Raw genomic sequence first — 56,472 nt, forward strand, 5'->3', positions numbered from 1 at the left:
CCGGCATCGCCGCGCTCACGGCCGAGGTCGACACCGCGGCACGCGTGCTCGACGCACCGGCCGCGCGCCTCATCGCGCGCGGCACGTCGCGGCTCGTGCAGCTCGACGAAGTCGAGACACTGTTCGCATCGAACGCGCTCGTCGTCGATGCGTGCCGCCACACGGTGCGCGACGCGCGCACGACCGTGTCGCTCGCGCGGCGGCCCGTGCTGTTCGTGCTCGCCCGCGCGCTCGGCGAGGCATGGCCGGCCGATGTGTCGCGCAACGCGCTCGTCGTGGCCGCGTTCCGCGCGAAACACGCGGACGAATCGCATCGCGCGCGCCTGCGTGTCGAGATCGGCCGGCTGCGCGCGATGCTCAGGCCGCTCGCGAACGTCATTGCGACGCCGCGCGGCTTTGCGCTCGAACCGCTCGGCATACGCGAGACCGTCGTCCTGGCGCGCCCGGTCGACGATCGCCACGCGGCCGTGCTCGCGCTCCTCGCCGATGGCGAAGCGTGGTCGAGCTCCGCGCTCGCGCTGGCCCTCGGCGCAAGCCAGCGCACCGTGCAGCGCGCGCTCGACGCGCTCGCCGAAGCGGATAAGGTCCAGGCGCTCGGCCGCGGCCGCGCGCGCCGCTGGATGACTCCGCCGCTGCCCGGTTTCGCGACGACCTTGTTACTCCCTGCCCCGCTGCCGGGCGATTAGGATGACCTCACCGAACGACGAGGTGACGAACATGAAACGCTCCAGTGCAGAGATCCTTCGCGAATACGGCCCGTTTCCGGGCGTCGACGGCGTACACGGCGTCACGTTCGACGGGCAGTACGTGTGGTACGCGTCCGGCGACAAGCTCAATGCGCTCGACCCGGAACGCGGCACGACGGTCCGCTCGCTCGACGTCGCCGCGCATGCGGGCACGGCGTTCGACGGCCGCCACCTGTACCAGATCGTCGAGAACCGCATCGAGAAGATCGACCCCGAATCGGGCCGCGTGCTCGCGGCGATTCCCGCCCCCGGCGGCAGCGGCGATTCGGGACTGGCATGGGCGGAAGGCACGCTGTGGGTCGGCCAGTACCGCGAACGCAAGATTCATCAGGTGGATCCGCAATCGGGCACCGTGCTTCGCACGATCGAATCGAACCGCTTCGTCACCGGCGTGACGTGGGTCGACGGCGAGCTGTGGCACGGCACCTGGGAAGCCGACCAGGCCGACCTGCGGCACATCGATCCGCGCACGGGCCGCGTGCTCGAGCAGGTCGACATGCCGGCCGGCGTCGGCGTATCGGGGCTCGAATCGGACGGCCACGACCGCTTCTACTGCGGCGGCGGCAACAGCGGCACGTTGCGCACCGTGCGCCGACCCGCGCGGGCGCGGACGTCGGGCAACAACGCGGGAGCAGCGCCCGATTCTGCCGACGAATGATCCGCCGCCGGCCGCGATCGCTCCCGGGCGCAGCACGCCTGCGCCCCGCCCGGCACCGAGTGCAGGAATGAACAAGACGACGACGCAACGGCGTCGCTAAGATGCGCGCTCGTCAGTCATGTGTTCGGAGCGGTCGATGCGGCGCGGTGTGGTCTATGGTGTCCTGGCAGGTGCCCTGTGGGGCATGGTGTTTCTCGTTCCGCGGCTGCTGACCGACTTCTCGCCGCTGCTGCTGAGCGCCGGCCGCTACGCGATGTACGGCCTCGTCTCGTTGGCAGCCGCGCTGCCGGCCGCCCGCTCGCTGCTCGCGCGGCTGACCCGCGAGGATCTCGTCGTGCTGGTCAGGCTCGCCGTCGTCGGCAACGTCGCGTACTACATGCTGCTGTCCGGCGCCGTGCACCTGATCGGCATCGCACCCAGCTCCCTGATCGTCGGCGTGCTGCCCGTCACGGTCACGCTCGCGGGCCTCGGCGACCACGGCGCCGTGCCGCTGCGGCGGCTCGCGGCCCCGCTCGCGCTGGTGATCGCGGGCATCGTCTGCATCAACGTCGACCTGTTCACGTCCGAGGCCGCGCATGCAACGACGCTCGGCCAGAAGCTCGCCGGGATTGCCTGCGCGGCCGGCGCGCTCGCGAGCTGGACCTGGTATGCGGTCGCGAACGCCCGCTATCTGCAGCGCCATCATCATTTCGGCGGCAACGAGTGGTCGGTGCTGTGGGGTGTCGTGACGGGCCTGATCGGCGGGCTCGTCTGGATCGCGATCCTCGCGCTGCCGGCCGGCACGGTGCAGGCAGCCGTCCCGGCGTCGCGCTGGCAGCTGTTCTGGCTGCTGAACCTCGTGCTCGCGATCGGCGCGTCGTGGCTCGGCAACGGGCTGTGGAATGCCGCGTCGAAGCGGCTGCCGCTCACGCTGTCGGGCCAGCTGATCGTGTTCGAAACCGTGTTCGCGATGCTTTACGCGTTCGTGTATGACCAGCGAATGCCGCATGCGCTCGAAATCGCCGCGCTGGTGCTACTGCTCGCGGGCGTCTACGGATCGGTGCGGCAGCACGGCAACACGCCCGCCGGCGGCGATACGTCGGGAAGCGCCCCGGCAAACGCGAACGCCGCGGCCCACTGAGCGCCGCGGCGTTTGATCAGACGAATCGGGACTGGAATCGCTAACCTGACCAGCCTGCGTCAGCGCGCGTCCTTGTGCATCCACTTGCGGCCCTCGATGGAGCCGGCGCGGCGCGACTTGTCGACGCGCCGCTGGCGCGCGAGCTTCGGATCGACGATCAACGGGCGGTAGATTTCGACACGGTCGTGGTCGGCGAGCGGCGCGTCGAGCGGCGCAAGCTTGCCGTACACGCCCGTCTTCGCGTTCGCGAGATCGATTTCCGGGTGCAGCGCGAGCACGCCGCTCGCGTCGATCGCCGAACGAACGGTCGCCCCTTCGGGCAGCGACAGCGGAATCAGCGTCTGGCGATCCGGCAGCGCGTAGCAGACTTCGATCGACAGCATCGCGTCACCCCTTCCCGTAGCGCTGGTCGGCGCGCTTCACGAACGAATCGACGAATGTGTTCGCGATGTGGCTGAACACGGGCCCGATGATCTTCTCGAGCAGGATGCTCGAGAATTCGTAGTGCAGCGCGAATTCGATCTTGCACGCATCGGCACGCAGCGCCGTGAAGCGCCACGAGCCCGTGAACTTCTTGAACGGGCCGTCCGTGAACTCCATGTCGATCCGCGTCGGGCGCTGCTGCGTGTTGCGCGTCGCGAAATGCTGCTTGATGCCTTTGAAGTTGATGTCGATGCGCGCTTCCATCCCGCTCTCGTCCTGACGGCGAATCTCGACGCCGCCGCACCAGGGCAGGAAATTGGGGTAGTCGGCCACGTCGGTGACGAGGTCGAACATCTGTTCCGCCGAATGACGGATCAATACGGTTTTCTGGACATCTGCCATAAATCGCGCGGCATCGCTTAAGGTGAGAACGCAAGCCGGGCGATTCCCGCCCCGCTTTGCTAAAATCGTGATTTTAAACGAGTTGGCCCGATCCTTTCATGAGCATCATCGACAACAGGAAAGCGCACTTCGATTATCACATCGAGGAACGCTACGAGGCGGGGCTCGTGCTCGAGGGCTGGGAAGTCAAGGCGCTGCGCGCCGGGCGCGGCCAGATCAGGGAAGGTTACGTCGTGATCAAGCACGCCGAGATCTTCCTGATCGGCACCCATATCAGCCCGCTGCCCGAGGCTTCGACCCACATCACGCCCGACCCGGTTCGCACGCGCAAGCTGCTGCTGCACCGCGAGGAAATCAAGAAGCTGATCGGCAAGGTCGAGCAGCGCGGCTACACGCTCGTGCCGCTGAACTTCCACTACAAGGGCGGTCGCGTGAAGTGCGACATCGCGCTCGCGAAGGGCAAGAAGCTGCACGACAAGCGCGAAACCGAGAAGAAGCGCGACTGGGAACGCGAAAAGGCCCGCATCATGCGCGCCGGCACCTGACGCGCGCGACGCGCTTCGCAAACGACACGGCCCGCTCGAAGCGGGCCGTGTCGCTTTGGGCCAGGTGAATCGGGCGCGTCGGCTACAAGGGCGACACTCGGCGCGCCACACCACCCGTTTCAACTGAAGAAAGGCGCCGACAACGGCGCCGCACGGGCATCATCCGCGCCCGGCTCCGCGACGATTCGCCGCACGCCGATCGCACGTGGCAGCCGCCTGCGCGCCGCGCACGTCCGACTCAGGCCTTCCCGCCCGAAGCCGCGCCCGCGCTCTTGACGATCGTCAGCGCCGACGAGATCGCGGTGCCGAGATCCGACAGGTTCGCCGGCACGATCAGCGTGTTGCCCTGCTTCGCGAGATTCGAGAATGCGCTGACATACTGCTCGGCCACCTTCAGGTTCACCGCGTCCATCCCGCCCTGCGATTGCATCGCGTTCGCGATCTTCTGGATCGCCTGCGCGTTCGCTTCGGCCACCGCCAGAATCGCGGCCGCTTCGCCCTGCGCCTGGTTGATCGCGGCCTGCCGCTCGCCTTCGGATTTCTGGATCGCCGCTTCGCGCGCGCCCGACGCGAGGTTGATCTGCTCCTGCTTGCGGCCTTCGGATGCGGCGATCAGCGCGCGCTTTTCACGCTCCGCGGTGATCTGCGCCTGCATCGCGTGCAGGATTTCCTTCGGCGGCGTCAGGTCCTTGATCTCGTAGCGCAGGACCTTCACCCCCCAGTTCGCCGCAGCCTGATCCAGCGCCGACACGATGTTGTGGTTGATGAAGTCGCGCTCCTCGAACGTCTTGTCGAGCTCGAGCTTGCCGACCACGGAGCGCAACGTGGTTTGCGCGAGCTGCGTGATCGCGAGCACGAAGTTGCTCGACCCGTACGACGCCTTCATCGGATCGGTCACCTGGAAGTACAGCACGCCGTCGACCTGCAACTGCGTGTTGTCGCGCGTGATACAGACCTGGCTCGGTACGTCGAGCGGAATTTCCTTCAGCACGTGCCGGTACGCGATGCGATCGACGAACGGCAGCACGATATTGAGACCCGGCGACAGCGTCGCGTGATAGCGCCCGAAGCGCTCGAGCACCCATGCATGCTGCTGCGGCACGATCTTCACCGTCTTCGACACGATCACGATCGCGATGACGAGCAGAACCACCCAGATGATCAGCGAATCCATGAAGTATTCCCTCCTTGTTGTATCGGCGGACGATCAGCCCGCGGGTTTCGCTACGACCACGAGACAATTGCCGCGCACGGCACTCACCTGATACACGTGCGCATCGTCGCGCTCGCCGTTCGCGAGCTCGACGTCCCAGTCGGCACCGCGATACTGCACGCGCGCGCGGCCGTCACGCCACGCGTCGACCGTGACGGTCGCGCCGATATCGAGATTGACGTCGGGATTGGTCGACGTGTCGCGCTTCTGCTTGCGGCCGAGCCCCGAACGCCGCAACACGATCATCGCGACGATCGCGACCACGGCCGCCGCGCCGAACTGCACGTGCGGCGCGAAACCGGCCAGCTGCAGCAGCCCGCCCGCGAGAAAGCCGAGCGCGATCATCAGCAGATAAAACGTGCCCGTCAGCAACTCGGCCACGACCAGCACGCCCACCGCGACCCACCAGAACAGATGCCCCGACATCATTGTGGTCTCCAGAAAAACATCCTCCGCGTTCACTTGCGTGGCATAGAACCAGAATACGCGCTGAAGCGCTGTTCCGGATCGATTTGTTCGCGGCTCCCGAGAGAGCGGTCGGCACGCTTGGGGCGGCCCGGTTCGTACCGACAAACAAAAACACCCCGGTGTCTACCGGGGTGTTTATAGCATGAACCTTGCAATTTGCCTTCATTGAAAGAGCAGCAGCGCCGCTCCTTCGTCGGTGGCAAGTTGCCGACCGTTACTTCCGGTTGGCGAGCGCCTGCCACGTATCGATGATCGTGTCGGGGTTCAGCGAGATCGACACGATGCCTTCGTCCGTCAGCCATTGCGCGAAGTCCGGGTGATCGGACGGGCCCTGGCCGCAGATGCCGACGTACTTGCCCATCTTGCGACAGGTGTCGATCGCGCGCTTCAGCAGGAACTTGACGGCCGGGTCACGTTCATCGAAGTCGACAGCCAGCAGTTCCATGCCCGAGTCGCGGTCGAGGCCGAGCGTGAGCTGCGTGAGGTCGTTCGAACCGATCGAGAAACCATCGAAGTGCTCCAGGAACTCTTCGGCGAGGATCGCGTTGGTCGGGACTTCGCACATCATCACGAGGCGCAGGCCGTTTTCGCCGCGCTTCAGGCCGAACTTCTCGAGCAGGCCGACGACGCGCTCCGCCTGCTTCACGGTACGCACGAACGGCACCATGATCTCGACGTTGGTCAGGCCCATCTCGTCGCGCACGCGCTTCAGTGCACGGCACTCCATCTCAAACGCCTGCGCGAAGTCTTCAGCGATGTAACGCGACGCGCCGCGGAAACCCAGCATCGGGTTTTCCTCGTCCGGCTCGTAACGCGAACCGCCGATCAGCTTCTTGTACTCGTTCGACTTGAAGTCGGACAGACGCACGATCACGGGCTTCGGATAGAACGCCGCCGCGATCGTCGCGACACCTTCCGTCAGCTTGTCGACGTAGAACTGACGCGGCGATGCGTGACCGCGCGCGACGCTCTCGACCGCCTTCTTCAGGTCCTGGTCGATGTTCGGGTACTCGAGGATCGCCTTCGGGTGGACACCGATGTTGTTGTTGATGATGAACTCGAGACGCGCGAGACCCACACCGCCGTTCGGCAGTTGCGAGAAGTCGAACGCGAGCTGCGGGTTGCCGACGTTCATCATGATCTTGACCGGGATTTCCGGCAGCTCGCCGCGCTGCACTTCCGTGACTTCCGTCTCGAGCAGGCCGTCGTAGATCTTGCCTTCGTCGCCTTCCGCACACGACACGGTGACGAGCGCGCCGTCCTTCAGGATGTCGGTCGCATCGCCGCAGCCGACGACTGCCGGCACGCCGAGCTCACGCGCGATGATCGCCGCGTGGCAGGTCCGGCCGCCGCGGTTCGTGACGATCGCGGCTGCACGCTTCATCACCGGCTCCCAGTTCGGGTCGGTCATGTCGGCCACCAGCACGTCGCCCGGCTGCACGCGTTCCATTTCCGACGGATCCTGGATCACGCGCACGGGGCCCGCACCGATCTTCTGGCCGATCGCGCGGCCCGTTGCCAACACCTGCGACTGGCCCTTCAGCTTGAAGCGCTGCTCGGCCTTGCCGGTTGCCTGGCTCTTCACCGTTTCCGGGCGTGCCTGCAGGATGAAGATCTTGCCGTCGCGGCCGTCCTTGCCCCACTCGATGTCCATCGGACGCTGGTAGTGCTTCTCGATGATGACCGCGTACTTCGCCAGCTCGATCACGTCTTCGTCGGTGATCGAGTAGCGGTTGCGCTGTTCGTGCGGCACGTCGACCGTCTTCACGCGGCCCGGCTCGCCCGGCTGCGTGAATTCCATCTTGATCAGCTTCGAGCCGATCGAGCGGCGGATGATCGGGTACTTGTCCTGTGCGAGCGTCGTCTTGAACACGTAGAACTCGTCCGGGTTCACAGCACCCTGCACGACGGTTTCGCCCAGGCCGTAGCTCGACGTGATGAACACGGCGTCCTTGAAGCCCGATTCGGTGTCGATCGTGAACATCACGCCGGCGGCGCCGACGTCCGAGCGGACCATGCGCTGCACACCGGCCGACAGGGCGACTTCCGCGTGCGTGAAGCCCTTGTGCACGCGGTACGAGATCGCGCGGTCGTTATACAGCGACGCGAACACGTGCTTCATGCGGTCGAGCACGTCTTCGATGCCGACGACGTTCAGGTACGACTCCTGCTGGCCGGCGAACGATGCGTCGGGCAGGTCTTCCGCGGTAGCGGACGAACGCACGGCGAACGACAGTTCGCCCGGCGAGCTGTTCTTCAGGACTTCGAACTGCTCGCGGATTTCCTGCTCGAGACGTGCCTGCATCGGCGCATCGACGATCCATTTGCGGATTTCGGCACCGGCTTCGGCGAGCGCCTTCACGTCGTCGATGTCGAGCGACTCGAGACGCTTGGCGATGCGATCGGTAAGGTCGTTGTGCTTGAGGAAATCACGGAACGCGAGCGCGGTCGTGGCGAAACCGGTGGGCACACGAACGCCTGCTTCGGAAAGCTGGCTGATCATTTCGCCAAGCGACGCATTCTTGCCGCCGACGATCTCCACATCGGTCATCCGCAACTGCTCGAACGGAATTACATACGCCTGGTCCTTTGCGACGTTTGCTGCGTTAGTCATACAAGCCCCTAAGTGTGAAAAAAATGCTCGATTGCGCAAGTGGGCTCGGACGCGGGCGCTTGCAAAAAGGCGCGGCGCGTCTTGCGCAACCTGTTAGATAAACAATCGCAGCGACGGAAAATCTTCCGACCCGATTTGCAAAAATCCCGGCAGAAGGGCGATATTTGCAGACGAATCGCCAAACTTGCCGGGAATTTTGGAATCGCGCGGCGTAGCATGGGGCGCCGTTCGCGCCCTGCCCCCGCAATTGCTTATCCAACAGGTTGCCGCTATTCTACCGTGCCGGCTGCCGGATGTGGCGCGACCTTGTCACTGCGTCTGGAGGCGAACCTCCAGCCGCCCGCGCAACCGCCCTTCACGTTCGACGCCCAGATTCATGCTGCCTACCGTATTCATCGTCTCCGACGGCACCGGGATCACTGCCGAAACCTTCGCGCATTCGATCCTCTCCCAGTTCGACCAGAAATTCCGCCTCGTGCGCGTGCCGTTCGTCGATTCGCTCGACAAGGCCTACTCGACCCTCGAGAAGATCAACGAGGCCGCCGTGCACGACGGCCGCCGCGCGATCGTGTTCACGACGCTCGTCGACAGCGAGTCGAACGACATCGTCAAGCGCTCGAACGCACTCGTGCTCGACATGTTCCAGCGCTTCGTCGAGCCGCTCGAGCAGGAGCTGGAGCTCAAGTCGAGCCATGCGATGGGCCGCGGCCACCAGAACGCGGACACCGAGGAATACAAAACGCGGATCGAGGCGATCAACTTCTCGCTCGCGCACGACGACGGCCAGTCGAACCGCAACCTGTCGGAAGCCGACGTGATCCTCGTCGGCGTGTCGCGCAGCGGCAAGACGCCGACGAGCCTGTATCTCGCGATGCAGTACGGCGTGAAGGCAGCCAACTACCCTCTGATTCCGGAGGATTTCGAGCGCGGCAAGCTGCCGTCGGCGCTGGCCGCGTACAGCGAGAAGCTGTTCGGGCTGTCGATCGACCCGCAGCGCCTGTCGGAGATCCGCAACGAACGCCGGCCGGGCAGCAAGTACGCGGCGCCCGAGAACTGCCGCTACGAGATCAACGAGGCCGAAGCGATGATGCGCCGCGAGGGGATCAAGTGGCTGTCGTCGACGCACAAGTCGATCGAGGAAATCGCGACGACGATCCTGCAGGAAATCCGCCTCGACCGGCAGTCGTACTGAGATTGAGCGCTCGCGGCCGCCTGGCCGCCGCCGGAAACAAAAAAGGCCGCGTCGAGCGGCCTTTTTTAATGGTGCGGCGAAAGCACGCGTGTGGCGTCACGCACGCCGCTGCTGACGCACCTGCTCGAACAGGCAGACCGCTGCCGCAGCCGCCACGTTCAGCGACTCCATCCCGCCTGGCTGCGGGATCGTCACGCGATGCGTGGCCGCATCGCGCCAGAACGCCGACACACCGGCCCCCTCGTTGCCAAACACCCATGCCACGGGGCCCGACAGGTCGCAGTCATAGACCGCCTGCGCGCCGTGCGAATCGGTCAGCGCAACCGGGACATCAAGGCGTTCGGCGAGCGCACCGGCATCGACGTCCTCGTGGATCGACAGCAGGAAATGCGCGCCCATGCCCGAGCGCAGCACCTTCGACGACCATGCGTACGCGGTACCCGGCGCACAGAACACGTGGCGCACACCGGCGGCCGCGGCGCTGCGCAGGATCGAGCCGACGTTGCCGGCGTCCTGCACGCCGTCGAGCACGACCGACGACTGCGTCACGCGCTCGGGCAGCGGCTGCGCCGGCCGGTCGACGAGCAGCAGGAAGCCGACGCCGTTGACGACGTTCGACAACTGCCCGAACAGCGCGTCGGGCAGCGTGACGATCCGTTGCGCATCGATGCGCGCGACGATCGCCTGCGCCTCGGCGTGGCCGAGTGCGCCTTCGGTCGCCACGCACAGCTCGGGCGTCGCACCCGTATCGAGGTACGCGCTCGCGAGGTGGAATCCTTCGAGCAGTGCCTGGCCGCCACGGCGTTGATGGGACGTCGAGCCCGCGAGCGCCTTCAGGCGCTTGTACAGCGGGTTGTCGCGGGAAGTAATGCTTTTCATCGAATCAGTTCGAGTGCCGCGCGCACGGGAGCGAACGAGCGCCGATGCGCTTCGCACGGGCCGTGCTCGCGCAGCGCGGCGAGGTGTTTCGCGGTGCCGTAGCCCGCATGCACGTTGAAGCCGTACACGGGGAAGCGTTCGTGCAGGTCGACGAGCATGCGATCGCGCGTGACCTTCGCGAGGATCGACGCGGCCGAGATGCTCGGCACAAGCGCGTCACCGCTGACGATCGCCTCGGCGCGCACCGTCAGCGTCGGGCAGCGGTTGCCGTCGATCTGCGCCAGCGTCGGCAGGACCGACAGGCCCTCGACGGCCCGCTTCATCGCGAGCATCGTCGCGTGCAGGATGTTCAGCGTATCGATTTCGTCGACGCTCGCCGATGCGACGCAATACGACAGCGAGCGCGCGACGATCAGCTCGTACAGCGCGTCGCGCTTCTTCGCGGACAGCGCCTTCGAATCGTCGAGCCCGTCGATCGGCTGCGCCGGATCGAGGATCACCGCGGCGGCCACCACCGGCCCCGCGAGCGGGCCGCGGCCCGCTTCGTCGACGCCGCAGACGATCTCGTCGGGCCGGCTGAAATCGAAGCCGCCCTGCACGTCGCTCGACGCGCGGCGGCGTGGTGCACGTACTGCGGTCATGCGCGCCCCTTGCGTTGTTCGAGCACGCGCACGACCGCTTCGGCCGCCTTCGCGGCCGTGTTCTGCCGCAGCGAAAGATGCATTTCGGTAAATACTTCGGTCAGTGTGCGGCGGTTCGCGTCGTCGCGCAGCTGCGTGAGCGTCGCATCGGCGAGCGCCTCGGGCGTCGCGAAATGCTGCAGCAGCTCGGGCACGACGAAGCGCCCCGCCAGGATGTTCGGCAAGCCGACGTACGGCAGGTAACCCTGCCGGCGCATGATCTGCCCGGTCAGCCAGGGCACCTTGTACGAGATCACCATCGGCTTCTTCAGCAGCGCGGCTTCCAGCGTGACCGTGCCGCTCTTCACGAGGATCGCGTCGGCGGCCGTCATCGCGACCTGCGCACTGCCATCGGTAATCGTCAGCGCGAGTTGCGGATGCGCATCGACGAGCGGCTGCAGCAGCGCGCGCAGCGCCGGCGTCGCCGCCGGCATCACGAAGCGCACGCCCGGCTCGCGTTGCTGCATCAGCGCCATCGCCGCGAAGAACGTCGGGCCGATCAGCGCGATTTCCGAGCGCCGGCTACCGGGCAGCACGGCGATCACCGGGCCGTCCGCCGGCAGGCCGAGCGCGATCCGCGCGCCATGCATGTCGGGCTCGAGCGGGATTTCGTCGGCGAGCGGATGGCCGACGTAGGTCGACGCGACGCCTGCCTTGTCGAGAATCGCCGGCTCGAACGGGAACAGGCACAGCATGTGGTCGACCGACTTGGCGATCTTCTTGATCCGGCCGCCACGCCATATCCAGATCGACGGGCATACGAAGTGGACCACCGGAATGCCCGCGTCCCGCACCGTCTGCTCGACGTTGAAGTTGAAATCAGGTGCGTCGATGCCGATGAACGCGTCCGGCCGCTCGGCCAGCAACTGGCGCTTCAACTCGCCGCGAATCCGCAGGATCTCGGGAATCTGACCCAGCGCCTCGACATAGCCGCGCACGGTCAGCTTGTCCATCTGCCAGTGCGAGTCGAAGCCGTGCGCAATCATCCGCTGCCCGCCGATCCCGTAGTACTGGGCCGAGTCGGGCAGCCGCTCGCGCAGCCCGCCGAGCAGCGACGCGCCGAGCAGGTCGCCCGACGGTTCGCCGGCCGCCATCGCGAGCCGGAGCTGAGTGGTCGGAAGCGGCATCGCTTAGCGGATGATGCCGCGTTGCGACGCGTCGATGAAATCGACGAGCGCCTTCACCGGCACATCGCCGTCGCCGCCCGCCTCTGCCAGCTCGCGCAATTGCACCTTCGCTTCCTCGAACGACAGGCCGTTCTTGTACAGCACGCGGTACGCGCTGCGCAGCGCCGAGATCGCATCGGCCGAGAAGCCGCGCCGGCGCAGCCCTTCGACGTTGATCCCGTGCGGCTCGGCCTTGTTGCCTGCCGCGATCACGAACGGCGGGATGTCCTGCACGAGCGCCGACGCGCCGCCCAGCATCGAGTGCGCGCCGATGCGCACGAACTGGTGCACGCCCGACATACCGCCGACGATCGCCCAGTCGCCGATCTCGACGTGGCCGGCCATCTGCGCGTTGCTCGACAGGATCACGTGATTGCCGACGCGGCAGTCATGACCGATGTGCACGTAGGCCATGATCCAGTTGTCGTCGCCGAGCGTCGTCACGCCGCCGTCCTGCACGGTGCCCGTGTGGATCGTCGTGAATTCGCGGATCGTGTTGCGATTGCCGATCACGAGCTTCGTCGGCTCGTCCTTGTACTTCATGTCCTGCGGACGACCACCGACCGACGCGTAATGGCCGATGCGGTTGTCCTCGCCGAGCGTCGTATGGCCTTCGATCACGCTGTGCGAGCCGATCGTCGTGCGCGCGCCGATCGTGACGTGCGGACCGACGATCGCGTACGGGCCGATCTCGACCGATTCGTCGATCTGCGCGCCCGGTTCGACAATCGCGGTGGGATGAATCCTGGTCATGCGCCGTTGCCTCTCGATGTGATGTGTCGCGTTGCGTTGCCTATGCGTGACGCGTCGCTCAGGGCGCCACGTCGGTCGTCTTGACCGTGCACATCAGTTCGGCTTCCGCGGCCACCTTGCCGTCCACTTCCGCCACCGCCTTGAACTTCCAGATGCCGCGGATGTAGCGTTCGAACGTCACGTTCAGAATCAGTTGGTCGCCCGGCTCGACCGGACGCTTGAAGCGCGCACCGTCGATCCCGACGAAGTAGTACAGCGTGTTCTCCGGATCCTTCGGCTGCTCTTCCGAGAAGGTCAGCAGCGCCGCGGCCTGCGCGAGCGCCTCGAGGATCAGCACGCCCGGCATCACCGGCCGCTTCGGGAAATGCCCCTGGAAGAACGGCTCGTTGATCGACACGTTCTTCAGCGCTTTGATTCCCTTGTGCGGCTCGAGTTCGAGCACGCGATCGACGAGCAGAATCGGGTAGCGATGCGGCAGCAGCGTGAGGATCTTGTGGATGTCGAGATTGATTTTTTCAGTGCTCATGATGGTTCGTCTCACGCAGAGGCTGCGCGGTGGTGATGCAAAGGCTGAAGCGGGCCGCCGTGCGGCCCAGTCTGGCAAACCGGGCCGGTTGCGCTGGCCGTACCCGGTTCGAGGTCTCGCATGATGCGCTCAGGCGTCCGTGCCGCCCTGGGCGGCGAGCGTGGCTTCGAGCGCCTTGATGCGCTCGCGCAGCTTGTCGAGGTTGCGCACGAGCGCGGCGCTCTTGTTCCATTCGCCGTGGTCGACGGCCGGGAACGCGCTGGTATAGATGCCGGCCTTCGGCAGCGACTTCGATACGCCCGACTTCGCGGTGATGATGACATAGTCGCCGAGCGTCACGTGGCCGGCGATCCCGGCCGCGCCGCCGATCATGCAGTGGCGGCCGATCGTCGTGCTGCCCGCGATGCCCGCGCTGCCGGCGATCACCGTATAGGCGCCGATCCGGCAGTTGTGGCCGATCTGGACCTGGTTGTCGATCTTCACGCACTCCTCGATGACGGTATCCGCCATCGCGCCGCGATCGATCGTCGTGTTCGCGCCGATCTCGACGTCCGGGCCGATCGAGACGCCGCCGACCTGCGGGATCTTGACCCAGCTGCCGGTGCGCGCGTCGCCGTCGCCGACGAAATCCGGCGCGAAGCCGAAACCGTCGGAGCCGATCACGGCGCCCGCATGGATGATCGCGCGCGGGCCGATCTTGCAGTCGTGGTACACCGACGCGTTCGGATACAGGTGCGAACCCGCGCCGATCGTCGTGCCGCGGCCCACGAATACATTCGCGTCGAGTTCCACGCCGTCTTCGATCACCGCACCGGCCTCGACCGTCACGTGCGGGCCGATCACCGCGCTCGCGGCGACCTGCGCGGCCGGATCGATCGTCGCGCTCGGATGCACGCCGGCGGCACGCGGCGGCGTCGCCAGATCGATGAACATCTGCGCGACGCGCGCGAAGTACGCGTACGGGTTTGGCGTGACAATGAAATTGCGGCGGCCGGCGTCCCGGGGGCCGGCCGTCCGGCCGCTCTCGGCCGCGCCCAGCTTTTCCAGATCCTTCGGCGCGATCAGCACCGCGCCGGCGCGGGTCGACTCGACCTGCGACAGATACTTCGGATTCGCGAGGAACGCGAGTTGCTGCGGGCCTGCCTGGTCGAGCGGGGCGAGCCCGCTCACCTTGCACTGTGCGTCGCCGGCGATCTCGCCGCCGAATCGCTTTACGAGATCCTCAAGCGTCAATGCCATTCGTCGTCTGCTCCGTTCAGTTCGTCGAGCCGGACGCGAGCGCCTTGAGCACCTTGTCGGTGATGTCGATGCGCGGGCTGACGTACACGGCTTCCTGCACGATCAGGTCGTAATTCTGCTGCTCGGCGATCTGCTTGATGACCTTGTTCGCCCTCTCGAGCACGGCCGCCAGCTCCTCGTTGCGGCGCTGGTTCAGGTCTTCGCGGAATTCGCGCTGCTTGCGCTGGAAGTCGGTATCGAGCTGCGCGAGATCGCGCTGCTTCTGCGCGCGGTCGGCCGCCGACAGCGACGCACCGTTCTTGTCCAGCGAATCGGACATCGACTTCAGACGCGCCGCCAGATCCTGCAGATCCTTGTCGCGCTTCGCGAACTCGGCTTCGAGCTTCGTCTGCGCCGCCTTCGCGGGCGCCGACTCGCGCAGGATCCGATCCGAATTGACCGCCGCGATGCGGGCGACGTCCTGTGCGTGCACCGTCGCCGCGCCCAAGGCCAGCGCAACGGTCAGCGCGCACATCACTCGTTTCGAAAACTTACCGGTTAGCAAAATTACCCTCTCGTTGCTGTTGTCATGCGTTCGGTCAGAACGCCGTCCCGATCTGGAACTGGAATTTCTGGTACTTGTCGCCTTCGTTCTTCTGAATCGGGAAGCCAAGGCTCAGCTTGAGCGGCCCGATCGGCGAAATCCACGCGAGGCCGACGCCGTACGCGTAACGCAGGCCGTTCGCGCCCGTGGCGGTGCCGCCCGGCGCGTTGCCCCAGACGTTGCCGCCGTCGACGAACGTGAACACGCGCAGCGTGCGGTCGTAGCCGGTGCCCGGCAACGGGAACGTCAGCTCGATGTTGCCGACGAGCATCTTCGAGCCGCCGATCGGGTCGCCCGTCTTCGAGTCGCGCGGTCCCAGCGAGCTCGGCTCATAGCCACGCACGGAGCCGATACCGCCAGCGTAATAGTTCTTGAAGATCGGGTACGGATTGCCGATGCCGTTGCCGTAGCCGCCCTGGATGTTCATGCCCAGGATGAAGCCGCGCGAGAACGAATAGTAGTACTGCGCCTGCAGGTCCGCCTTGTAGTACTGGATCTTGCCGACCGGCACGCCGTACTCCATGTTCGCCTGCGTGAAGTAGCCGCGGCTCGGAATCAGCGCGCTGTCACGCGCATCGCGCGACCACGCGACCGTCAGCGGCACCGTGTTCGACACGCGGCCGAACTGCTGCACGTAATCCTGGTAGCTCTGCGGCGTGTTCGAATCGACGTCGAGACGGTTCTGTTCGAAGCCGGCGCCGAAGTAGACGGTATCGACTTCCGAGAACGGAATGCCGAACTTCAGGTTGCCGCCCGCGCTGATGATCCGGAAGCTCGAGCTCGTCGAATAGTAGAGCGGCTGGTACGTACGGTAGAAGACGTCGGTGATCCGCTTGATGCCGTCGACCGTGAAGTAGGGATCAACCTGCGTGACGGTCAGCGTGCGGTAGCTCTTCGCGGTGTTGACGTTCACCGACAGGCTGGTACCCGAACCGAACACGTTGTCCTGCGACACGCCGGCCGACAGCACGACCTTGTCCGTCGACGAGAAGCCGGCGCCCAGCGTGATCGCGCCGGTCGGCTTTTCGTCGACCTTCACGTTCACGTCGACCTGGTCGTTCGTGCCTTCGACCGGCACGGTCGTCACGTCGACGTTGGTGAAGTAGCCGAGACGGTTCACGCGATCCTTCGACAGCGCGAGGCGGTTCGAATCGAACCACGAGCTTTCGAGCTGGCGCATTTCGCGGCGCACCACTTCGTCGCGCGTGCGCGTGTTGCCGACGACGTTGATGCGGCGCACGTACACGCGGCGGCTCGGATCGACGACGAGGTTCAGGTTCACCTTGTGGTTCGCCTGGTCGATCTCCGGCTGCGCGTTGACGGTCGCGAATGCGTAGCCGTATTCACCGAGCTTGTCGACGATCGATTTGGTGGTCTGCTGCAGCTTTTCGGCCGAGAAGCGATCGCCCGGCTTGATCTTGATCAGCTTATTGAGTTCGGCCTCGCGATCGAGCAGGTTGCCCGACAGCTTGATGCCCGACACCGTGTACGGCTCGCCTTCGTGCAGCGTGACCGTCAGGTACATGTCCTTCTTGTCGGGCGAGATCGACACCTGGGTCGACTCGATGTTGAACTCGAGATAGCCGTGGTTCAGGTAGTACGAGCGCACTGCTTCGAGGTCGCCCGTGAGCTTTTCCTTCGAGTACAGGTCGTTCTTCGTGTACCAGGAGAACCAGTTCGGCGTCGACAGCTGCATCTCGTCGCGCAGCGTGCTCGTGCTGTACGCCTTGTTGCCGATGAAGTTGATCTGGCGGATCTTCGCGCTCGGGCCTTCGGCCACCGCGAACAGGATCGACACGCGGTTCGCGTCGACCGGCGTGACCGTCGTCTTGACCTCGGCTGCGTAGAAGCCGCGCGTGAGGTACTGGCGCTTGAGCTCCTGCTCCGCCTTGTCGACGAGCGCCTTGTCGTAATAGCGGCCGTCGGCGAGACCGACTGCGCGCAGTGCCTTCGTCAGGTTGTCCTTGTCGAATTCCTTCGTGCCGGTGAAGTCGATCGACGCGATGGCCGGACGCTCCTGCACCTGCACGATCACGACATTGCCCTGCGTGGCGATGCGTACGTCGTTGAAAAAGCCCGTCGCGTACAGCGCGCGGATTGCTTCGGATGCCTTGTCGTCCGTGAAGGTATCGCCCTGCTTGATCGGCAGGTAGGCGAACACCGAACCCGCTTCGACGCGCTGCAGCCCCTCGATCTTGATGTCTTGCACCACGAACGGTGCCGCTGCATGGGCCGCGAGGCCGTGCGCGGCGAGCGCGGCCGCTGCAACTGTCTTAGGTACAAAGCGATGAGGTTTGAACAACATGCATCCCCAATATTTAGCTGCATCAAATCAGGCGGCTGCCTAGCGGCCGCCGCCTGACGCTTCAGAAATGGATTAACCGAGCCAGATCGTTGAACAGCGCGATCGCCGACAATGCGACGATGCAGATCAACCCGGCTCTTTGCAGAATCAGTTGCCAGCGCTCCGAGACGGCTTTCCCGGTCGCAGCTTCAACCGCATAATATAACAGATGCCCCCCGTCCAAAACGGGAATCGGCAACAAGTTCAGGACGCCAAGGCTAATGCTGACAAGGGCGAGGAACGACAGGAACGCTGATGGACCGAGCCGCGCACTCTTGCCCGCGTAGTCGGCAATCGTCACCGGGCCGGACAGGTTCTTCAGCGACGCATTGCCCGTAATCATGCGCCCGAACATCCGCAGCGAATACACGGAGATGTCCCACGTACGGTGCGCGCCGAGCTGCAGGCTCTCGATCGGCCCGTAGCGCACGTCGACGGACGGCGTATGCATCGACAGCGCCGCGCCGATACGGCCGACCTGCTGCCCCGACTCGTCGTCGCGCTGCGTCTGCGGCACGATCGACACCGCCTGCGCGACGCCGCCGCGCTCGATCTGCAGGTCGAGCGGCTTGCCCGCATGGTGTTTCACGAAATCGATGAATCGCGATGCGCCGCCGATCGGCTTGCCGTCGAGCGCGACCAGCTTGTCGCCGGGCTTCAGGCCCGCCTGCTCGGCCGCGCTGCCGGGCTGCACCGACGCGACCGACAGCGTGCCGCCGCCGGTCTCGAAGCCCAGATGGGCCATGAAATCGTCGTCGAGCTGACTTTCGGGAACATGGCGGAGGTCGACGCGGAAATCGAACGTCGTGTTGCCGTCGCGTGCGCCGAGCACGATCTCGCGGTGGTCGAACGCGGCCGCCAGCAGCTTCCAGCGCAGGTCCGACCACGACCGCACCGGCTCGGACTCGCCGCCCTGCGCGTTGCGGATCGACACGATCGTCTCGCTGCCGTCGAAGCCCGCGCGCGCCGCCAGCGTGCCGGCGGCCGGCGGTGCGACGATCGCGGCCGGCTCGGTCACGCCGCTCGCAAATACGACGGAAAACAGCACGATTGCCAACAGAAAGTTGGCAATGGGCCCGGCCGCGACGATCGCGATGCGCTTGTAGACGGATTGCCGGTTGAACGCCTGCCCGAGTTCTTCGGGCGGGATGCCGGGGCCGGGATCGCGCTCGTCGAGCATCTTCACGTAGCCGCCGAGCGGCAGCGCGGACAGCGTCCACTCGGTGCCCGTCCTGCGGCTGACCCAGCGCGCGACGGGCTGGCCGAAGCCGATCGAGAAACGCAGCACCTTCACGCCGCACCAGCGCGCGACGCGATAATGTCCGTACTCATGCACGACGACCAGCACCCCGATCGCCACCGCAAACGCGATCAGTTCGACCAGCACGTTCATGAGCACCCCATTCAGACAGTGCGCTCCACGCGTGGCGCAGGCGCTTTCGCAATAATTTCGGCGGCGAGGCGGCGTGCCTCGGCATCCGCCGCCAGGACGTCGTCGAGCCCGTCGGGCGTGCGGTTCGGCAGCGTGCTGAGCACGGCGTCGACCGTCGCCGCAATCGCCATGAAGCCGATGCGGCGCTCGAGAAACGCTTCGACCGCCACTTCGTTCGCTGCGTTCAATGCGGCGCTCGCGATACCGCCTTCCTCAAGCGCCTTCAAGGCGAGCGCGAGGCACGGGAAGCGCGCGTAATCGGGCTTCTCGAACGACAGCTGGGCGATCTGCGCGAGGTCGAGCTGATCGACGCCCGCGTCGACACGCTCGGGGAACGCGAGCGCGTGCGCGATCGGCGTGCGCATGTCGGGGTTGCCGAGCTGCGCGAGCACCGAGCCGTCGCGGTACGACACGAGCGAATGGATCACGCTCTGCGGATGGATCAGCACGTCGATCCGGTCGCCCGGCAGCCCGAAGATCCAGTGCGCCTCGATCACCTCGAGGCCCTTGTTCATCATCGTCGCGGAATCGACCGAGATCTTGCGGCCCATCACCCAGTTCGGGTGCTTGCACGCCTCGTCCGGCGTCACGTCGACGAGCGTGGCCGGCTCGCGCGTGCGGAACGGGCCGCCCGACGCGGTCAGGATGATCTTCGAGATCCCGCCGTGCTCGGCCGCGTCGCGCGGCATGCACTGGAAGATCGCGTTGTGTTCGCTGTCGACCGGCAGCAGGATCGCGCCATGGTCGCGCACCGCGTCCATGAAGATCGCGCCCGACATCACCAGGGCTTCCTTGTTCGCGAGCAGGATGCGCTTGCCGGCGCGCGCGGCCGCGAGGCTCGGCGCCATGCCGGCCGCGCCGACGATCGCCGCGACGACCGTATCGCAGCCGTCGCTCTTCGACACGTCGACGAGCGCCTGCGGCCCGTACAGCACCGTGGTCTTGCTGCCCGCCGCGCGCAGCTTCGCTTCGACGTGCGCGGCCGTCTGCGCATCGCCGACCACCGTGACTTCAGGCGCGAAGCGCAGGCACTGCTCGACCAGCTTGTCGCCGTTGCGGTGTGCGGTCAGCGCATAGACCGAGAAGCGCTCGGGATGGCGCGCGACCACGTCGAGCGTGCTGTCTCCGATCGAGCCCGTGGAACCGAGCAATGTCAGACGTTTTTGCATAACAGAAATAATGGTTTAACCAAGCAGCAGCATCGCGAGCGGCAGCACCGGCAGCAGCGCGTCGACACGGTCGAGCACGCCGCCATGACCCGGCAGCAGTCCGCTCGAATCCTTCACACCCGCCTGCCGCTTCAGCAGCGACTCGAACAGGTCGCCGATCACGCTATACGCGACCAGCAACGTCAGTGCGGCCCACGCGCCGGGCATCCCGTAGCGCACGGCGAACGCAGAAAACAGGGTCGGCTCGAACGCATGCGCGGCCATCGCGACGCCGGCGACGACCATCACGGCGAGCCAGCCACCGATCGCGCCTTCCCAGCTCTTGCCGGGACTGATCGTGATGGCCAGTTTACGCTTTCCGAAGGCCTTGCCCGCGAAGTATGCGCCGATATCGGCGAGCCAGACGACCAGAAGCAGCGACAGCACGAACGGCACGCCCTGCGCGCGCGCCGCGACGAGCGCATGCCAGCAGGCCGCGAAGACCACGAGGCCGGCCGCCAGCAGGAACGGCCGCCATACGCCGCCCGCGAGCTCGGGCTTGCGCCGCAACGTGAACGGGCCGACCAGCAGCCAGAACACGCCGGCTGCCATGAAAAGGGGACGGGACGAAGCCGCGTCGACGCCGAGCGGCGCCGTGGCCGCGAGCGCCAGCGCCGCGACGACGGCATAGACGACCGGGCCGGCACCGCCGAGCTTGAGCAGGCGCGCCCACTCCCACGCGGCAAACACGAGCACGACGCCGATCAGCGCGCCGAACGCGGTGAGCGGCGCGAACAGCGTCACCGGCAGCAGCACCGCCAGCATCACGATCGCCGTGATCACACGGGTTTTCAGCATGAAAGAGAGTCGGCGTTCTGCGATTGCGGTTCGAGCTGTGCGCTCGTGCGGCCAAAACGGCGCTCGCGCTCCGTATACGACGCCATGGCGTCGGCCAGTGCCGCGCCGTCGAAATCCGGCCAGTATTTGTCGGTGAAATAGAATTCGGCGTACGCGAGTTGCCACAGCAGGAAGTTGCTGACGCGCTGCTCGCCGCCGGTACGGATGAAGAGATCGGGCTCCGGCGCATAGGCCATCGCCAGGTGCGGCGCGAACGCGTCCTCGGTCACTTCGACCTCGCGACCTTCGCGCACGGCCTGCTCGACGAGCTTCTTCGTCGCCTGCAGGATGTCCCACCGGCCGCCGTAGTTGGCCGCGATGGTGAGCGTCAGACGGGTATTGCGCGCCGTCTTGGTTTCGGCGCGGCGAATCAGTTCGCGGATGCGCGGCTCGAAGCGGTCGAGATCGCCGACGACACGCAGGCGGATCCCGTTCGCATGGAGCTTGCCGACCTCGCGCTCGAGCGCGGTGATGAAGAGTCGCATCAGGAACGACACTTCGTCGTTCGGCCGGCGCCAGTTCTCCGAACTGAACGCGAACAGCGTCAGGTATTCGACGCCGGCGCGCGCGCAACCTTCGACCACCGACCGCACGGCATCGACGCCACGGGTGTGCCCCGCGACGCGCGGCAAGCGGCGTTCGGTCGCCCAACGGCCGTTGCCGTCCATGATGATCGCGATGTGACGCGGCACGACGCCGACGTCAGGCACGCGAACGGTAGAGCTGGTATAGGTCATGGCCGTTGAGACAGTAATGCGGGAAGAAGGCGGCGCGCGAGGACGGTCGTCAGACCGTCATGATCTCGGCTTCCTTGGTCTGCACGAGCTTGTCGATTTCGGCGACGTGCTTGTCGGTCAGCTTCTGCACGTCGTCGCTCGCACGGCGCTCGTCGTCTTCCGAGATTTCCTTGTCCTTCACGAGCTTCTTGAGCGCTTCGTTCGCGTCGCGGCGCAGGTTGCGGATCGCGACCTTGGCCGTTTCGCCTTCGCTCTTCACGACCTTGGTCAGCTCGCGGCGGCGCTCTTCCGTCAGCGCGGGCATCGGCACGCGGATCAGGTCGCCGGAGGTGGCCGGGTTCAGGCCCAGGTCGGCTTCGCGAATGGCCTTCTCGACCTTCGCGACCATCGGCTTTTCCCACGGCTGCACACCGATCGTGCGTGCGTCGACGAGCGTCATGTTGGCAACCTGCGAGATCGGCACCATCGACCCGTAGTAGTCAACCTGCACGTGATCGAGCATGCCAGTGTGCGCACGGCCCGTACGGATCTTTGCCAGATCACTCTTGAATGCATCGATCGAGCGCAGCATCTTCTGCTCGACGCCCTTCTTGGTATCAGCGACACTCATTTCAACCTCCGAACCTTCTAACCTTCAAAGAACACGGGCCCCGCCCGGCGCATCCGGCGCGCCGCGGCCGATGACCCGCATCCGCGGGAGTTTACACGTGGACGAGCGTACCTTCGTCCTCGCCCAGCACGATGCGCTTGAGCGCGCCCGGCTTGTTGATCGAAAACACGCGAATCGGCAGCTTCTGGTCGCGGCACAGCGCAAAAGCCGTCGCGTCCATCACCTGCAGGTTGCGGCTGATCGCCTCGTCGAAAGTGATCGTCGTGTAACGCGTGGCCGACGGATCCTTCTTCGGATCGGCAGAATATACGCCATCGACCTTGGTCGCCTTCAGCACGACCTCGGCGCCCACTTCCGAACCGCGCAGCGCGGCGGCCGTGTCCGTCGTGAAGAACGGGTTGCCGGTACCGGCCGCGAAGATCACGACGCGGCCTTCCTCGAGCTGGCGAATCGCGCGGGGCCGGATGTACGGCTCGACGACCTGGTCCATCCGCAGCGCGGACTGCACGCGCGCCTCGATGCCGGCGTGGCGCATTGCGTCCTGCAGCGCCAGCGCGTTCATCATCGTCGCGAGCATCCCCATGTAGTCTGCCGTCGCGCGATCCATGCCGGCCGCGCCACCCGCGACACCGCGGAAAATATTACCGCCACCGATCACGACCGCGAGCTGCGTACCGAGACGCACGACTTCGGCGATATCGGCCACCATCCGTTCGATCGTCGCGCGATTGATGCCGAAGGCATCGTCGCCCATCAGCGCTTCGCCGGAGAGTTTGAGAAGGACGCGTTTATAGGCATTGGACATAGGGGCTTCCGAGCGACGAGAGGATGACAACCACGAACTGTAGGGGCGAAATACTGATTCGGGCAAGCGCCGACGGTCGGACCGGGTTTCCCGGCCGGCCGGCGGCGGCGCCGACCGCGGCGGAGCGGACGCCCGCCGCGGATACTGCCTGACTGCTTACGGCTTACTGCTGCTTTGCTGCTGCGACTTGCGCGGCCACTTCGGCGGCGAAGTCGTCCTGGCGCTTCTCGATGCCTTCGCCGACGACGAACAGCGAGAACTTCTGCACAGCGGAATCCGCTGCCTTCAGCATCTGCTCGATCGTCTGCTTGTCGTTCTTCACGAACGTCTGGTTCAGCAGCGACACTTCCTTCAGGTACTTCTGGACGCTACCGTCGACCATCTTCGCGACGATCTCGGCCGGCTTGCCCGATTCCGCAGCCTTCTGCTCGGCCACGCGGCGTTCCGTCTCGATCAGTTCTGCCGGCACGTCAGCCGACGACAGTGCGACCGGCTTCATCGCCGCGATGTGCATCGCGACGTCCTTGCCGACCTGCTCTTCCGCACCCGTGTACTCGACGATCACGCCGATACGCGCGCCGTGCAGGTACGTTGCGATCTTGTTTGCGGTTTCGAAACGGACGAAACGGCGGATCGAGACGTTCTCGCCGATCTTGCCGATCAGTGCCAGGCGCACTGCGTCGACCGTCGAACCTTCGAGCGGCAGTGCCGACAGCGCAGCCACGTCAGCCGGGTTTTGCGTCGCAACGAGTTCTGCAACCGTCTTCGAGAATGCGAGGAAGTCGTCGTTCTTCGCGACGAAGTCGGTTTCGCAGTTCAGTTCGACCAGCGCGCCTGCGTTGCCGCCGACGAACGATGCGACGACGCCTTCTGCCGTCACGCGCGATGCCGCCTTGCTCGCCTTGTTGCCGAGCTTGACGCGCAGCAGCTCTTCAGCCTTGGCCAGATCGCCGTCAGCTTCCGTCAGCGCCTTCTTGCACTCCATCATCGGTGCGTCGGTCTTTGCGCGCAGTTCTGCCACCATGCTTGCGGTAATTGCCGCCATCATTCGCTCCTTGAGTCTGTATTCACAACGCCGCCCGCTTGGACGCGAACGGCCGAGATTCGTTTCCGGACCCGCACCAAATCGGCGCGATCAGGTCCGGCGCACAAGCTTAAAAAAAGGGGGCCTGTTGAGAGCCCCCTTTTTGCGCCGGCTCGGGGCCAGTTACGCGTTTTCCTCGACGTACTCGTCGTCGCCGCGTGCAGCCTGGACCACTTCGTTGACCGCGTTTGCACGGCCTTCGAGGATCGCGTCGGCCACACCTTCAGCGTACAGTGCGACTGCCTTGCTCGAGTCGTCGTTACCCGGGATCACGTAATCCACACCTTCCGGCGAGTGGTTCGTATCGACCACGGCGATGACCGGCACGCCCAGCTTGTTCGCTTCGGTAACGGCAATCTTGTGGTAGCCGACGTCGACGACGAAGATTGCGTCCGGAATGCCGCCCATGTCCTTCACGCCGCCGATCGACTTCTGCAGCTTGGCGATTTCGCGTTCGAACAGCAGCGCTTCCTTCTTGCTCATCTTCTCGGTTTCACCCGATTCGACGGCCGCTTCCATGTCCTTCAGGCGCTTGATCGATACCTTCAGCGTCTTGAAGTTGGTCATCATGCCGCCGAGCCAGCGTGCATTGACGTACGGCATGCCCGCGCGCTGCGCTTCCTGGGCGATCGTGTCGCGCGACTGGCGCTTCGTGCCGACGAACAGGATCGTGCCGCGGTTCGCTGCCAGCTGACGCACGTACTTCTGTGCGTCCGTGAACATCGGCAGCGTCTTTTCGAGGTTGATGATGTGAATCTTGTTGCGGTGACCGAAAATGAACGGAGCCATCTTCGGGTTCCAGAAGCGCGTCTGGTGACCGAAGTGGACACCCGCTTCCAGCATTTGGCGCATCGTAACTGCCATGTAAATTCTCCACGAGGGTTGGGTCTTAAGCCGGCTGCCGTACCGCCGCGCGAATCTGCCCCGGAGGGTCCGATTCCACGCGGCCGGCACCCTGGTTGCGCCGGCTTGCGATTCGACACGTGCAAAACGCCCGTGCCGTAAGCCTTTCACCGCCATGCCACCCCAAAACGGGGCAAGTTCGGCATTTGGATATCGACTTAGCCAAAGAGTATAGCACGCCGATTTGTCCGCCCTCAAGTCGCCCACCACTTTTGCTTGCCGCGCGGCGACGGGGCGGACAATCCGCGAAAACCCGCATCCGCACCGCCGGCAGGGGCTGCGACGCCTGCCAGAAGGTGCGATAATCCGTCAATTCACCGCATTCCAGGCATACCTCGATGGCTATTACGCTCAAAAACGAACACGATATCGCCGAGATGCGCGTCGCCTGCCGTCTCGCGAGCGAAGTGCTCGACTTCATCACCCCGCACGTCGTCGCGGGCATCACGACCGCCGAACTCGACCGCCTCTGCCATGAGTTCATGCTCAACGAGCAGGGCACGGTCCCCGCGCCGCTGAACTACCAGCCGCCCGGCTATCCGCCGTACCCGAAGGCCACCTGCATCTCGGTCAACGACGTGATCTGCCACGGCATCCCCGGCGAGAAGGTGATCAAGAACGGCGACGCGCTGAACATCGACATCACCGTGATCAAGAACGGCTACTTCGGCGACACGAGCCGGATGTTCATCGTCGGCGAAGGCTCGATCATGGCGAAGCGCCTCGTGCAGACCACCTACGAATGCATGTGGCTCGGCATCGACCAGGTCAAGCCCGGCGCGCACCTCGGCGACATCGGCTACGCGATCCAGAAGCACGCGGAAGCGCAGGGCTACAGCGTCGTGCGCGAATACTGCGGCCACGGCATCGGCACGGTGTTCCACGAGGATCCGCAGGTCGTCCACTACGGCCGTCCGGGCACGGGCATCGAACTGAAGGCCGGGATGATCTTCACGATCGAGCCGATGATCAACGCCGGCAAGCGCGACATCCGCACGATGCCCGACCAGTGGACGGTCAAGACGCGCGACCGCAGCCTGTCCGCGCAGTGGGAGCACACGGTGCTCGTCACCGAAACCGGCTACGAAGTGCTGACCGTATCGGCCGGCACGCCGGCGCGCCCCGTGTTCGCGCAACCGGCCGCCGCGGTCTGAGCGCCACCGCGCCAGCCCGCCCTGCCCGCACCTGAACAGCCGCCCATGAGCGCTCACGCCGCCCCCTCGCCCGACGCGCTGTCGCGGCGCGCCGAATTCAAGGCCGCCAAGACGGAGATGCTCGAGCGCTTCCGCCGCGCGACGAACGTCGCGTCGCTGATGCACGCGCTGTCGAAACTCACCGACGACGCGCTGAAGCGCGTGTGGGACGACTGCGGGCTGCCCGCGACGCTCGCGCTCGTCGCCGTCGGCGGCTACGGGCGCGGCGAGCTCGCGCCCTATTCCGACGTCGACATCCTCGTGCTGCTGCCCGATGCGCACGACCCGGCGCTCGATGCGCGCATCGAGCGCTTCATCGGGATGGCGTGGGATCTCGGCCTCGAGATCGGCAGCAGCGTGCGCACGGTCGCGCAGTGCATCGAGGAGGCGTCGCAGGACGTCACGGTACAGACCTCACTGCTGGAAGCGCGCCGCATCGTCGGCAGCACCGCGCTGTTCGAGCGCTTCACGGTGCGCTACCACGAGGCGCTCGACGCCCGCGCGTTCTTCACCGCGAAGGTGCTCGAGATGCGCCAGCGCCACGCGAAGTTCCAGGACACGCCGTACAGCCTCGAACCGAACGTGAAGGAAAGCCCCGGCGGGTTGCGCGACCTGCAGACGATCCTGTGGATCGCGCGCGCGGCCGGTTTCGGCAGCAGCTGGCGCGAGCTCGACACGCGCGGCCTCATCACCGATCGCGAAGCGCGCGAGCTGCGCCGCAACGAAGGATTCCTGAAGACGCTGCGCGCGCGGCTGCACGTGATCGCCGGCCGCCGCCAGGACATGCTCGTGTTCGACCTGCAGACGCAGGCCGCCGAGAGCTTCGGCTACCAGCCGACGCAGGCCAAGCGCGCGAGCGAACAGCTGATGCGCCGCTATTACTGGGCCGCGAAAGCCGTCACGCAGCTCGCGACGATTCTGATCCAGAACATCGAGGCGCAGCTGTTCCCCGCGACGAGCGGCATCACGCGCGTGCTGTCGCCCGACCGCTTCGTCGAGAAGCAGGGCATGCTCGAGATCGTCGACGACGGCGTGTTCGAGCGCCACCCCGACGCAATCCTCGAAGCGTTCCTGCTGTACGAGACGACCCGCGGCGTGAAGGGCCTGTCCGCGCGCACGCTGCGCGCGCTGTACAACTCGCGCGAGATCATGAACAACGCGTGGCGCCGCGATCCGCAGAATCGCGACACGTTCATGCGGATCCTTCAGCAACCCGAAGGGATCACGCACGCGTTCCGGCTGATGAACCAGACGAGCGTGCTCGGCCGCTACCTGCTGAATTTCCGCCGCATCGTCGGCCAGATGCAGCACGACCTGTACCACGTGTACACGGTCGACCAGCACATCCTGATGGTGCTGCGCAACATCCGCCGTTTCGCGGTCGCCGAGCATGCACACGAATATCCGTTCTGCAGCCAGCTGATCGGCAACTTCGAGCGCCCGTGGGTGCTGTATGTCGCGGCGCTGTTCCACGACATCGCGAAGGGCCGCGGCGGCGACCACTCGACGCTCGGGATGACCGATGCGCGGCGCTTCTGCCGCGAACACGGAATCCCCGGCGGCGACGCGGCGCTGATCGTGTGGCTCGTCCAGCATCACCTGACGATGAGCCAGGTCGCGCAGAAGCAGGACACGAGCGACCCCGAAGTCATCAAGCGCTTCGCCGAACTCGTCGGCAACGAACGGCGCCTCACCGCGCTCTACCTGCTGACCGTCGCCGATATCCGCGGCACGAGCCCGAAGGTGTGGAACACGTGGAAGGGCAAACTGCTCGAGGATCTGTACCGCATCACGCTCGCGGTGCTCGGCGGCGCCAACCCCGACGCGCATTCGGAGCTGAAGTCACGGCAGGAGCAGGCGCTCGCGCTGCTGCGCCTGGAAACCGTGCCCGATGACGCACACCGCGCGCTGTGGGATCAGCTCGACGTCGGCTTCTTCCTGCGTCACGACGCAGCCGACATCGCCTGGCAAACACGCGTGCTGTACCGGCACGTGAACGCCGAAACCGCGATCGTCCGCGCGCGGCCGTCGCCGATCGGCGATGCGCTGCAGGTGCTCGTGTACGTGAAGGATCGCCCCGACCTGTTCGCGGGCATCTGCGCGTATTTCGACCGCAACGGGCTGTCGGTGCTCGACGCACGCGTCAGCACGACGCGGCACGGCTATGCGCTCGACAACTTCATCGTCACGCAGACCGAACGTGACGTGCGGTACCGCGACATCGCGAATCTCGTCGAGCAACAGCTCGCATCGCGGCTCACCGAAACCGCACCGTTGCCGGAGCCGTCCAAGGGCCGCCTGTCGAGGCTGTCCCGGACGTTTCCGATCACGCCGCGCGTCGACCTGCGGGCCGACGAGCGCGGCCAGTACTACATCCTGTCCGTGTCGGCCAACGACCGGCCGGGCCTTCTCTATTCGATCGCGCGCGTACTCGCCGAGCATCGGATCGGCGTCCACGCGGCGCGGATCAATACGCTCGGCGAACGCGTCGAGGACATCTTCCTGCTCGCGGGTGCCGGCTTGTCCGACAACCGCCTGCAGATCCAGCTCGAAACCGAATTGCTGCGTGCGATCGCAGTCTGAATGAATTCCAGCGTTTATGCGCACCAAATTAACCGTCAAGAATCCGAAGCCGGCGTCGCCGACCCGCGCCCCTGTCCGCTCCGGCAGCCTCGTCGCCCGCAAGGCGGTGCGTCCCGCTGCGCCGCCCGCAGGGGACAAGCCGGCCCGCCCGAAGAAGGCCGCCCCGGCCGCCGCCGGCGAACGCACGTTCAAGCCGCGCGCTGCCGCGGGCGGCGAGCGCCCGGGCGCGGATCGCGCACCGGCCAAGCGTGCGCCGCGTGACGGCGGTGCCGAACGCGGCACGCGTGCCCCTTATCGCGACAACGCTTCCGGCGAAGGCGCGAAGCGCAGCTTCGGCGACCGTCGCACGACGTCCGATCGTCCGCCGCGCCGCGATGACGACTCGCGTCCGCGTCGCACGGGTGGCGAAGGTGGCCCGCGCGCGCCGTATCGCGACAACGCTTCCGGCGAAGGCGCGAAGCGCAGCTTCGGCGACCGTCGCACGTCGTCGGATCGTCCGCCGCGCCGCGATGACGACTCACGTCCGCGCCGCACGGGTGGCGAAGGTGGCCCGCGCGCGCCGTATCGCGACAACGCTTCCGGTGAAGGTGCAAAGCGCAGCTTCGGCGACCGTCGCACGTCGTCGGATCGCCCGCCGCGCCGCGATGACGACTCACGTCCGCGTCGCACGGGTGGCGAAGGCGGCGCACGCGCACCGTATCGCGACAACGCTTCCGGCGAAGGCGCAAAGCGCAGCTTCGGCGACCGCCGCACGCCGTCCGATCGCCCGCCGCGCCGCGATGACGACTCACGTCCGCGTCGCACGGGTGGCGAAGGCGGCGCACGCGCGCCGTATCGCGACAACGCATCCGGCGAAGGCGCGAAGCGCAGCTTCGGCGACCGTCGCACGTCGTCGGATCGCCCGCCGCGTCGCAACGACGATGACCGCCCGCGCCGCGCAGGCGCCGACGACGGCAAGCGCCCGTCGTATCGCGACAAGCCCGCCGGCGAAGGCGCGAAGCGCAGCTTCGGCGACCGCCCGGCCCGCCCCGCACGCGACGGCGAGCGCCGCTCGTTCGGCGCGGTCAAGACCGCGCAACCGGTCAAGCGCGCCGCAGCCGACGTCGACTACGGCGACGAATCGGGGCTGATGCGCCTGTCGAAACGGATGTCCGAACTCGGCATGTGCTCGCGCCGCGAAGCCGACGAATGGATCGAAAAGGGCTGGGTACTCGTCGACGGTGAACGCATCGACACGCTCGGCACCAAGGTACGCGCCGACCAGAAGATCGAGATCGACGAACGGGCGAGCGCCGCGCAGGCCGCGCAAGTGACGATCCTGCTGCACAAGCCGGTCGGCTATGTGTCGGGCCAGGCGGAAGACGGCTACGAGCCGGCTGCCGTGCTGATCACGCGCGCGAACCGCTGGAGCGGCGACCATTCGCCGGTGCGCTTCTCGCCGCAGCACCTGCACGCACTCGCACCGGCCGGCCGCCTGGACATCGATTCGACCGGCCTGCTCGTGCTGACGCAGAACGGTGTGATCGCAAAGCAGCTGATCGGCGAGCAGTCGGATATCGACAAGGAGTACCTGGTGCGCGTGCGCTTCGGCGAACGGCTCATCGACATCGACCAGCACTTCCCCGCGGAATCGCTCGCGAAGCTGCGCCACGGCCTCGAGCTCGACGGCGTCGCGCTGAAGCCCGCGATGGTCAGCTGGCAGAACGGCGAACAGCTGCGCTTCGTGCTGCGCGAAGGCAAGAAGCGCCAGATCCGTCGCATGTGCGAACTGGTGGGCCTCGACGTGATCGGCCTGAAGCGCGTGCGGATGGGCCGCGTGATGCTCGGCGCCCTGCCGCAGGGTCAATGGCGCTATCTGTCGGCCGACGAGACGTTCTGACCGCAGGCGCGCCACACGCGTGCCACGCAATGAAAAAGCCCGCGCAAGCGGGCTTTTTTCTTGTCGGCGAGAAACCGGGCGCGCCGGGCAATCAGTCGTCGGAAGCCGGGTCCAGCCCCGGGAACAGCACTTCCGTGAAACCGAAGCGCGTGAAGTCGGTGATCCGCATCGGATACAGCTTGCCGATCAGGTGATCGTATTCGTGCTGGACGACGCGTGCATGAAAACCGTCGGCAACGCGATCGATCTTCTCGCCGTACTGGTCGAAGCCGCTGTAGCGCACCTTCGCGTAGCGGCTGACGACGCCCCGCATGCCCGGCACCGACAGGCAGCCTTCCCAGCCCTCTTCCATGTCCGGCGGCATGTACTCGACCTTCGGGTTGATCAGCACGGTCTCGGGCACCGGCGGCGCATCCGGGTAGCGGTTGTTGTTGCCGAAGCCGAAGATGATGAGCTGCAGCCCGATGCCGATCTGCGGTGCGGCCAGTCCGGCGCCGTTCGCATGGTGCATCGTCTCGAACATGTCCGCGACGATCTCGTGCAGTTCGGGTGTATCGAACCGCTCGACCGGCTTGGCGACTTCGAGCAGGCGCGGATCGCCCATCTTCAGGATCTCGCGAATCATGGCGTATTGCCCTCCAGGAGTTGGTGCAGGCCGTCTTCGTCCAGCACGGGGATGCCGAGTTCCTCGGCCTTCGCGAGCTTGCTGCCGGCTTCGGCGCCCGCGACCACGTAATCCGTCTTCTTCGATACCGAACCGGCCACTTTCGCGCCCGCCGCTTCGAGCATTTCCTTCGCGGCATCGCGCGTGAGCGTCGGCAGCGTGCCCGTCAGCACGACCGTCTTGCCGACCAGCACGCCCTGCGGCGCCTTCGGCGCGGGCGGCCCTTCCGGCCACGTCACCTTGCCCGGCGCGCGCAACTGCTCGATCACAGTCCGGTTGTGCTCTTCCGCGAAGAACTGGTGGAGCGACTCGGCGACGATCGGCCCGACGTCGTTGACTTCGAGCAGTTCTTCGATCGATGCATCCATGATCGGCGTCAGCGAGCCGAAATGCTTCGCGAGATCCTTCGCCGTCGATTCGCCCACGTGACGGATGCCGAGCCCGTAGATGAAGCGCGCGAGCGTCGTGTGCTTCGCCTTCTCGAGCGAATCGAGCAGATTCTGTGCCGACTTCTCGGCGAACCGGTCGAGCTCGGCGAGCGTCGCAAAACCGAGATTGAACAGGTCGGCCGGCGTGCGCACGAGATTCAGCTCGACGAGCTGGTCGATGATCTTCTCGCCGAGCCCGTCGATGTCGAGCGCGCGGCGCTGCGCGAAGTGCCACAGCGCCTGCTTGCGCTGCGCCGGGCAGAACAGGCCGCCCGTGCAGCGCGCGATCGCCTCGTCCGGCAGGCGCTCGATCTTCGAGCCGCACACCGGGCATTCGGTCGGCATCACGAATTCAGCCGCGTCGGCCGGACGCCGGTCGAGCAGCGCACCGACCACCTCGGGAATCACGTCGCCCGCGCGGCGCACGATCACGGTATCGCCGATCCGGATGTCCTTGCGGCGCACCTCGTCCTCGTTGTGCAGCGTCGCGTTGGTCACGGTCGCGCCGCCGACGAACACGGGCTCGAGGCGCGCGACCGGCGTGATCGCACCCGTGCGGCCGACCTGCACGTCGATCGCGACGAGTTTGGTCAGCGCTTCCTGCGCGGGGAACTTGTGCGCGAGCGCGAAGCGCGGCGCGCGCGACACGAAGCCGAGGCGCTCCTGTTCGTCGCGCCGGTTGACCTTGTAGACGACGCCGTCGATGTCGTACGGCAGCGACTCGCGCTTCTCGCCGATCCTGCGGAAGAACCCGAGCAAGCCTTCGGCGCCCTGCACGACCGCGCGCTCGCGGTTCACGGGCAGGCCGAGCGACTCGTACCAGTCGAGCAGCGCGCTGTGCGTATCGGGCATCGGCATCCCGTCGAGCACGCCGATCCCGTATGCGAAGAACGACAGCGGACGCTGCGCGGTGATCTTCGAGTCGAGCTGGCGCAGGCTGCCGGCCGCCGCGTTGCGCGGATTCGCGAATTCGCGCTGCTCGGCCGCACGCTGGCGTTCGTTCAGGCGTGCGAAATCGCGCTTGAACATCAGCACCTCGCCACGTACGTCGAGCACGGCCGGCACGTGATCGCCCTTCAGTTTCAGCGGAATCGAGCGGATCGTGCGCACGTTCTCGGTCACGTCCTCGCCCGTCGTCCCGTCGCCGCGCGTCGACGCCTGCACGAATACGCCCTGCTCGTAGCGCAGCGAGATCGCGAGGCCGTCGAACTTCAGTTCGCACGCGTACTCGACGGGCTCCGTCACCGAGCCGGCGAGATCGGTCGTCTTGTCGAGCGCGTCGGCGACACGCTTGTCGAATGCGGCGATGTCCTCGTCGGCGAAGCCGTTGTTCAGCGACAGCATCGGCGCGTCATGGACGACCGGCGTGAAGCCGCCGGCCGCCTCGCCGCCGACGCGCTGCGTCGGCGAATCGGGCGTCACGAGTTCGGGATGGTCGGTTTCGAGCTGCTGCAGTTCGCGGAACAGCCGGTCGTATTCCGCGTCGGGCAGATCCGGCTGGTCGAGCACGTAATAGGCGTAGTTCGCCCGCTCGAGTTGGTCGCGCAGCCACGCGGCGCGCGCGTCGGGCTGGCTGGCTGGCGGTTCGGCTTGGGTTCGGGCCATGCTGGCGGCAGAGTCGTTCTGAAAAATCGGAATTCCGATTATCTCAGTTTGACGCCGCAGCGGGGGCACACGATGCGTGCCGCGCGGGCCCGTTGCAGTGCACACAGCACGGTGCATTGCAGCGACGGGCGACGGCGCCGAAAGCCGCCGCCCGCCGGGCGCGCGTTACTGGCTGAAGAGGCGGCGCGTGACCGGCGAACCGGCCGGGATGCCAGCTTCCTCGAGCTTCGCGTACAGCTTCATCAGTTGCTGATCGATCGCGACCAGCGTCGACTCCGGCAGCGGCCGCCGCGAATCGTCGACCACGCGTGCACCGATCCGTTCGGACAGCGATTTCGCGTAGTCGCACATCAGCCGGAACGGCAGGATGTCCTCTTCGGCCACCGGCACGTCGAGCACCAGCGTGATCATGTTGCCGCCCTTGTACGTGAGGTCGTCACGCAGGAAGTTCGTGTCGCCGAACTGCAGCATGAACACGGGGTTCTGCTTCGCGTCGAGCTTCACGAAACGCGTGCCGTCGCGCGACAGCAGCAGCCCGTCCTGCGACGCCACGGCCTGCACGTAGTTCGCCGACCACGGCGCGCCGTCCGACATCACGTTGACCGACAGCTGCGCGTCGCACTGCGCGGCAAAGGCGTCGAGCTCGCGCGCCATCGCGACCGTTTCCATCATGTCCGGGAATTCCGGCGCGCCGTCGATCGCGTCGGCGAACTGCTGGACGCCCGTCACGAATTCGGAGAACTCGAGCTCGTTCAGCGCGCCGCTGCGGTTCGCGAGCTGTGCGGCCGCGCGCAGTTCCTCGTAGCGCACACCGTTCTGCAGCAGCTCCCACTGGCCGCCTTCCGGCTTGCCTTCGATATGCACGGGCTTGCTGCCCGCGCGACGCAGCCGCTGCGCGGCCGGCAGGATCTTGTCGCCCGGCAGCGGCCCGCCAAGGCGGATCGGCACGATGCAGTCGATCCGGCGGTCGACGATCGCCGGCGGTGCCGACGAGATCGTCGTTGCAGCCGGCAGCACGGGTTCGGCCTGCTCGGCCGGTTCAGCGTGCACTTCATGCGCGGCGGCGGGCACGGCTTCGACGCCGGCCACCGGCTCGACCGACTCGGCCGGCATGTCGACGCCGGTCGCCTCGGCCTGCAGATCGGCCGGCATGTCGGCAGGCGCCGCGCCACCGAACGTCGGCTCGACGCGCGCGACTTCGGCCGGCGTGCCGGCCGTGGCGGCCGTCGTGACCGGCGCCGCGGGTTCGCGCCGCACCGGCTGACGCACCGGCTCGATGAACGGCAGCTCTTCTTCGCGTTCGGGGCGGTTCATCGCCTCGGCCGCTTCCTCCGGCATCGGGCGCGGCATCTTGCGCCGCACCTTCGCGCCCTGCCATGCGTTGTAGACCACGACGCCGCCCACCACGACGGCGCCCGCGCCGATCAAACCGAGTGTCAACTCGTCCATGCACGCTCCATCAGCAATTCTTGTTCGTCGGAACCGCGAACGGGCGCCCATGCGCCGCGCGAACGCGGTCCGGTTTCGTCAAACGTCAATTCTGGGCAAAACCCGCGGCGGTTTCCATGTCCACCGCGACGATCCGCGACACACCCTGCTCCTGCATCGTCACGCCGATCAGCTGCTGCGCCATTTCCATCGCGATCTTGTTGTGCGAGATGAACAGGAACTGCGTCTTGTCGGACATCGCGCGCACGAGATTCGCGAAACGCTCGGTGTTCGCATCGTCGAGCGGTGCGTCGACCTCGTCCAGCAGACAGAACGGCGCCGGGTTCAGCTGGAACATCGCGAACACCAGTGCGGTCGCGGTCAGCGCCTTCTCGCCGCCCGACAGCAGGTGAATCGTCGCGTTCTTCTTGCCCGGCGGCTGCGCCATCACCTGCACGCCGGCATCGAGGATTTCGTCGCCCGTCATGATCAGCTTCGCCTGGCCGCCGCCGAACAGGCGCGGGAACAGGTCGCTAAAGTGACGGTTGACCTCGTCGAAGGTGCCCTGCAGCAGCGTGCGGGTTTCCTGGTCGATCTTGTGGATCGCGTCCTCGAGCGTCGTGATCGCGTCGATCAGGTCGGCCGACTGCGCGTCGAGGAACACCTTGCGCTCGCTCGCGGCCTTCAGCTCGTCGAGCGCGGCCATGTTCACCGGGCCGAGCGAGTTGATCGCATTGTTCAGGCGCGTGACCTCGCCCTGCAGGTACGACGGCTTCAGATCCGGCGTGAGCTTCGCGGACAGCGCCACCTCGTCGACCTCGGCCGTCACGAGCTGCTCGGCGAACTGCTCGACCGACAGGCGCGCGGCCTGCTCCTTCAACTGCAATTCGGTGATGCGGTCGCGCAGCGGTTGCAGCGAACGCTCGGCGACGAGCCGCTGCTCGTCCGACGCGCGCAGCTTCGCGGTCAGGTCGTCGAGTTCGATCCGCGCGGCCTGCAGCGCCTCTTCCTTCACCGCACGAATTTCGAGCGCGTCCTGCAGGCCCGTGTGCGCGGTCTGTTCGTTGATCGTTTCAAGCTCGGCGCGCGCGTCTTCCAGCGACGCAGCAACACGCTCGCTCTGTTCGTGTGCGACCTGAATGCTGCGCTTGAGCTCGTCGATCCGCGTCACTGCATTGCGTGCGGCGAAGCGCGCGTCGTTCGCGCCGCGCTCGAGGTCGCGCGCTTCCTGGCGCGCCTGCGTCAGCGACTCGTCGAGCGCTTCGAACGCGAGCTGGTTGTCCTCGAAGCGCGCCTGCAGTTCCGCGAGCTCTCCGTCGAAACGCTCGAAATTCGCCTCCGACTCCGCGCGCATCGCGCGCTGCTCTTCGATCTGCGCGCCGATTTCCTCGAGTTCCTCGCGGATCTGCGTGCTGCGCTGCGTATAACGTTCGTGCGCCTGTGCAAGCTTCAGCACGTCCATCTGCAGCGCGTGCACGCGCTGCGTCGCACGCTCGGCCTGTGCGCGCACGTCGCCGAGCGCCTGGGTGGCCTGCGTGTGCGCGGCTTCCGCGCGCACGGCGGCGGTGCGCGCCTCGTCGGCGAGCAGCGCCTGCGCACGCACCTGGCGCGTCAGGTTTTCGATTTCCTGCTGGCGGGCCAGCATCCCGGCCTGCTCCGAATCGGCCGCATAAAGCTGCACGCCGACACGCGTGACGATATGACCGGCCTTGACGACGAACGCGCCGCCTGCCGGCAGCTGCGTGCGCGTCGCGAGCGCCTGCGCGACGTCGTCGGCGACATACACGTTGCCGAGCCAGTCGTTCAGCACCGCGCGGATGCCCGCATCGTCGATGCGCACGAGCGACAGCACCGGACGCAGCCCGGCCACGGCCGCGGGCGGTTCGCCGGCCACGGGCGGCGCGTAGAACGCGAGCTTCGCGGGCGGTGCGTCGGTGGCAAAAGCCTTCACCCAGTCGAGGTTCGACACTTCGAGCGCGGCAAGGCGCTCGCGCAGCACGGCCTCAAGCGCCGCTTCCCAGCCGGCTTCGACATGCAACTTCTTCCACAGACGCGGCAGCGCGCCGAGCTCGTGCTTGTCGAGCCACGGCTGCACCTTGCCTTCGGTCTGCACGTTTTCCTGCAACTGCTTCAGCGCGGCGAGACGCGCCTCGAGCTGGTGGATCTGCGCGGCTTCGGCCTGCACGCGCTCCTGCGCGGCGCGGCGTTCGCCATCAAGGCGCGGCACCGTTTCCTGCGCGTCGGCGAGGCGCGCCTGCGCTTCGGCCAGGATCTCTTCCTGCTCGGCGAGCTGCATGCGCTGCTCTTCGAGCTGGGCCTCGTCCGGCGCGTCGAGCCCGCCCGCTTCGCTCTTCAGGCGCTCATGGCGCTGCTGAAGCTGCTGGAGCTGCTGGTCGGCGTTACGCTGGTGCGCGGCTTCGAGCTTCAGCGACTGTTCGGTCTGCGCGATCCGCGCGCGCTCGTCGTTGAGCTGCGCCTGCGCATCGCGCCATTTGGCTTCGAGCGCCGGCAGCGCGTCGTGCTTCGCGGCTGCGTTGTCTTCGGCGAGCGCGGCCTTCTCGTCGGCCATCGCACGCGCCTCTTCGGCGTCCTCGAGCTCGTCCTGCGCCTTCTCGGCCTGCGCGCGCCATTGCTCGCGCTGCGCATTCAGCGCGGCGATCTGCGCCTGCACGCGGTTGCGCGATTCGACGATGAACTTGATCTCGGCTTCGAGGCGACTCACCTCGGCGTTCGCTTCGTAGAGCGAACCCTGCGCGCCCTGCATCGCATCGCTCGCCGAGTAATGCGCGACGCGCAGCGTCTCGAGCTGCGCCTCGACCTCGCGCAACTTCGCGGTCTGCGCCTCGAGGTCGATCTGAGCCTGTTCGATCGCGCGCTGCTGCTTCTGCTGCTCGCCGGCAGCCTCGTTCTTGCGCAGCAGCCACAACAGGCGCTGCTTCTCCTCGCCGTCGGCGACGAGTTCCTTGTACTTGGTCGCAACGACGGCCTGCGCCTCGAGCTTCTCGAGGTTCGCACCGAGTTCGCGGACGATGTCCTCGACGCGCGTCAGGTTCTCGCGCGTGTCGTGCAGGCGGTTCTCGGTCTCGCGGCGGCGTTCCTTGTACTTCGACACGCCCGCGGCTTCCTCGAGGAACACGCGCAGCTCTTCCGGCTTCGCCTCGATGATCCGCGCGATCATGCCCTGCCCGATGATCGCGTACGCACGCGGCCCGAGGCCGGTACCGAGGAAGATGTCCTGGATGTCGCGGCGGCGCGCCGGCAGGTTGTTGATGTAGTAACTCGACGTGCCGTCGCGCGTGAGCACGCGCTTCACGGCGATCTCGCCGTACTGGCCCCACTGGCCGGCCGCGCGGCCGTCGGAGTTGTCGAAGATCAGTTCGACGCTGGCCCGGCTGCCGGGCTTGCGGGCGGTCGAGCCATTGAAGATCACGTCCTGCATCGACTCGCCGCGCAGCTCGGACGCGCGCGACTCGCCGAGCACCCAGCGCACGGCGTCGATGATGTTGGACTTGCCGCACCCGTTCGGGCCCACCACGCCGACAAGCTGGCCCGGAACCTGGAAATGCGTGGGATCGACAAAGGATTTGAAGCCAGCGAGTTTGATCGAGCTCAGACGCACGGCGGTATCGGATGTGAAGAAGGTGTGAAACGGACGGAGCCGCACTGCGCGAGGCCGGACGGCCCATGCGCGCGATGCGCCCCGGAATTCAAAAGCGGGGCCGCGCGCATACAGCGTTGGGCCCCGCAAACGGCTTCCATCATACCATCGCGCGTGCACCGTCCCGACCGTCGCCGGGTTTGTCCGGTGCCGGCGCGGCACGATGGACCCGGCTCGACAGCAGCGTCGCCAGCACGATGCACACGCCGCCCGCCCACTCCCGTGCGGTCGGCAGCTCGTTCGCGAACACCCACGCCGACAGCGCGGTGATCACGATCTCGAACAGCATGATGATCGACGCACGGTTGGCCGGTACGCGCGCCAGCCCGTATTGCACGAGCAGGTTGTTGGACGCCATCGTCACGCCGATCGCGACGATGATCAGCGCGGCCGTACCGAGATGGCCGCCCGCCGGCGCAGCCGGTATCCCCTCGAACAGCGACGCGATCGCGCCGAACACGGCCGCGCCGCCGAACAGCGTCGCGGTGCGCATTTCCGCACGCATCTCCGGCAGCTCGCGGCTCGCCTTGATCACGAGCACGTTGCTCATCGCGAAGCTCAACCCGGCCGCGAGCCCGGCCCATTCGGCCGGGCTGGCCGGCAGCGGCAGGCCGAGCTTCGGCGACCACAGCATCAGCATCGCGCCGCCGATCGACAGCGCCGCAAGCCCCGCGCCGGCCCAGGTCAGCCGCTCGCGCAGCAGGAAGTGCGCGTAGATCGCGGTCCACGCGGGGGTCAGGTAGAACAGCAGCATCACGCGCAGCACCTCGCCGTGGATCGTGCCCCACACGAATCCGAGGTTCGTCACGCCGGCCGTGACCGCGATGCCGGGCAGCACCCAGTGCCAGCGTAGCGTCGCGATCGTGCGGTGTCGCGCGACGATCACGAACAGGAAAGCGACGAGGCTCGTCAGCGCGCTCGCCAGCGTGCCCGTCACGCCGAGCGACGCAAGGATCCGTAGCGGATACCAGATCAGGCCCCATACCGACGCGCCGATCAGGATGGCCAGCGTCGGCAGACTGCCGCGTACCGCGTTATTCATTTGGTTCAATACCCTTTATTCAGCCGGCCCGGCCGCCGTTCCGGCAGGCCGTGACCGCATTCCGTCACGCTATAATCGTCCGTTGCGACCCGCGCGCCATCGGCGCCCGTTCGCAGCCGCGCGGCGCGCCCGCCGCTTCTTTCGCTCCAACCGGCCGCGATGGCCGCTTCGCCCGTGAACCCTCGACTCGACTCGCTCCAGCCCTATCCCTTCGAAAAGCTGCGCGCCCTGTTCAAGGACGTGACGCCCTCCGGCGCCCTCAAACCGATCAGCTTCGGCATCGGCGAGCCCAAACATGCGACCCCGGCGTTGATCCGCGACGCCGTGGTGGCCGCGCTCGACGGTCTCGCGTCGTACCCGGCCACCGCCGGCTCGGACGCGCTGCGCACGTCGATCGCGCACTGGCTCGAGCGCCGTTACGGGCTGCCGGCCATCGATCCGGCCACGCAGGTGCTGCCCGTGTCGGGGTCGCGCGAGGCACTGTTCTCGCTCGCGCAGACGGTGATCGACGCGCGCCCGTCCGAACAGGGCGAGAAGGCGATCGTACTCTGTCCGAATCCTTTCTATCAAATTTACGAAGGCGCGGCGCTGCTGGCCGGTGCCGAACCCTATTTCGCGAACAGCGACCCGGCCCGCAACTTCGCGTGCGACTACACGTCCGTGCCCGACGAAGTCTGGGCGCGCACGCAACTGCTGTACGTGTGCTCGCCGGGCAACCCGACCGGCGCCGTGCTGACGCTCGACGACTGGCGCGAGCTGTTCGCGCTGTCCGACCGCCACGGTTTCGTGATCGCATCCGACGAGTGCTATTCGGAAATCTATTTCGACGAAGCGGCGCCGCCGCTCGGCGGCCTCGAGGCCGCGCACCGGCTCGGCCGCGGCTTCGAGCGGCTCGTGATGCTGTCGAGCCTGTCGAAGCGCTCGAACGTGCCGGGCATGCGCTCGGGCTTCGTCGCCGGCGACGCGGCACTGCTGAAGAAATTCCTGCTGTACCGCACGTATCACGGCGCGGCGCTGTCGCCGGTCTGGCAGCACGCGAGCATCGCCGCGTGGAACGACGAGGCGCACGTGCGCGAGAACCGCGCGCTGTACCTGCAGAAGTTCAATACGGTCACGCCGATGCTCGCCGACGTGATCGACGTGAAACTGCCCGACGCCGCGTTCTACCTGTGGGCCAACGTGTCGCGCACCGGGCTGTCGGACACCGAGTTCGCCCGTCGTCTGTACGCCGACTATAATGTGACGGTTCTGCCCGGCTCGTACCTGGCGCGCGATGCGCACGGCACGAATCCGGGCCGCGATTTCATCCGGATCGCGCTCGTCGCGGGCACCCCCGAATGCGTCGAGGGCGCGCAACGCATCGTCGATTTCTGCCGGTCTCTCGCGCGGTAATCGTCCATCCCGAACATTTCATCCATCTCCTGCGAAAACGAACATGTCGCAACAACTTCAGCAAATCATCGATACCGCCTGGGACAACCGCGCCGAGCTGTCGCCGAAGGCCGCACCGGCCGACGTCCGCGAAGCCGTCGCGCACGCGATCGAGCAGCTCGACAAAGGCGCGCTGCGCGTTGCCGAGAAGATCGACGGCAACTGGACCGTGCACCAGTGGCTGAAGAAGGCCGTGCTGCTGTCGTTCCGCCTGGAGGACAACGCGCCGATGCCTGCCGGCGGCTACTCGCAGTTCTACGACAAGGTGCCGTCGAAGTTCGCGAACTACACCGCTGAAGATTTCGCCGCGGGCGGCTTCCGCGTCGTCCCGCCGGCCATCGCGCGCCGCGGCTCGTTCATCGCGAAGAACGTCGTGCTGATGCCGTCGTACACCAACATCGGCGCGTACGTCGACGAAGGCACGATGGTCGACACGTGGGCGACGGTCGGTTCGTGCGCGCAAATCGGCAAGAACGTGCACCTGTCGGGCGGCGTCGGCATCGGTGGCGTGCTCGAGCCGCTGCAGGCGAACCCGGTCATCATCGAAGACAACTGCTTCATCGGCGCGCGCTCGGAAGTGGTCGAAGGCGTGATCGTCGAGGAAAACTCGGTGATCTCGATGGGCGTGTACCTCGGCCAGAGCACCAAGATTTACGATCGCGAAACCGGCGAAGTCAGCTACGGCCGCATCCCGGCCGGCTCGGTCGTGGTCGCCGGCAACCTGCCGTCGAAGGACGGCTCGCACAGCCTGTACTGCGCAGTGATCGTCAAGAAGGTCGACGCGAAGACCCGCGCGAAGGTCGGCCTGAACGAGCTGCTGCGAGGCGACTGATGGCGAAGCGTACTGTGGTCGTCTACGGCATTCCGAACTGCGACACCGTGAAGAAAGCCCGCGTGTGGCTCGACGACCACGGCGTCGAATTCGAGTTTCACGACTTCAAGAAGCTCGGTGTCAGCGCGCCGCTCGTCGAAGACTGGCTGAAGGACGTGTCGCTCGACGCGCTCGTCAACAAGCGCGGCACGACGTGGCGCGGCCTGGACGACGCGATGAAGGCGGCCGCCGATACGAAGTCCGGCGCGGTCGCGCTGATGATCCACAAGCCGTCGGTCATCAAGCGCCCCGTGCTCGTGGTCAACGGCCGCGTGAAGTCGCTCGGCTTCGCGGCCGATCAATACGCGGCGCTGTTTGCCGCATAGGGCTGCCCGCGCTGCGCCCGTCGGCGCAGCCCGACGTCTTGTCGCTGCCGGCCACCGCGCCGGCATTTTTTATCGAAAGTGGTCCGAACCATGTCCGCCACCCTAGCCCTTACCGAACAGCTGATCGCCCGCGCGTCCGTGACGCCCGACGACCAGCATTGCCAGCAGATCATGACCGAGCGCCTTGCCGCGCTCGGCTTCGAATGCGAGACCATCGCGTCGCACGGCGTGACCAACCTGTGGGCCGTCAAGCGCGGCACCGACGGCCGCGACGGCAAGCTGCTCGCGTTCGCGGGCCACACCGATGTCGTGCCGACCGGCCCGCTCGAGCAGTGGAGCTCGCCGCCGTTCATCCCCGCCCATCGTGACGGCAAGCTGTACGGCCGCGGCGCGGCCGACATGAAGACGTCGCTCGCGGCGTTCGTCGTCGCATCCGAGGAATTCGTCGCGGCCCACCCCGGCCACCGCGGCGCAATCGCGTTCCTGATCACGAGCGACGAGGAAGGCCCCGCCACCGACGGCACCGTGAAGGTCGTCGAGTTGCTCGAAGCGCGCGGCGAACGCATGGACTACTGCATCGTCGGCGAGCCGACGTCGACCGCCGAACTCGGCGACGTCGTCAAGAACGGCCGCCGCGGCTCGATGTCGGGCGAACTGGTCATCAAGGGCGTGCAGGGCCACATCGCGTATCCGCACCTCGCGAAGAACCCGATCCACCTGCTCGCGCCGGCGCTCGCCGAGCTCGCCGCCGAGCAGTGGGACGAAGGCAATGAATACTTCCCGCCGACCACCTGGCAGGTATCGAACCTGCATGCCGGCACCGGCGCGACCAACGTGATTCCCGGCCACGCCGACCTGCAATTCAACTTCCGTTTCTCGACCGCCAGCACGGTCGAGGGTCTGCAGGCACGCGTGCACGCAATCCTCGACAAGCATGGCCTCGAATACACGCTGAAGTGGTCGGTGAGCGGCCTGCCGTTCCTCACGCCGCGCGGCGAGCTGTCGGGCGCGCTGGAAAACGCGATCCGCACCGAGACCGGCATCACCACCGAGCTGTCGACGACGGGCGGCACGTCGGACGGCCGTTTCATCGCGCGCATCTGCCCGCAGGTGATCGAGTTCGGTCCGCCGAACGGCAGCATCCACAAGATCGACGAGCACATCGAAGTGCGCTTCGTCGACCCGCTGAAGAACGTGTACCGCCGCGTGCTCGAACAACTGATCGCCTGATGGAGCCTCGCATGACGACACCTTTTGTAACTGTTCGCGACCTGCTGCGCTACGCGGTCACGCGCTTCTCGAAGGCGAAGCTCGCGTTCGGCCACGGCTCCGACAATGCGTACGACGAAGCGGCCTACCTCGTGCTGCGCACGCTCGACCTGCCGCTCGACACGCTCGAGCCGTTCCTTGACGCGCGGCTGCTGCCCGACGAAATCGCGGCCGTGCTCGCGGTGATCGAACGGCGTGCGGCCGACCGCGTGCCGGCCGCGTACCTCACGCATGAAGCGTGGATGCACGGCCACCGCTTCTACGTCGACGAGCGCGTGATCGTGCCGCGCTCGTTCATCGGCGAACTGCTCGACGACGGGCTGCAGCCGTACGTCGCCGATCCCGAGCAGGTCGGCGCGGTGCTCGAGCTGTGCACGGGCTCCGGTTGCCTCGCGATCCTCGCGGCGAGCGCGTTCCCGAACGCCGAGATCGACGCAGTCGACCTGTCCGACAAGGCGCTCGAAGTCGCGGAGATCAACGTGCGCGACTACGGCCTCGAAAACCGCATCGGGTTGCACCACGGCGACCTCTACGCGCCGCTGCCCGCGTTCCGCACCGACCCGGGCTCGCGCTACGACGTGATCCTGACGAACCCGCCGTACGTGAATGCGTCGTCGATGGCCGCGCTGCCACCCGAATACCGGCACGAGCCGGAAATGGCGCTCGCGGGCGGCGACGACGGGATGGACATCGTGCGACGCATCGTCGCCGAAGCCCATCGCTGGCTGCATGACGACGGCGTGCTCGTCGTCGAGATCGGCAACGAGCGCGAAAACGTCGAAGCCGCGTTCGGCGGCCTCGAGCTCACCTGGCTGCCCACCAGCGCGGGCGACGACGCCGTCTTCCTGATCCAGGCGTCGGACCTGCCCCGCAAGGCCTGAGCCGTCCCGGCTCGCCCACCGTGCGGTGCACCGTTGCGCCGCACGGTTGGGTAAGATGCGCGTAGGCGGCCGCCCGGCCGCGCGACCTCAGGAGTCCGTCACGCGCCCATGACCCTCGACTGGCTACATCTCGGCACCCTGATCCTGACCATCCACGTGCTCGGGATCGTCGCGGCGTGCCACGCGATCATGAACACGCGCACGTCGCAAGGCGCGATCGCGTGGGCCGTCTCGCTCGCGGCCATGCCGTACCTGACGCTTATTCCGTACCTGTTCCTCGGCCGCAGCAAGTTCTCCGGCTACGTCGACGCCCGCCGCCACGAGCTGGAAATGTTGCGCATGCACACACCGCGCTCGCCCTGGCTCAGCAGCGACGCGACCGATGGGCCGGCCGCCGACGCAATCGGCCAGGCGGCGGTGCTCGCGCTCACGCGGCTCGGCGGCATGCCGTTCCTCGGCGGCAATTCGGTGCGCACGCTCGTAAACGGTGACGCGACGTTCTCTGCGATCCTGACGGCCATCGACGCCGCGCGCGACTACGTGGTGGTGCAGTTCTTCATCGTGCGCGACGATGCGCTCGGCCGGATGCTGCGCGACTCGCTGCTCGCGCGCGCGGCAGCCGGCGTGCGCTGCTGCCTGCTGTACGACAGCATCGGCAGCTTCGACCTGCCGCACAGCTACGTCGACGCGTTGCGCCGGGGCGGCGTCGAGGTTCATCCGTTCGCGACCAACCGGAAGTTCGTGAACCGCTTCCAGCTCAACTTCCGCAATCACCGCAAGATCGTCGTCGTCGACGGCAATCGCGCGTTCGTCGGCGGCCACAACGTCGGCGTCGAATATCTCGGCGCGAAGCCGCGCCTGTCGCCGTGGCGCGACACGCACATCGAGATCCGCGGCCCGGTGGTCGCGAGCATCCAGTACGTGTTCGCCGAAGACTGGCACTGGGCGACGCAGAAGCTGCCGCCGCTCGCCCTGCCGCCGCCCGCGCAGCCCGGTGACAACATGCATTGCCTCGCGGTGCCGATGGGGCCGGCCGACAAGCAGGAGACGGGCTCGCTGTTCTTCGTCGAGGCGATCAACGCCGCGCGCGAGCGGGTCTGGATCACCACGCCGTACCTCGTCCCCGACGAAGCCGTGATCTCGGCGCTGAAGCTCGCCGTGATGCGCGGCGTCGACGTGCGCATCCTGATCCCGAGCCGGCGCGATCACTATGTGGTATTCGAAGCGTCGAAGCTGTACGCGCGCGACCTGGTCGATGCGGGCGTCAAGGTGTTCCGCTACCGGCCCGGCTTCCTGCACCAGAAGGTCGTGCTGATCGACCGCATCGCGGCGGCGATCGGCAGCGCGAATCTCGACAACCGCTCGTTCCGCCTTAATTTCGAGATCATGGTGCTGACCGTCGACCGCACGTTCGCCGACGAGGTCGAGGCGATGCTCGATGCCGATTTCGCGCAGGCGTACGAGGTCGATGCGACCGAATACCGCCAATCGCCCGCGTGGCGGCGCATCGCGATGCATGTCGCGCGGCTGTTCGCACCGATCCTGTAACGGCCGGGACAACGGCGCCCGTGCGATCCGCACCGGCGCCGCGAACGCCGCCAGCCGCCGTCACAGCAGCTTGTCGATATCCGCGGCGATTTCGTCGGGCTTGGTCGACGGCGCATAGCGCTTGACGATGCGCCCTTCGCGATCGATCAGGAATTTCGTGAAATTCCACTTGATCGCCTTGAGGCCGAGAATGCCGGGCGCCTCGTCGGTCAGGTAGCGGTACAGCGGATGCGCATGGTCGCCCTTCACGTCGATCTTCGCGAACATCGGGAACGTGACGCCGTAATTGCGCTCGCAGAACGCGCCGATCTGCGTGGCGTCGCCGGGCTCCTGCTTGCCGAACTGGTTGCACGGGAAGCCGAGCACATAGAAGCCGCGCGCCGCGTACTGGTCGTACAGTTTCTGCAGGCCCGCGTACTGCGGCGTGAAACCACACTCGCTCGCGGTGTTGACGATCAGCAGCACCTTGCCGCGATACGCATCGAGCGAGGCCGGCGCGCCGGCAAGCGTCTCTGCGCTGAACGAATACAGGGTGGACATCGGGCACTCCTTTTATGAAACCGGATCGACGTGGAGTCTAGGCGAAATTGCCCCATTGCGGCATCCGCCGAACGGCCAATGCCCGGCGCGAGCGGCGCGCAGTCTAGAATAGCGGTTTTGGCCAGTCATTTCCGCCGTGATCCGTTTCAATCAGTTCAGCCTTGCGCGCGGCACCAAGCCGCTGTTCGAGTCGACCTCCTTCGTGCTCAATCCCGGCGAGAAAGCCGGCCTGATCGGCGCGAACGGCGCCGGCAAGTCGACCCTGTTCTCGGTCCTGCGCGGCGAGCTGCACTCGGACGGCGGCGATTTCTCGATGCCGCCGTCGTGGCGAATCGCCCATGTGTCGCAGGAAACGCCCGCCGTCGATCGTTCAGCGCTCGACTACACGCTCGACGGCGACGCCGCGTTGCGCGAGATCGAGGCGCGCATCGCCGCCGCTTCCGCCGCGCATGACGGCGCCGCCGAAGCCGACGCGCACGCGGCGTTCGCCGACGCCGACGGCTACACCGCGCCCGCCCGCGCCGAGGCGCTGCTGCTCGGCCTCGGCTTCACGCTCGCGCAGACGCGCGAATCCGTCGCCAGCTTCTCCGGCGGCTGGCGCATGCGCCTGAATCTCGCGCAGGCGCTGATGTGCCGCTCCGACCTGCTGCTGCTCGACGAACCGACGAACCACCTCGACCTCGACGCGATCGTCTGGCTCGAGGATTGGCTGCACCGCTACCCCGGCACGCTCGTCGTGATTTCGCACGACCGCGAATTCCTCGATTCGATCTGCAACGTCACGCTGCACCTGGAAAACCGCCAGGTGAAGCGTTACGGCGGCAACTACTCGCAGTTCGAAGTGCTGCGCGCGCAGCAACTGGCGCTGCAGCAAAGCGCCTACGAAAAGCAGCAGAAGACGATCGAGCACCTGCAGAGCTTCGTCGACCGCTTCAAGGCCAAGGCGACCAAGGCCAAGCAGGCGCAGAGCCGGATGAAGGCGCTCGAGAAGATGGAGCTGATCGCGCCCGCGCACATCGCGTCGCCGTTCACGTTCGAATTCCGCACGCCCGATGCCGCGCCGAACCCGATGATGGTGATGGAAGACGTCCGCTGCGGCTACCACGCCGACGGCGGAGCGGAAATCCCGATCGTCGAGCGCGTCGCGCTGTCGATCCAGAACGGCCAGCGTATCGGCCTGCTCGGCGCGAACGGCCAGGGCAAGTCGACGCTGATCAAGACGCTGGCCGGCACGCTCGCGCCGCTGTCGGGGCACGTCCGCGACGGCAAGGGGCTGACGATCGGCTATTTCGCGCAGCACCAGCTCGAAACGCTGCGCGAGGACGATTCGCCGCTCGCGCATCTGGCGCGGCTCGCGCCCGACACGCGCGAGCAGGAGCTGCGCGACTTCCTCGGCGGCTTCAACTTCTCGGGCGACATGGCGACCACGCCGGTCGGGCCGTTTTCGGGTGGTGAAAAGGCACGCCTCGCGCTCGCGCTGATCATCTGGCAGAAGCCGAACCTGCTACTGCTCGACGAACCGACCAACCACCTCGACCTCGAAACGCGTCATGCGCTGACGATGGCGCTCGCGCAGTTCGAAGGCACGCTGATCCTCGTCTCGCACGACCGCCACCTGCTGCGCGCGACGACCGACCAGTTCATGCTGGTGGCGAAGCACCGGCTGCAGCCGTTCGACGGCGACCTCGACGACTACCGCGACTGGCTGCTGCAGCACGCGGCCGAGCAGCGCGCCGCCGCGAAGGCCGACAGCGCGGCTTCTTCGGGTGCCGGCGCCGCAGCCAACCGCAAGGATCAGAAGCGTCAGGCTGCCGAAGAACGCCAGCGCCTGTCGGTGCTGAAAAAGCCGCTGCAGACGCGTATCACGAAGCTCGAAAAGGAAATGGAGACGCTGCACGCGGAGAAGGCGCGCCTCGACGCATTCGTCGCCGATCCGGCGAGCTACGAAGCCGAGCGCAAGACGGAACTGACCGACGCGATCCGCAAGCTCGGGGACGTCAACACGCGTCTCGAAACGGTCGAGGCCGGCTGGCTCGCCGCGCAGGAAGAGCTCGAGCAGATCGGCTGAACGCTGTCGCGGCGCAGCCGGCCGCTATGCCGATACGCCAGCCCGGCGTGCCGGGCGCCTCTGCGCTGCGATTTCTGGGTATCGCGGTACCTCGAAGTCCATCTGGCCCTCTGTGGGCCCAGATGCGACAAGGCCGGGCGCACGGGCCCGGCCTGTTCATTCACTACCGTCGTCACACCGTTCGCCGGCTACTCGCCGCGCTTGCCGGCTCAGCGGCGCGGCAACGTGTCGCGCGGCATCTGCTCGTCGTCGCCCATCAGGTGCCGGCGCCCTTCGGTCGGCCGCCGGATCGCCGCGGCGACCTCCGCTTCCGTCACGTCCTCGGACACGACCTTGCGCGCCAGGCGCCCTTCGTCGTCGATCCATTCGACGATCCGGCATCCGCCGCCCCAGGGTTGGCGAATCGGCTCCGACACACGGCAGCCACGCAGGTTGTAAAGGCGTCCGCTCGGCGCTTCCCCATACGATTTCAACATAGGATCCCTTCGCATTGCGCGGTTCGACAATCCGGCAAAGGATAGGGAAAAGCGATGTCCGGCGGGTTACAGAACCCTACATATTCTTTACAACGAATTACGCGACAGATCGCCGGCAGGCACGGCCCGAGCGCCTGCCGGGCCGGTCACTCGAGATCGCGCACGCGGTCGATCGCCTGTTCGAGCCGATCGACGGCCATCACGTTCAGCCCTTCGATCGGCTGCTTCGGCGCATTCGCCTTCGGAATCAGCGCGGACGTGAAGCCGAGCTTCGCCGCCTCCCGCAAACGCTCCTGCCCGCGCGGCGACGGCCGGATCTCGCCCGCCAGCCCCACTTCGCCGAACACGATCAGCCCCTTCGGCAGCGCCTTGTTGCGCATCGACGAATGGATCGCGAGCAGCACCGCGAGGTCGGCAGCCGGCTCGGTGATCTTCACGCCGCCGACCGCATTGAGGAATACGTCCTGGTCGAAGCACGCGATGCCTGCGTGCCGGTGCAGCACCGCGAGCAGCATCGCGAGCCGGTTCTGCTCGAGGCCGACCGCGAGCCGGCGCGGGTTCGGCACGTGCGCCGTGTCGACGAGCGCCTGGACTTCGACGAGCAGCGGGCGCGTGCCTTCCTGCGTAACGAGCACGCACGAGCCAGGCACGACCTGTTCGTGCTGCGACAGGAACAGCGCGGACGGATTCGCGACACCGCGCAGCCCGCGCTCGGTCATCGCGAACACGCCGAGTTCGTTGACCGCGCCGAAGCGGTTCTTGAACGCACGCACGAGCCGGAACGACGAATGCGTGTCGCCTTCGAAGTACAGCACCGTATCGACGATGTGCTCGAGCACGCGCGGGCCGGCCAGATTGCCCTCCTTCGTCACGTGCCCGACCATGATGATCGCGGTGCCCGACTGTTTCGCGATGCGCGTGAGCTGCGCCGCGCACTCGCGCACCTGCGCGACCGAGCCCGGCGCCGACGTGAGCGCTTCCGAATAGACGGTCTGGATCGAGTCGATCACGGCCACGTCCGGCCGTTCCGCGTCGATCGCGGCCTGGATCTTTTCGAGCTGGATCTCGGCGAGCAGCTTCAGTTCGTCCGCCACCGCACCGCCGTCGAGCAGCGCAAGCCGTTGCGCGCGCAACGCGATCTGCGCGGCCGATTCCTCACCGCTGATATAGAGCGCGCGCCGCTCGCTCGCGATGTCCGCGAGCGACTGCAGCAGCAGCGTCGACTTGCCGATGCCCGGATCGCCGCCGATCAGCACGACGCCGCCGGGGACCAGCCCGCCGCCGAGCACTCGGTCGAATTCACCGATGCCGGTCGAGAAGCGCGGCACATCGGCCGCTTCGATGTCGACGAGACGCTGGACGGGCGCCCGCTTCGCGAGCGACTGGAAACGATGGGCAGCCGGCGATTCGGCGACCGATTCAACCAGCGTGTTCCAAGCCTGGCACGACGGGCATTGGCCCTGCCATTTCGGGGTCTGTCCGCCGCACTCGCTGCAGACGTATACGGTTTTCTGTTTGGCCACGCGCGACGCCCTTATTCCGCGCGCACGGGCACGCGGCCCGCGACCGCGCACATCAGCTCGTAGCCGATCGTGCCGCAATGGCGGGCGACGTCGTCGATCGACAGCGCGTTGCCCCACAGTTCGACGCGCGCGCCGACGCCAGCCTGCGGGCACGGGGTCAAGTCGACCGTGATCATGTCCATCGAGACGCGGCCGACGATCCGCGTGCGGATGCCGTCGACGATCACCGGCGTGCCTTCCGGCGCGACACGCGGATAGCCGTCCGCGTAACCGCACGCGACCACGCCGACCCGCATCGGCGCCTGCGCGGAGAACGTCGAGCCATAACCGATGGCCTGCCCCTTCGCGATCGTCTGCACCGCGATCAGCTCGGACGCGAGCGTCATCGCAGGCTTCAGCCCCGTGTCGGCGATATCGGACGACAGCCCGGACGGCGACGCGCCGTACAGCACGATCCCCGGCCGCACCCAGTCGAAGTGCGTATCCGGATGCCACAGCACGGCCGCCGAGTTCGCGAGACTGCGCGCGCCGGCAATGTTTTCCGCACCGCGCTCGAACGTCGCGAGCTGCTCGGCGACGCCGCGCTCGTTGTCCGCATCCGAAAAATGGGTCATCAACGTGATCTGGCCGATGCCGGGGCACGCGCGGGCGCGCTCCCACGCGGCGCGATATTTCTCCGGCAGATAGCCGAGCCGGTTCATCCCGCTGTTCATCTTGAGCTGCACGTTGACGGGCTTCGACAGCCGCGCCGTTTCCAGCATCCGCATCTGCTCGTCGCTGTGGACGGTCGTCGTCAGGCTGTAGCGGTCGATCACGTCGATGTCGGTCGAGCGGAAGAACCCTTCGAGCAGCAGGATCGGGCCGGCCCAGCCGAGCTCGCGCAGCTTGACGGCCTCGTCGAGGTCGAGCAGGCCGAAACCGTCGGTGCCGCGCAGGCCGGGAAAAACGCGGGCGAGACCGTGGCCGTACGCGTTGGCCTTGACGACCGCCCAAACCTTGGACGGGCCGGCAAAGCGGCGGACGACGGAGAGATTGTTCGCGAGAGCGGCGGTGTGGATGGTGGCGGAGATCGGGCGCGGCATGGGAAATTTACGTAAAGACGCTTGCGAATCATCAGCTTACCGCGCCTTTTGAGCACTGAAGCCGACAATTTGCGGAACGATCGGGGAATCTTGCTAGTCCGAATTGGCGTATTTTCATGTTATAAAGCCGTGCGCACAACCCATTTCGAACGGAATAAGCCGATCGCATACCAGGCGGCCTACGCGGCCCTGCCGCAGCGACGAAAGCATCGCATCAGATGAAAAAAGGTTTTTACACCATCATGGCCGCGCAGTTTTTCTCGTCGCTGGCCGACAGTGCGCTCCTCATCGCCGCCATTGCCCTGCTGAAAGACCTTCACGCACCCAACTGGATGACACCGCTGTTGAAGCTGTTCTTCGTGTTGTCCTATGTGGTGCTGGCGGCGTATGTCGGCGCCTTCGCGGATTCGCGCCCGAAGGGCCACGTGATGTTCATCACCAACTCGATCAAGGTGATCGGCTGCCTGATCATGCTGTTCGGCGCCCACCCGCTGATCGCGTACGGGATCGTCGGCTTCGGCGCGGCGGCCTACTCGCCGGCCAAATACGGCATTCTTACCGAGCTGCTGCCGGCCGACCGGCTGGTCGCCGCGAACGGCTGGATCGAAGGCACGACCGTCAGCTCGATCATCCTCGGCACCGTGCTCGGCGGCGCGCTGATCAGTCCGCATATCGCGTCGCACGTCATCGCGCATACGCCGGCGTGGATCGGTACGCCAGCCGAAGCCGCGATCGCGGTCATCCTGTTGATCTACGTGATCGCCGCGCTGTTCAATCTGCGCATTCCCGATACCGGCGCGCGCTACCCGAAACAGCAACACGGGCCGATCAAGCTGGTGGCCGACTTCGCCGACTGTTTCATGGTGCTCTGGCGCGACAAGCTCGGCCAGATCTCGCTGGCGGTCACGACGCTGTTCTGGGGCGCGGGCGCGACGCTGCAGTTCATCGTGCTGAAATGGGCCGAGGTGTCGCTCGGCATGTCGCTGTCCGAGGGTGCGCTGCTGCAGGCAGTCGTCGCCTTCGGCGTCGCGGCCGGCGCGATCGCCGCGGCCAGCCGGGTGCCGCTCAAGAAGTCGCTGACCGTCCTGCCGGTCGGCATCATCATGGGCATCGCGGTGATGCTGATGGCGTTCTATTCGCGCGACCTGTTCCCGCCGCACTGGGCCGCGCACCTGGGCCACCTGCGCCTGCCGGTTTACCTGATCATCGCGTACATCTTCCTGATCTGCGTCGGCGCGCTGTCCGGCTACTTCGTCGTTCCGATGAACGCGCTGCTGCAGCATCGCGGCCACGTGCTGCTGTCGGCCGGCCACTCGATCGCGGTGCAGAACTTCAACGAGAACCTGTCGGTGCTCGTGATGCTGTGCCTGTATGCGGTGCTCGTGTGGCTCGACGTGCCGGTCGGCGTCGTGATCGTGCTGTTCGGCACGTTCGTCTGCCTGACGATGTGGCTCGTGATGCGCCGCCACCAGGCGAACCAGCGTCAGTTCGACTCGGTCGCGCTGATCGGCGAATCGCGGCACTGACGCTACACTTTCCGTTTCCGTCCGCCAGCGCCGGTCTTCGAACCGGCGCGCTGCCCCGATGACGCACCCGATACCCAACATCCTGACGATCGCCGGCTCCGATTCGGGCGGCGGCGCCGGCATCCAGGCCGACCTGAAAACCTTTTCCGCGCTCGGCGCGTACGGCGCGACCGTGATCACCGCGCTGACCGCCCAGAACACGCGCGGCGTAACAGGCGTGCATGCGCCGGATGCGGCGTTCGTGACCGCGCAACTCGACGCGGTGTTCGGCGATATCCGCATCGATGCGGTCAAGATCGGAATGCTCGCGAATGCGGCGATCGTGCACGCGGTCGCCGACGCGCTGCGCCGCTACGCGCCGCGCTTCGTCGTGCTCGACACGGTGATGATCTCGAAGAGCGCGCACGCGCTGCTCGCGCCCGATGCCGTCGACGCGTTGCGCGAGGCGCTGCTGCCGCTCGCGACGGTCGTGACGCCGAACCTGCCCGAAGCGGCCGCACTGCTGAACGATGTGCCCGCAACCACGGAACCCGACATGGTCCGGCAAGGTCAGGCATTGTTACGGACGGGCGCGCGCGCCGTGCTGATGAAAGGCGGCCACCTGCCCGACGCGTCCGCGAGCCCCGACTGGCTCGTTGAAGCGACGCGCACCGTGCGGCTCGACGGCGCGCGCGTGCCGGTCAGCAACACGCACGGCACGGGCTGTACGTTGTCGTCGGCGATCGCCGCGCTGCTACCGCAGCAGCCCGACCTCGAAAGCGCGGTGCGCGAAGCCAAGACCTACCTGACCGGCGCAATCGCCGCGAGCGGCCACCTCGACGTCGGCCACGGCGTCGGCCCTGTCCATCACTTCCATCGCTGGTGGTGAGCGCCGGCTGACGCGGCGTCAGTGATCCTGCGCCGCGAACGCCTGTGCGCGCACCGGCCAGTCGTCCGGCACGACGAAGCCACGCGCCCGTTCGCGCCACGTGCCGTCACTCCCCTTTTCATGAATGCCGATCAGCGCGGGGGCCTCGCGGGCCGTCAACACGGGGGGCAGTTCCAAAGCGGCCGCCAGCGGCTCGGGGTCGAATCCGGCATCGGCGGCGGCACGTCGCGGCGCCAGCCACGCCAGCCTCGGCAATACACTCCATGCGGCGCCGGCACGCTGCGCGGCCGCCCAGGCCGGCCACTGCGCGTGCGTCAGCCAGAAACCGCGCGGGTGATCCGGCGCGATTTCCGCGGACACCGGCGGTAACGGCGCATCGTACGGATAGAACAACCAGCCCTTGATGAACATCTGCGCGTCGGACGGCGCGCCGTAACCGAGCCGCGCAAACCCGTCGCGATCGCCGAGCCGCAGTTGGTGATCGAGCAACCGGCTGCGTTTGCGGTCGAACCGGTCGACGAGGTTGGGGCCGACGAAATCGGCGAGCGACGCACCGGCTTGCACGGGCGCGCACAGATAGCACTTCACCGCGAGTTCCCAGTGCAGGCGCCGCCCGTCCGGCGCGTCGACGAGAAAATCGACTTCGCCGAGCGTCTTGCCGTTGCTGCGCAGCGGCAGATTGGCCGCGACGAGCCGCAGCGACGGCCCGTGCGTCAGGAAATATTCGAGCAGGCATTCGGCGTAGCGGCCGAGCCGGGTGGGCCGGAACCCGTCGAGCGCGCGATGCAGCGGCTCGGGCTGCGCATCGAGCGCGGCGAGCCATGCTTCGACAGCCGACTGTCCGGCCGCATCCGGCCAAGGGCGCGCAAGCGGCGCGTCCGGTACCGCGGTGAGCAGGCTCGGGCTGGCCAGCAGCCAGCCCAGATCCCGAACCGCGACGTCGTGCAGCGTATCGACGAATGCGACCGCCGCGCCGGTCGTCATTGTCCGGCCGGCCCGTTCGCGTCGGCACCCTCGGCGCGCCGGAACGTGTCGCGCGCGAGGCACAGGTCGGCCCAGGCCTTCGACTTGTCCTGCAGGCTGCGCAACAGGTACGCCGGGTGATAGGTCACGATCACCGGGACGCCTTCGTACGCATGCACGCGGCCGCGCAGCGACGCGATGCTCGCGTCCGTCTTCAGCAGGGTCTGCGCGGCGAAGCGGCCGAGCGCGACGATCAGCTTCGGCTTCACGAGCGCGACCTGACGCTGCAGATAAGGCTCGCAGCTCGCGACCTCGTCCGGCTCCGGATTGCGGTTGCCCGGCGGCCGGCACTTGATCACGTTCGCGATGTACACGTTGTCGCCACGCTGGAGCGACAGCGACTGCAGCATGTTGTCGAGCAGCTTGCCGGCCTGGCCGACGAACGGCTCGCCCTGCTTGTCCTCGTTCTCGCCCGGCGCTTCGCCGATCAGCATCCAGTCCGCTTCGCGGTCGCCGACGCCGAACACCGTGTTGGTCCGCTTCTCGCACAGCCGGCACTGCGTGCAGTCGGCCACGCGCGCGGCCAGCGCATCCCAGTCGAGTGCGGCAACCGGCGTACCGACGGGACGCGATTCGAGCACCGGCACGGGGTCGCCCGGCGGCGCCGCATCGAACCACGCAAAATCGTCGGCGTCGGCAGGCGGTATGTCGTCCATCGGCGGCATCGTGTCGGTCGACGCGATCGGCACAATCGGCTCGACCGGTGCCGGCGCGCGGTCGCCGTCGTCGACGCGCCGCGCCGGAGCGACAGACTCGCGAGCCGGCGCAGCATCGCGGCTACGCGCGACGGCCGGCGGCGCCTCGTCCTGCACCGGCGCACGCGCGGTGCGTGCAGGTCGCTCGATTGCGGCGGCCGGTGCGGCTTCCGCCGTGCCGGTTTGCGCCGCGGCGGGCGCTTCGGCTGCCGCGCCCTCGTCCGTGCCCGCATCCGCGCTTTGCCCGCGCCGCACCCAGATCTGCGCGAGGCCTATTTCCTCGAGCGCCGCTTCAGCCCATGCCATGCGCGTCCCCTTCGTCCTTGTTCAGCGTCAGACGCATCACGATCGCGTCCTCCCGGCTGTGATGCTTCGCCGGGTAATAATTCTTGCGCCGGCCGATCGTCATGAAGCCGAAACGCTCGTACAGATGGACCGCGCGCAGATTGGACGGCCGCACTTCGAGCAGCACGCCGTCGAGCCCCTCCGCGCGCGAAATGCGCACGGCCTCGCGCAGCAGCGCAAGGCCCGCCCCCGCGCGCTGCACAGCCGGCGCGACGCACAGGTTCAGCAGGTGCATCTCGTCGATCACGGGCATCAGCACGCAATAGCCGATCAGCGCACCCGTCACGTGCCGCAGGCACACGCCCAGGTAGCCGTTGCGCAACGAATCCTCGAAGTTGCCGCGGCTCCACGGG

49 protein-coding genes and 1 pseudogene (1 of these 50 only partly in view) are annotated in these 56,472 nt (G+C 66.8%); 17 read left to right on the top strand and 33 right to left on the bottom strand.

Annotation, left to right across the window (positions count from 1 at the left end; translation table 11 throughout):
- From BDO18943_RS28790 to BDO18943_RS28800, 3 genes and pseudogenes are all read left to right on the top strand, one after another.
- Nucleotides 1-686: pseudogene (locus BDO18943_RS28790) on the top strand (helix-turn-helix domain-containing protein); the annotation flags it as partial.
- Nucleotides 687-717: 31 nt separating this feature from the next.
- Nucleotides 718-1,404, top strand: a complete 687-nt coding sequence (locus tag BDO18943_RS28795; RefSeq protein ID WP_175024952.1) for a Vgb family protein — start codon at nt 718-720, stop codon at nt 1,402-1,404.
- 136 nt (nt 1,405-1,540) lie between these two features.
- Nucleotides 1,541-2,524 carry a DMT family transporter gene (locus BDO18943_RS28800; protein WP_175024953.1) on the top strand — a complete coding sequence of 328 codons (984 nt, stop codon included), beginning with the start codon at nt 1,541-1,543 and terminating at the stop codon, nt 2,522-2,524.
- A gap of 59 nt (nt 2,525-2,583) precedes the next feature.
- Here the strand turns inward: BDO18943_RS28800 and BDO18943_RS28805 are convergent, their stop codons facing one another.
- Complete coding sequence (locus tag BDO18943_RS28805) at nt 2,584-2,907, bottom strand: RnfH family protein (RefSeq protein ID WP_043190875.1); 324 nt, start codon at nt 2,905-2,907, stop codon at nt 2,584-2,586.
- Nucleotides 2,908-2,911: 4 nt separating this feature from the next.
- Nucleotides 2,912-3,349 (bottom strand): type II toxin-antitoxin system RatA family toxin, encoded by a 438-nt coding sequence (locus BDO18943_RS28810; RefSeq protein ID WP_034188832.1) that lies wholly within the window; start codon nt 3,347-3,349, stop codon nt 2,912-2,914.
- Nucleotides 3,350-3,447: 98 nt separating this feature from the next.
- Between BDO18943_RS28810 and smpB the strand changes: the two genes are divergently transcribed.
- A complete protein-coding gene (gene smpB, locus BDO18943_RS28815) occupies nt 3,448-3,894 on the top strand; it encodes an SsrA-binding protein SmpB (protein WP_039342760.1) in 447 nt (148 codons plus the stop codon).
- 238 nt (nt 3,895-4,132) lie between these two features.
- Here the strand turns inward: smpB and BDO18943_RS28820 are convergent, their stop codons facing one another.
- The 3 genes from BDO18943_RS28820 to ppsA all read right to left on the bottom strand — a co-directional run bounded on the left by BDO18943_RS28820 (nt 4,133) and on the right by ppsA (nt 8,189).
- Nucleotides 4,133-5,068 (bottom strand): SPFH domain-containing protein, encoded by a 936-nt coding sequence (locus BDO18943_RS28820; RefSeq protein ID WP_039342757.1) that lies wholly within the window; start codon nt 5,066-5,068, stop codon nt 4,133-4,135.
- A gap of 33 nt (nt 5,069-5,101) precedes the next feature.
- The gene (locus tag BDO18943_RS28825; protein ID WP_034181127.1) at nt 5,102-5,536 is read right to left on the bottom strand and encodes an NfeD family protein; all 435 of its coding nucleotides are present in this window, start codon (nt 5,534-5,536) and stop codon (nt 5,102-5,104) included.
- A gap of 253 nt (nt 5,537-5,789) precedes the next feature.
- Nucleotides 5,790-8,189, bottom strand: coding sequence for a phosphoenolpyruvate synthase (gene ppsA, locus BDO18943_RS28830; RefSeq protein WP_043190857.1), 2,400 nt, complete (start codon nt 8,187-8,189; stop codon nt 5,790-5,792).
- Between the two features lie 376 nt (nt 8,190-8,565).
- Between ppsA and ppsR the strand changes: the two genes are divergently transcribed.
- Nucleotides 8,566-9,381 carry a posphoenolpyruvate synthetase regulatory kinase/phosphorylase PpsR gene (gene ppsR / locus BDO18943_RS28835; RefSeq protein ID WP_175024954.1) on the top strand — a complete coding sequence of 272 codons (816 nt, stop codon included), beginning with the start codon at nt 8,566-8,568 and terminating at the stop codon, nt 9,379-9,381.
- A gap of 96 nt (nt 9,382-9,477) precedes the next feature.
- On the opposite strand, the gene BDO18943_RS28840 is transcribed toward ppsR, so the two are convergent.
- The 16 genes from BDO18943_RS28840 to rpsB form a co-directional block, all read right to left on the bottom strand.
- Nucleotides 9,478-10,260, bottom strand: a complete 783-nt coding sequence (locus tag BDO18943_RS28840) for a TrmH family RNA methyltransferase (RefSeq protein WP_175024955.1) — start codon at nt 10,258-10,260, stop codon at nt 9,478-9,480.
- Nucleotides 10,257-10,901 carry a ribonuclease HII gene (rnhB, locus tag BDO18943_RS28845; RefSeq protein ID WP_043190848.1) on the bottom strand — a complete coding sequence of 215 codons (645 nt, stop codon included), beginning with the start codon at nt 10,899-10,901 and terminating at the stop codon, nt 10,257-10,259. Before rnhB ends, BDO18943_RS28840 begins: the two co-directional genes overlap by 4 nt.
- Complete coding sequence (gene lpxB, locus BDO18943_RS28850) at nt 10,898-12,067, bottom strand: lipid-A-disaccharide synthase (protein ID WP_043190845.1); 1,170 nt, start codon at nt 12,065-12,067, stop codon at nt 10,898-10,900. Before lpxB ends, rnhB begins: the two co-directional genes overlap by 4 nt.
- Nucleotides 12,068-12,070: 3 nt before the next feature.
- A complete protein-coding gene (gene lpxA / locus BDO18943_RS28855) occupies nt 12,071-12,859 on the bottom strand; it encodes an acyl-ACP--UDP-N-acetylglucosamine O-acyltransferase (RefSeq protein WP_043190842.1) in 789 nt (262 codons plus the stop codon).
- Between the two features lie 58 nt (nt 12,860-12,917).
- Nucleotides 12,918-13,385: a 3-hydroxyacyl-ACP dehydratase FabZ gene (gene fabZ / locus BDO18943_RS28860; RefSeq protein WP_021159112.1), complete on the bottom strand. Its 468-nt coding sequence runs from the start codon at nt 13,383-13,385 to the stop codon at nt 12,918-12,920.
- 129 nt (nt 13,386-13,514) lie between these two features.
- Nucleotides 13,515-14,624 (bottom strand): UDP-3-O-(3-hydroxymyristoyl)glucosamine N-acyltransferase, encoded by a 1,110-nt coding sequence (gene lpxD / locus BDO18943_RS28865; protein ID WP_175024956.1) that lies wholly within the window; start codon nt 14,622-14,624, stop codon nt 13,515-13,517.
- Between the two features lie 16 nt (nt 14,625-14,640).
- The gene (locus BDO18943_RS28870) at nt 14,641-15,138 is read right to left on the bottom strand and encodes an OmpH family outer membrane protein (RefSeq protein WP_043190836.1); all 498 of its coding nucleotides are present in this window, start codon (nt 15,136-15,138) and stop codon (nt 14,641-14,643) included.
- 64 nt (nt 15,139-15,202) lie between these two features.
- The gene (gene bamA / locus BDO18943_RS28875) at nt 15,203-17,512 is read right to left on the bottom strand and encodes an outer membrane protein assembly factor BamA (RefSeq protein ID WP_175024957.1); all 2,310 of its coding nucleotides are present in this window, start codon (nt 17,510-17,512) and stop codon (nt 15,203-15,205) included.
- Between the two features lie 61 nt (nt 17,513-17,573).
- Nucleotides 17,574-18,944 carry an RIP metalloprotease RseP gene (gene rseP, locus BDO18943_RS28880; protein ID WP_175024958.1) on the bottom strand — a complete coding sequence of 457 codons (1,371 nt, stop codon included), beginning with the start codon at nt 18,942-18,944 and terminating at the stop codon, nt 17,574-17,576.
- An 11-nt stretch (nt 18,945-18,955) separates the two neighbouring features.
- A complete protein-coding gene (locus tag BDO18943_RS28885) occupies nt 18,956-20,152 on the bottom strand; it encodes a 1-deoxy-D-xylulose-5-phosphate reductoisomerase (RefSeq protein ID WP_175024959.1) in 1,197 nt (398 codons plus the stop codon).
- A gap of 15 nt (nt 20,153-20,167) precedes the next feature.
- Entirely contained in the window at nt 20,168-20,989 is an 822-nt protein-coding gene (locus tag BDO18943_RS28890) for a phosphatidate cytidylyltransferase (RefSeq protein ID WP_043190825.1), read from the bottom strand.
- On the bottom strand, nt 20,983-21,765 hold the full coding sequence (gene uppS, locus BDO18943_RS28895) for a polyprenyl diphosphate synthase (RefSeq protein WP_122945701.1): 783 nt from the start codon (nt 21,763-21,765) through the stop codon (nt 20,983-20,985). The genes BDO18943_RS28890 and uppS overlap by 7 nt, the downstream gene beginning before the upstream one ends.
- 49 nt (nt 21,766-21,814) lie before the next feature.
- Nucleotides 21,815-22,375, bottom strand: a complete 561-nt coding sequence (frr, locus tag BDO18943_RS28900) for a ribosome recycling factor (protein WP_175024960.1) — start codon at nt 22,373-22,375, stop codon at nt 21,815-21,817.
- A 91-nt stretch (nt 22,376-22,466) separates the two neighbouring features.
- Complete coding sequence (gene pyrH, locus BDO18943_RS28905; protein WP_011352459.1) at nt 22,467-23,180, bottom strand: UMP kinase; 714 nt, start codon at nt 23,178-23,180, stop codon at nt 22,467-22,469.
- Nucleotides 23,181-23,343: 163 nt separating this feature from the next.
- Complete coding sequence (gene tsf / locus BDO18943_RS28910; RefSeq protein WP_043190814.1) at nt 23,344-24,225, bottom strand: translation elongation factor Ts; 882 nt, start codon at nt 24,223-24,225, stop codon at nt 23,344-23,346.
- Nucleotides 24,226-24,387: 162 nt separating this feature from the next.
- On the bottom strand, nt 24,388-25,128 hold the full coding sequence (rpsB, locus tag BDO18943_RS28915) for a 30S ribosomal protein S2 (RefSeq protein ID WP_011352461.1): 741 nt from the start codon (nt 25,126-25,128) through the stop codon (nt 24,388-24,390).
- 377 nt (nt 25,129-25,505) lie between these two features.
- Here rpsB and map point away from each other — a divergent pair, with 377 nt between their 5' ends.
- The 3 genes from map to BDO18943_RS28930 are packed head-to-tail and all read left to right on the top strand — an operon-like array spanning nt 25,506 to nt 30,822.
- Nucleotides 25,506-26,321, top strand: coding sequence for a type I methionyl aminopeptidase (gene map / locus BDO18943_RS28920; protein ID WP_089450837.1), 816 nt, complete (start codon nt 25,506-25,508; stop codon nt 26,319-26,321).
- A 45-nt stretch (nt 26,322-26,366) separates the two neighbouring features.
- On the top strand, nt 26,367-28,943 hold the full coding sequence (locus BDO18943_RS28925) for a [protein-PII] uridylyltransferase (RefSeq protein WP_175024961.1): 2,577 nt from the start codon (nt 26,367-26,369) through the stop codon (nt 28,941-28,943).
- 16 nt (nt 28,944-28,959) lie between these two features.
- Nucleotides 28,960-30,822: a pseudouridine synthase gene (locus BDO18943_RS28930; RefSeq protein WP_175024962.1), complete on the top strand. Its 1,863-nt coding sequence runs from the start codon at nt 28,960-28,962 to the stop codon at nt 30,820-30,822.
- A gap of 91 nt (nt 30,823-30,913) precedes the next feature.
- Here BDO18943_RS28930 and def read toward each other — a convergent pair whose 3' ends face one another.
- From def to BDO18943_RS28955, 5 genes are all read right to left on the bottom strand, one after another.
- Nucleotides 30,914-31,447: a peptide deformylase gene (gene def, locus BDO18943_RS28935; protein WP_011352465.1), complete on the bottom strand. Its 534-nt coding sequence runs from the start codon at nt 31,445-31,447 to the stop codon at nt 30,914-30,916.
- Entirely contained in the window at nt 31,444-33,519 is a 2,076-nt protein-coding gene (gene ligA, locus BDO18943_RS28940) for an NAD-dependent DNA ligase LigA (protein WP_175024963.1), read from the bottom strand. Before ligA ends, def begins: the two co-directional genes overlap by 4 nt.
- 165 nt (nt 33,520-33,684) lie before the next feature.
- A complete protein-coding gene (locus tag BDO18943_RS28945; RefSeq protein ID WP_175024964.1) occupies nt 33,685-34,968 on the bottom strand; it encodes a cell division protein ZipA C-terminal FtsZ-binding domain-containing protein in 1,284 nt (427 codons plus the stop codon).
- 85 nt (nt 34,969-35,053) lie between these two features.
- The gene (gene smc / locus BDO18943_RS28950) at nt 35,054-38,566 is read right to left on the bottom strand and encodes a chromosome segregation protein SMC (protein ID WP_175024965.1); all 3,513 of its coding nucleotides are present in this window, start codon (nt 38,564-38,566) and stop codon (nt 35,054-35,056) included.
- Between the two features lie 139 nt (nt 38,567-38,705).
- Entirely contained in the window at nt 38,706-39,647 is a 942-nt protein-coding gene (locus BDO18943_RS28955) for a DMT family transporter (RefSeq protein WP_175024983.1), read from the bottom strand.
- 159 nt (nt 39,648-39,806) lie between these two features.
- Here BDO18943_RS28955 and dapC point away from each other — a divergent pair, with 159 nt between their 5' ends.
- From dapC to cls, 6 genes are all read left to right on the top strand, one after another.
- A complete protein-coding gene (gene dapC, locus BDO18943_RS28960; RefSeq protein ID WP_175024966.1) occupies nt 39,807-41,039 on the top strand; it encodes a succinyldiaminopimelate transaminase in 1,233 nt (410 codons plus the stop codon).
- A gap of 43 nt (nt 41,040-41,082) precedes the next feature.
- Nucleotides 41,083-41,910: a 2,3,4,5-tetrahydropyridine-2,6-dicarboxylate N-succinyltransferase gene (gene dapD, locus BDO18943_RS28965; protein ID WP_014896723.1), complete on the top strand. Its 828-nt coding sequence runs from the start codon at nt 41,083-41,085 to the stop codon at nt 41,908-41,910.
- Nucleotides 41,910-42,275, top strand: coding sequence for an ArsC family reductase (locus BDO18943_RS28970; RefSeq protein WP_175024967.1), 366 nt, complete (start codon nt 41,910-41,912; stop codon nt 42,273-42,275). The genes dapD and BDO18943_RS28970 overlap by 1 nt, the downstream gene beginning before the upstream one ends.
- Before the next feature lie 90 nt (nt 42,276-42,365).
- Nucleotides 42,366-43,505: a succinyl-diaminopimelate desuccinylase gene (gene dapE / locus BDO18943_RS28975; RefSeq protein WP_175024968.1), complete on the top strand. Its 1,140-nt coding sequence runs from the start codon at nt 42,366-42,368 to the stop codon at nt 43,503-43,505.
- Nucleotides 43,506-43,516: 11 nt separating this feature from the next.
- A complete protein-coding gene (gene prmB, locus BDO18943_RS28980; RefSeq protein WP_175024969.1) occupies nt 43,517-44,425 on the top strand; it encodes a 50S ribosomal protein L3 N(5)-glutamine methyltransferase in 909 nt (302 codons plus the stop codon).
- Nucleotides 44,426-44,533: 108 nt separating this feature from the next.
- Entirely contained in the window at nt 44,534-45,973 is a 1,440-nt protein-coding gene (gene cls, locus BDO18943_RS28985; protein WP_175024970.1) for a cardiolipin synthase, read from the top strand.
- Between the two features lie 60 nt (nt 45,974-46,033).
- On the opposite strand, the gene BDO18943_RS28990 is transcribed toward cls, so the two are convergent.
- Entirely contained in the window at nt 46,034-46,513 is a 480-nt protein-coding gene (locus BDO18943_RS28990) for a glutathione peroxidase (RefSeq protein WP_089450845.1), read from the bottom strand.
- A 136-nt stretch (nt 46,514-46,649) separates the two neighbouring features.
- Between BDO18943_RS28990 and BDO18943_RS28995 the strand changes: the two genes are divergently transcribed.
- The gene (locus BDO18943_RS28995) at nt 46,650-48,581 is read left to right on the top strand and encodes an ATP-binding cassette domain-containing protein (protein WP_175024971.1); all 1,932 of its coding nucleotides are present in this window, start codon (nt 46,650-46,652) and stop codon (nt 48,579-48,581) included.
- A 209-nt stretch (nt 48,582-48,790) separates the two neighbouring features.
- On the opposite strand, the gene BDO18943_RS29000 is transcribed toward BDO18943_RS28995, so the two are convergent.
- From BDO18943_RS29000 to alr, 3 genes are all read right to left on the bottom strand, one after another.
- Nucleotides 48,791-49,057, bottom strand: a complete 267-nt coding sequence (locus BDO18943_RS29000; protein ID WP_039342663.1) for a DUF2866 domain-containing protein — start codon at nt 49,055-49,057, stop codon at nt 48,791-48,793.
- 146 nt (nt 49,058-49,203) lie between these two features.
- Nucleotides 49,204-50,580, bottom strand: a complete 1,377-nt coding sequence (radA, locus tag BDO18943_RS29005; RefSeq protein ID WP_175024972.1) for a DNA repair protein RadA — start codon at nt 50,578-50,580, stop codon at nt 49,204-49,206.
- Nucleotides 50,581-50,591: 11 nt separating this feature from the next.
- Entirely contained in the window at nt 50,592-51,662 is a 1,071-nt protein-coding gene (gene alr / locus BDO18943_RS29010; protein ID WP_175024973.1) for an alanine racemase, read from the bottom strand.
- Nucleotides 51,663-51,880: 218 nt separating this feature from the next.
- Between alr and lplT the strand changes: the two genes are divergently transcribed.
- Entirely contained in the window at nt 51,881-53,188 is a 1,308-nt protein-coding gene (gene lplT / locus BDO18943_RS29015; protein WP_043189228.1) for a lysophospholipid transporter LplT, read from the top strand.
- Nucleotides 53,189-53,246: 58 nt separating this feature from the next.
- Complete coding sequence (thiD, locus tag BDO18943_RS29020) at nt 53,247-54,056, top strand: bifunctional hydroxymethylpyrimidine kinase/phosphomethylpyrimidine kinase (protein WP_175024974.1); 810 nt, start codon at nt 53,247-53,249, stop codon at nt 54,054-54,056.
- An 18-nt stretch (nt 54,057-54,074) separates the two neighbouring features.
- Here thiD and BDO18943_RS29025 read toward each other — a convergent pair whose 3' ends face one another.
- The 3 genes in view from BDO18943_RS29025 to rimI are tightly spaced (each overlapping or abutting the next) and all read right to left on the bottom strand, a layout consistent with a single transcriptional unit that may run on beyond the window.
- Complete coding sequence (locus BDO18943_RS29025) at nt 54,075-55,040, bottom strand: DUF1853 family protein (RefSeq protein WP_175024975.1); 966 nt, start codon at nt 55,038-55,040, stop codon at nt 54,075-54,077.
- The gene (locus tag BDO18943_RS29030; RefSeq protein WP_175024976.1) at nt 55,037-56,080 is read right to left on the bottom strand and encodes a uracil-DNA glycosylase; all 1,044 of its coding nucleotides are present in this window, start codon (nt 56,078-56,080) and stop codon (nt 55,037-55,039) included. Before BDO18943_RS29030 ends, BDO18943_RS29025 begins: the two co-directional genes overlap by 4 nt.
- Nucleotides 56,067-56,472 carry the 3' portion of a ribosomal protein S18-alanine N-acetyltransferase gene (rimI, locus tag BDO18943_RS29035; protein WP_175024977.1) on the bottom strand. 95 nt of this gene lie beyond the right edge of the window, so 406 of the gene's 501 nt are visible here — the last part of the coding sequence; its start codon lies beyond the right edge, outside the window; its stop codon occupies nt 56,067-56,069. Before rimI ends, BDO18943_RS29030 begins: the two co-directional genes overlap by 14 nt.

The sequence above is a fragment of the Burkholderia aenigmatica genome (genome assembly GCF_902499175.1).
Lineage (GTDB): Bacteria > Pseudomonadota > Gammaproteobacteria > Burkholderiales > Burkholderiaceae > Burkholderia > Burkholderia aenigmatica.

What these genes read in the sequence shown, in the direction of transcription:
- BDO18943_RS28795 (WP_175024952.1), top strand. Translation starts at nt 718, where the DNA reads ATGAAACGCTCCAGTGCAGAGATCCTTCGCGAATACGGCCCGTTTCCG.
- BDO18943_RS28800 (WP_175024953.1), top strand. Translation starts at nt 1,541, where the DNA reads ATGCGGCGCGGTGTGGTCTATGGTGTCCTGGCAGGTGCCCTGTGGGGC.
- BDO18943_RS28805 (WP_043190875.1), bottom strand. Translation starts at nt 2,907, where the DNA reads ATGCTGTCGATCGAAGTCTGCTACGCGCTGCCGGATCGCCAGACGCTG.
- BDO18943_RS28810 (WP_034188832.1), bottom strand. Translation starts at nt 3,349, where the DNA reads ATGGCAGATGTCCAGAAAACCGTATTGATCCGTCATTCGGCGGAACAG.
- smpB (WP_039342760.1), top strand. Translation starts at nt 3,448, where the DNA reads ATGAGCATCATCGACAACAGGAAAGCGCACTTCGATTATCACATCGAG.
- BDO18943_RS28820 (WP_039342757.1), bottom strand. Translation starts at nt 5,068, where the DNA reads ATGGATTCGCTGATCATCTGGGTGGTTCTGCTCGTCATCGCGATCGTG.
- BDO18943_RS28825 (WP_034181127.1), bottom strand. Translation starts at nt 5,536, where the DNA reads ATGATGTCGGGGCATCTGTTCTGGTGGGTCGCGGTGGGCGTGCTGGTC.
- ppsA (WP_043190857.1), bottom strand. Translation starts at nt 8,189, where the DNA reads ATGACTAACGCAGCAAACGTCGCAAAGGACCAGGCGTATGTAATTCCG.
- ppsR (WP_175024954.1), top strand. Translation starts at nt 8,566, where the DNA reads ATGCTGCCTACCGTATTCATCGTCTCCGACGGCACCGGGATCACTGCC.
- BDO18943_RS28840 (WP_175024955.1), bottom strand. Translation starts at nt 10,260, where the DNA reads ATGAAAAGCATTACTTCCCGCGACAACCCGCTGTACAAGCGCCTGAAG.
- rnhB (WP_043190848.1), bottom strand. Translation starts at nt 10,901, where the DNA reads ATGACCGCAGTACGTGCACCACGCCGCCGCGCGTCGAGCGACGTGCAG.
- lpxB (WP_043190845.1), bottom strand. Translation starts at nt 12,067, where the DNA reads ATGCCGCTTCCGACCACTCAGCTCCGGCTCGCGATGGCGGCCGGCGAA.
- lpxA (WP_043190842.1), bottom strand. Translation starts at nt 12,859, where the DNA reads ATGACCAGGATTCATCCCACCGCGATTGTCGAACCGGGCGCGCAGATC.
- fabZ (WP_021159112.1), bottom strand. Translation starts at nt 13,385, where the DNA reads ATGAGCACTGAAAAAATCAATCTCGACATCCACAAGATCCTCACGCTG.
- lpxD (WP_175024956.1), bottom strand. Translation starts at nt 14,624, where the DNA reads ATGGCATTGACGCTTGAGGATCTCGTAAAGCGATTCGGCGGCGAGATC.
- BDO18943_RS28870 (WP_043190836.1), bottom strand. Translation starts at nt 15,138, where the DNA reads ATGTGCGCGCTGACCGTTGCGCTGGCCTTGGGCGCGGCGACGGTGCAC.
- bamA (WP_175024957.1), bottom strand. Translation starts at nt 17,512, where the DNA reads ATGTTGTTCAAACCTCATCGCTTTGTACCTAAGACAGTTGCAGCGGCC.
- rseP (WP_175024958.1), bottom strand. Translation starts at nt 18,944, where the DNA reads ATGAACGTGCTGGTCGAACTGATCGCGTTTGCGGTGGCGATCGGGGTG.
- BDO18943_RS28885 (WP_175024959.1), bottom strand. Translation starts at nt 20,152, where the DNA reads ATGCAAAAACGTCTGACATTGCTCGGTTCCACGGGCTCGATCGGAGAC.
- BDO18943_RS28890 (WP_043190825.1), bottom strand. Translation starts at nt 20,989, where the DNA reads ATGCTGAAAACCCGTGTGATCACGGCGATCGTGATGCTGGCGGTGCTG.
- uppS (WP_122945701.1), bottom strand. Translation starts at nt 21,765, where the DNA reads ATGACCTATACCAGCTCTACCGTTCGCGTGCCTGACGTCGGCGTCGTG.
- frr (WP_175024960.1), bottom strand. Translation starts at nt 22,375, where the DNA reads ATGAGTGTCGCTGATACCAAGAAGGGCGTCGAGCAGAAGATGCTGCGC.
- pyrH (WP_011352459.1), bottom strand. Translation starts at nt 23,180, where the DNA reads ATGTCCAATGCCTATAAACGCGTCCTTCTCAAACTCTCCGGCGAAGCG.
- tsf (WP_043190814.1), bottom strand. Translation starts at nt 24,225, where the DNA reads ATGGCGGCAATTACCGCAAGCATGGTGGCAGAACTGCGCGCAAAGACC.
- rpsB (WP_011352461.1), bottom strand. Translation starts at nt 25,128, where the DNA reads ATGGCAGTTACGATGCGCCAAATGCTGGAAGCGGGTGTCCACTTCGGT.
- map (WP_089450837.1), top strand. Translation starts at nt 25,506, where the DNA reads ATGGCTATTACGCTCAAAAACGAACACGATATCGCCGAGATGCGCGTC.
- BDO18943_RS28925 (WP_175024961.1), top strand. Translation starts at nt 26,367, where the DNA reads ATGAGCGCTCACGCCGCCCCCTCGCCCGACGCGCTGTCGCGGCGCGCC.
- BDO18943_RS28930 (WP_175024962.1), top strand. Translation starts at nt 28,960, where the DNA reads ATGCGCACCAAATTAACCGTCAAGAATCCGAAGCCGGCGTCGCCGACC.
- def (WP_011352465.1), bottom strand. Translation starts at nt 31,447, where the DNA reads ATGATTCGCGAGATCCTGAAGATGGGCGATCCGCGCCTGCTCGAAGTC.
- ligA (WP_175024963.1), bottom strand. Translation starts at nt 33,519, where the DNA reads ATGGCCCGAACCCAAGCCGAACCGCCAGCCAGCCAGCCCGACGCGCGC.
- BDO18943_RS28945 (WP_175024964.1), bottom strand. Translation starts at nt 34,968, where the DNA reads ATGGACGAGTTGACACTCGGTTTGATCGGCGCGGGCGCCGTCGTGGTG.
- BDO18943_RS28955 (WP_175024983.1), bottom strand. Translation starts at nt 39,647, where the DNA reads ATGAATAACGCGGTACGCGGCAGTCTGCCGACGCTGGCCATCCTGATC.
- dapC (WP_175024966.1), top strand. Translation starts at nt 39,807, where the DNA reads ATGGCCGCTTCGCCCGTGAACCCTCGACTCGACTCGCTCCAGCCCTAT.
- dapD (WP_014896723.1), top strand. Translation starts at nt 41,083, where the DNA reads ATGTCGCAACAACTTCAGCAAATCATCGATACCGCCTGGGACAACCGC.
- BDO18943_RS28970 (WP_175024967.1), top strand. Translation starts at nt 41,910, where the DNA reads ATGGCGAAGCGTACTGTGGTCGTCTACGGCATTCCGAACTGCGACACC.
- dapE (WP_175024968.1), top strand. Translation starts at nt 42,366, where the DNA reads ATGTCCGCCACCCTAGCCCTTACCGAACAGCTGATCGCCCGCGCGTCC.
- prmB (WP_175024969.1), top strand. Translation starts at nt 43,517, where the DNA reads ATGACGACACCTTTTGTAACTGTTCGCGACCTGCTGCGCTACGCGGTC.
- cls (WP_175024970.1), top strand. Translation starts at nt 44,534, where the DNA reads ATGACCCTCGACTGGCTACATCTCGGCACCCTGATCCTGACCATCCAC.
- BDO18943_RS28990 (WP_089450845.1), bottom strand. Translation starts at nt 46,513, where the DNA reads ATGTCCACCCTGTATTCGTTCAGCGCAGAGACGCTTGCCGGCGCGCCG.
- BDO18943_RS29000 (WP_039342663.1), bottom strand. Translation starts at nt 49,057, where the DNA reads ATGTTGAAATCGTATGGGGAAGCGCCGAGCGGACGCCTTTACAACCTG.
- alr (WP_175024973.1), bottom strand. Translation starts at nt 51,662, where the DNA reads ATGCCGCGCCCGATCTCCGCCACCATCCACACCGCCGCTCTCGCGAAC.
- lplT (WP_043189228.1), top strand. Translation starts at nt 51,881, where the DNA reads ATGAAAAAAGGTTTTTACACCATCATGGCCGCGCAGTTTTTCTCGTCG.
- thiD (WP_175024974.1), top strand. Translation starts at nt 53,247, where the DNA reads ATGACGCACCCGATACCCAACATCCTGACGATCGCCGGCTCCGATTCG.
- BDO18943_RS29025 (WP_175024975.1), bottom strand. Translation starts at nt 55,040, where the DNA reads ATGACGACCGGCGCGGCGGTCGCATTCGTCGATACGCTGCACGACGTC.
- BDO18943_RS29030 (WP_175024976.1), bottom strand. Translation starts at nt 56,080, where the DNA reads ATGGCATGGGCTGAAGCGGCGCTCGAGGAAATAGGCCTCGCGCAGATC.